The organism is Flavobacterium plurextorum (genome assembly GCF_024638035.1).
In the GTDB taxonomy this organism is placed as follows: Bacteria; Bacteroidota; Bacteroidia; order Flavobacteriales; family Flavobacteriaceae; genus Flavobacterium; species Flavobacterium plurextorum.
In genome coordinates, this window is sequence record NZ_CP100442.1 from 3,920,384 (window position 1) to 3,978,054 (window position 57,671).

The 57,671-nt window shown below is 32.8% G+C and carries 52 protein-coding genes (2 of these 52 running past the window's edge); 28 read left to right on the plus strand and 24 right to left on the minus strand.

Annotation, left to right across the window (positions count from 1 at the left end):
• The 19 genes from NLG42_RS17410 to NLG42_RS17500 all read left to right on the plus strand — a co-directional run.
• On the plus strand, positions 1 to 801 hold the 3' portion of the coding sequence (locus NLG42_RS17410) for a tyrosine-type recombinase/integrase (protein ID WP_257681705.1). It extends 327 nt beyond the left edge of the window; only the last 801 of its 1,128 coding nucleotides appear in the window; the start codon falls outside the window, past its left edge; the stop codon is at positions 799 to 801.
• Between the two features lie 3 nt (positions 802 to 804).
• Complete coding sequence (locus NLG42_RS17415) at positions 805 to 1,650, plus strand: hypothetical protein (RefSeq protein ID WP_257681706.1); 846 nt, start codon at positions 805 to 807, stop codon at positions 1,648 to 1,650.
• A 97-nt stretch (positions 1,651 to 1,747) separates the two neighbouring features.
• Positions 1,748 to 2,035 carry a helix-turn-helix transcriptional regulator gene (locus NLG42_RS17420; protein ID WP_257681707.1) on the plus strand — a complete coding sequence of 96 codons (288 nt, stop codon included), beginning with the start codon at positions 1,748 to 1,750 and terminating at the stop codon, positions 2,033 to 2,035.
• 299 nt (positions 2,036 to 2,334) lie between these two features.
• Positions 2,335 to 3,525 carry a virulence-associated E family protein gene (locus tag NLG42_RS17425; RefSeq protein ID WP_257681708.1) on the plus strand — a complete coding sequence of 397 codons (1,191 nt, stop codon included), beginning with the start codon at positions 2,335 to 2,337 and terminating at the stop codon, positions 3,523 to 3,525.
• Between the two features lie 231 nt (positions 3,526 to 3,756).
• Entirely contained in the window at positions 3,757 to 4,638 is an 882-nt protein-coding gene (locus NLG42_RS17430; RefSeq protein WP_257681709.1) for a toprim domain-containing protein, read from the plus strand.
• 129 nt (positions 4,639 to 4,767) lie between these two features.
• Complete coding sequence (locus NLG42_RS17435; protein WP_257681710.1) at positions 4,768 to 5,091, plus strand: plasmid mobilization protein; 324 nt, start codon at positions 4,768 to 4,770, stop codon at positions 5,089 to 5,091.
• On the plus strand, positions 5,075 to 6,178 hold the full coding sequence (locus tag NLG42_RS17440) for a relaxase/mobilization nuclease domain-containing protein (protein ID WP_257681711.1): 1,104 nt from the start codon (positions 5,075 to 5,077) through the stop codon (positions 6,176 to 6,178). The genes NLG42_RS17435 and NLG42_RS17440 overlap by 17 nt, the downstream gene beginning before the upstream one ends.
• Positions 6,175 to 6,510, plus strand: a complete 336-nt coding sequence (locus tag NLG42_RS17445; RefSeq protein WP_257681712.1) for a hypothetical protein — start codon at positions 6,175 to 6,177, stop codon at positions 6,508 to 6,510. The genes NLG42_RS17440 and NLG42_RS17445 overlap by 4 nt, the downstream gene beginning before the upstream one ends.
• 2 nt (positions 6,511 to 6,512) lie before the next feature.
• Positions 6,513 to 8,432 carry a type IV secretory system conjugative DNA transfer family protein gene (locus tag NLG42_RS17450; protein WP_257681713.1) on the plus strand — a complete coding sequence of 640 codons (1,920 nt, stop codon included), beginning with the start codon at positions 6,513 to 6,515 and terminating at the stop codon, positions 8,430 to 8,432.
• 46 nt (positions 8,433 to 8,478) lie between these two features.
• Positions 8,479 to 9,024 carry a conjugal transfer protein TraO gene (locus NLG42_RS17455; protein WP_257681714.1) on the plus strand — a complete coding sequence of 182 codons (546 nt, stop codon included), beginning with the start codon at positions 8,479 to 8,481 and terminating at the stop codon, positions 9,022 to 9,024.
• Positions 9,025 to 9,244: 220 nt separating this feature from the next.
• The gene (locus tag NLG42_RS17460) at positions 9,245 to 9,739 is read left to right on the plus strand and encodes a hypothetical protein (protein WP_257681715.1); all 495 of its coding nucleotides are present in this window, start codon (positions 9,245 to 9,247) and stop codon (positions 9,737 to 9,739) included.
• Positions 9,740 to 9,855: 116 nt separating this feature from the next.
• Positions 9,856 to 10,083, plus strand: coding sequence for a hypothetical protein (locus NLG42_RS17465; RefSeq protein ID WP_257681716.1), 228 nt, complete (start codon positions 9,856 to 9,858; stop codon positions 10,081 to 10,083).
• Between the two features lie 24 nt (positions 10,084 to 10,107).
• Entirely contained in the window at positions 10,108 to 10,458 is a 351-nt protein-coding gene (locus tag NLG42_RS17470; protein WP_257681717.1) for a hypothetical protein, read from the plus strand.
• A 16-nt stretch (positions 10,459 to 10,474) separates the two neighbouring features.
• Positions 10,475 to 10,711, plus strand: a complete 237-nt coding sequence (locus tag NLG42_RS17475; RefSeq protein WP_257681718.1) for a hypothetical protein — start codon at positions 10,475 to 10,477, stop codon at positions 10,709 to 10,711.
• Between the two features lie 146 nt (positions 10,712 to 10,857).
• Complete coding sequence (locus tag NLG42_RS17480) at positions 10,858 to 11,175, plus strand: hypothetical protein (protein WP_257681719.1); 318 nt, start codon at positions 10,858 to 10,860, stop codon at positions 11,173 to 11,175.
• Between the two features lie 175 nt (positions 11,176 to 11,350).
• Positions 11,351 to 11,602 carry a DUF2683 family protein gene (locus NLG42_RS17485; protein ID WP_257681720.1) on the plus strand — a complete coding sequence of 84 codons (252 nt, stop codon included), beginning with the start codon at positions 11,351 to 11,353 and terminating at the stop codon, positions 11,600 to 11,602.
• Complete coding sequence (locus tag NLG42_RS17490; protein ID WP_257681721.1) at positions 11,599 to 11,886, plus strand: type II toxin-antitoxin system RelE/ParE family toxin; 288 nt, start codon at positions 11,599 to 11,601, stop codon at positions 11,884 to 11,886. The genes NLG42_RS17485 and NLG42_RS17490 overlap by 4 nt, the downstream gene beginning before the upstream one ends.
• A 116-nt stretch (positions 11,887 to 12,002) precedes the next feature.
• The gene (locus tag NLG42_RS17495) at positions 12,003 to 12,272 is read left to right on the plus strand and encodes a hypothetical protein (protein ID WP_257681722.1); all 270 of its coding nucleotides are present in this window, start codon (positions 12,003 to 12,005) and stop codon (positions 12,270 to 12,272) included.
• A 227-nt stretch (positions 12,273 to 12,499) separates the two neighbouring features.
• On the plus strand, positions 12,500 to 12,859 hold the full coding sequence (locus NLG42_RS17500; RefSeq protein ID WP_257681723.1) for a hypothetical protein: 360 nt from the start codon (positions 12,500 to 12,502) through the stop codon (positions 12,857 to 12,859).
• 13 nt (positions 12,860 to 12,872) lie between these two features.
• On the opposite strand, the gene NLG42_RS17505 is transcribed toward NLG42_RS17500, so the two are convergent.
• The 18 genes from NLG42_RS17505 to NLG42_RS17590 all read right to left on the minus strand — a co-directional run bounded on the left by NLG42_RS17505 (position 12,873) and on the right by NLG42_RS17590 (position 38,977).
• Positions 12,873 to 13,331 carry an RNA methyltransferase gene (locus tag NLG42_RS17505; protein WP_089055047.1) on the minus strand — a complete coding sequence of 153 codons (459 nt, stop codon included), beginning with the start codon at positions 13,329 to 13,331 and terminating at the stop codon, positions 12,873 to 12,875.
• Positions 13,332 to 13,525: 194 nt separating this feature from the next.
• Complete coding sequence (locus NLG42_RS17510; protein WP_257681724.1) at positions 13,526 to 15,565, minus strand: site-specific recombinase; 2,040 nt, start codon at positions 15,563 to 15,565, stop codon at positions 13,526 to 13,528.
• Between the two features lie 192 nt (positions 15,566 to 15,757).
• Positions 15,758 to 16,540 (minus strand): hypothetical protein, encoded by a 783-nt coding sequence (locus tag NLG42_RS17515; RefSeq protein WP_257681725.1) that lies wholly within the window; start codon positions 16,538 to 16,540, stop codon positions 15,758 to 15,760.
• Positions 16,541 to 17,011: 471 nt separating this feature from the next.
• Complete coding sequence (locus tag NLG42_RS17520) at positions 17,012 to 17,476, minus strand: hypothetical protein (RefSeq protein WP_257681726.1); 465 nt, start codon at positions 17,474 to 17,476, stop codon at positions 17,012 to 17,014.
• 89 nt (positions 17,477 to 17,565) lie between these two features.
• The gene (locus NLG42_RS17525) at positions 17,566 to 18,624 is read right to left on the minus strand and encodes a PAS domain-containing sensor histidine kinase (RefSeq protein ID WP_257681727.1); all 1,059 of its coding nucleotides are present in this window, start codon (positions 18,622 to 18,624) and stop codon (positions 17,566 to 17,568) included.
• Positions 18,625 to 18,897: 273 nt separating this feature from the next.
• A complete protein-coding gene (locus tag NLG42_RS17530; protein ID WP_208861312.1) occupies positions 18,898 to 19,242 on the minus strand; it encodes a hypothetical protein in 345 nt (114 codons plus the stop codon).
• A 117-nt stretch (positions 19,243 to 19,359) separates the two neighbouring features.
• Positions 19,360 to 21,297, minus strand: coding sequence for an OmpA family protein (locus tag NLG42_RS17535; protein ID WP_257681728.1), 1,938 nt, complete (start codon positions 21,295 to 21,297; stop codon positions 19,360 to 19,362).
• Between the two features lie 12 nt (positions 21,298 to 21,309).
• Positions 21,310 to 22,230 (minus strand): PorP/SprF family type IX secretion system membrane protein, encoded by a 921-nt coding sequence (locus NLG42_RS17540; protein WP_099718399.1) that lies wholly within the window; start codon positions 22,228 to 22,230, stop codon positions 21,310 to 21,312.
• A gap of 98 nt (positions 22,231 to 22,328) precedes the next feature.
• Positions 22,329 to 23,591, minus strand: coding sequence for a gliding motility-associated C-terminal domain-containing protein (locus NLG42_RS17545; protein WP_099718401.1), 1,263 nt, complete (start codon positions 23,589 to 23,591; stop codon positions 22,329 to 22,331).
• A 266-nt stretch (positions 23,592 to 23,857) separates the two neighbouring features.
• Positions 23,858 to 26,065 (minus strand): tail fiber domain-containing protein, encoded by a 2,208-nt coding sequence (locus NLG42_RS17550; RefSeq protein ID WP_257681729.1) that lies wholly within the window; start codon positions 26,063 to 26,065, stop codon positions 23,858 to 23,860.
• Between the two features lie 273 nt (positions 26,066 to 26,338).
• Positions 26,339 to 30,190 carry a collagen-like domain-containing protein gene (locus NLG42_RS24450; RefSeq protein WP_264522520.1) on the minus strand — a complete coding sequence of 1,284 codons (3,852 nt, stop codon included), beginning with the start codon at positions 30,188 to 30,190 and terminating at the stop codon, positions 26,339 to 26,341.
• 690 nt (positions 30,191 to 30,880) lie between these two features.
• A complete protein-coding gene (locus NLG42_RS17560; RefSeq protein ID WP_257681730.1) occupies positions 30,881 to 31,480 on the minus strand; it encodes a PAS domain-containing protein in 600 nt (199 codons plus the stop codon).
• A gap of 398 nt (positions 31,481 to 31,878) precedes the next feature.
• Positions 31,879 to 32,874 carry a hypothetical protein gene (locus NLG42_RS17565; RefSeq protein ID WP_099718407.1) on the minus strand — a complete coding sequence of 332 codons (996 nt, stop codon included), beginning with the start codon at positions 32,872 to 32,874 and terminating at the stop codon, positions 31,879 to 31,881.
• A gap of 489 nt (positions 32,875 to 33,363) precedes the next feature.
• Positions 33,364 to 34,359, minus strand: coding sequence for a helix-turn-helix domain-containing protein (locus NLG42_RS17570; protein WP_099718409.1), 996 nt, complete (start codon positions 34,357 to 34,359; stop codon positions 33,364 to 33,366).
• Positions 34,359 to 35,342, minus strand: a complete 984-nt coding sequence (locus NLG42_RS17575) for a helix-turn-helix transcriptional regulator (RefSeq protein WP_099718411.1) — start codon at positions 35,340 to 35,342, stop codon at positions 34,359 to 34,361. The genes NLG42_RS17570 and NLG42_RS17575 overlap by 1 nt, the downstream gene beginning before the upstream one ends.
• 182 nt (positions 35,343 to 35,524) lie before the next feature.
• Entirely contained in the window at positions 35,525 to 36,169 is a 645-nt protein-coding gene (locus NLG42_RS17580) for a GNAT family N-acetyltransferase (RefSeq protein WP_233206975.1), read from the minus strand.
• 243 nt (positions 36,170 to 36,412) lie between these two features.
• Positions 36,413 to 37,687: a histidine-type phosphatase gene (locus NLG42_RS17585; protein ID WP_099718413.1), complete on the minus strand. Its 1,275-nt coding sequence runs from the start codon at positions 37,685 to 37,687 to the stop codon at positions 36,413 to 36,415.
• Positions 37,688 to 37,795: 108 nt separating this feature from the next.
• Positions 37,796 to 38,977, minus strand: coding sequence for an MFS transporter (locus NLG42_RS17590; RefSeq protein WP_099718415.1), 1,182 nt, complete (start codon positions 38,975 to 38,977; stop codon positions 37,796 to 37,798).
• A gap of 240 nt (positions 38,978 to 39,217) precedes the next feature.
• Between NLG42_RS17590 and NLG42_RS17595 the strand changes: the two genes are divergently transcribed.
• The gene (locus NLG42_RS17595; RefSeq protein ID WP_257681731.1) at positions 39,218 to 39,955 is read left to right on the plus strand and encodes a hypothetical protein; all 738 of its coding nucleotides are present in this window, start codon (positions 39,218 to 39,220) and stop codon (positions 39,953 to 39,955) included.
• 438 nt (positions 39,956 to 40,393) lie between these two features.
• A complete protein-coding gene (locus NLG42_RS17600; RefSeq protein WP_257681732.1) occupies positions 40,394 to 41,935 on the plus strand; it encodes a hypothetical protein in 1,542 nt (513 codons plus the stop codon).
• 212 nt (positions 41,936 to 42,147) lie between these two features.
• Here NLG42_RS17600 and NLG42_RS17605 read toward each other — a convergent pair whose 3' ends face one another.
• From NLG42_RS17605 to NLG42_RS17620, 4 genes are all read right to left on the minus strand, one after another.
• A complete protein-coding gene (locus tag NLG42_RS17605) occupies positions 42,148 to 42,369 on the minus strand; it encodes a heavy-metal-associated domain-containing protein (RefSeq protein WP_257681733.1) in 222 nt (73 codons plus the stop codon).
• 320 nt (positions 42,370 to 42,689) lie between these two features.
• Positions 42,690 to 45,110: a heavy metal translocating P-type ATPase gene (locus NLG42_RS17610; protein ID WP_257681734.1), complete on the minus strand. Its 2,421-nt coding sequence runs from the start codon at positions 45,108 to 45,110 to the stop codon at positions 42,690 to 42,692.
• 88 nt (positions 45,111 to 45,198) lie between these two features.
• Positions 45,199 to 45,762, minus strand: coding sequence for a helix-turn-helix domain-containing protein (locus NLG42_RS17615; protein WP_257681735.1), 564 nt, complete (start codon positions 45,760 to 45,762; stop codon positions 45,199 to 45,201).
• A 310-nt stretch (positions 45,763 to 46,072) separates the two neighbouring features.
• Positions 46,073 to 47,935, minus strand: a complete 1,863-nt coding sequence (locus NLG42_RS17620; RefSeq protein ID WP_089056305.1) for a TonB-dependent receptor plug domain-containing protein — start codon at positions 47,933 to 47,935, stop codon at positions 46,073 to 46,075.
• 65 nt (positions 47,936 to 48,000) lie between these two features.
• On the opposite strand from NLG42_RS17620, the gene NLG42_RS17625 reads away from it, so the two are divergent.
• Positions 48,001 to 49,485, plus strand: a complete 1,485-nt coding sequence (locus tag NLG42_RS17625; RefSeq protein ID WP_257681736.1) for an aminotransferase-like domain-containing protein — start codon at positions 48,001 to 48,003, stop codon at positions 49,483 to 49,485.
• Between the two features lie 87 nt (positions 49,486 to 49,572).
• On the opposite strand, the gene NLG42_RS17630 is transcribed toward NLG42_RS17625, so the two are convergent.
• Positions 49,573 to 49,956 carry a GreA/GreB family elongation factor gene (locus tag NLG42_RS17630; protein WP_089056306.1) on the minus strand — a complete coding sequence of 128 codons (384 nt, stop codon included), beginning with the start codon at positions 49,954 to 49,956 and terminating at the stop codon, positions 49,573 to 49,575.
• 561 nt (positions 49,957 to 50,517) lie between these two features.
• A complete protein-coding gene (locus NLG42_RS17635) occupies positions 50,518 to 51,261 on the minus strand; it encodes a DUF2490 domain-containing protein (RefSeq protein WP_257681737.1) in 744 nt (247 codons plus the stop codon).
• Between the two features lie 361 nt (positions 51,262 to 51,622).
• Between NLG42_RS17635 and NLG42_RS17640 the strand changes: the two genes are divergently transcribed.
• The 6 genes from NLG42_RS17640 to NLG42_RS17665 all read left to right on the plus strand — a co-directional run.
• On the plus strand, positions 51,623 to 52,516 hold the full coding sequence (locus tag NLG42_RS17640) for a helix-turn-helix domain-containing protein (protein ID WP_089056308.1): 894 nt from the start codon (positions 51,623 to 51,625) through the stop codon (positions 52,514 to 52,516).
• A 255-nt stretch (positions 52,517 to 52,771) separates the two neighbouring features.
• Positions 52,772 to 53,317, plus strand: coding sequence for a hypothetical protein (locus NLG42_RS17645; protein ID WP_123922144.1), 546 nt, complete (start codon positions 52,772 to 52,774; stop codon positions 53,315 to 53,317).
• Between the two features lie 129 nt (positions 53,318 to 53,446).
• The gene (locus NLG42_RS17650) at positions 53,447 to 54,001 is read left to right on the plus strand and encodes a hypothetical protein (RefSeq protein ID WP_123922145.1); all 555 of its coding nucleotides are present in this window, start codon (positions 53,447 to 53,449) and stop codon (positions 53,999 to 54,001) included.
• 33 nt (positions 54,002 to 54,034) lie between these two features.
• On the plus strand, positions 54,035 to 54,832 hold the full coding sequence (locus tag NLG42_RS17655; RefSeq protein WP_257681738.1) for a fimbrial biogenesis chaperone: 798 nt from the start codon (positions 54,035 to 54,037) through the stop codon (positions 54,830 to 54,832).
• Complete coding sequence (locus NLG42_RS17660; RefSeq protein ID WP_257681739.1) at positions 54,829 to 55,848, plus strand: hypothetical protein; 1,020 nt, start codon at positions 54,829 to 54,831, stop codon at positions 55,846 to 55,848. The genes NLG42_RS17655 and NLG42_RS17660 overlap by 4 nt, the downstream gene beginning before the upstream one ends.
• An 11-nt stretch (positions 55,849 to 55,859) precedes the next feature.
• Positions 55,860 to 57,671 carry the 5' portion of a COG1470 family protein gene (locus tag NLG42_RS17665; RefSeq protein ID WP_257681740.1) on the plus strand. The gene runs 981 nt beyond the window's last position, so 1,812 of the gene's 2,793 nt are visible here — the first part of the coding sequence; the start codon lies at positions 55,860 to 55,862; its stop codon lies beyond the right edge, outside the window.

A 57,671-nucleotide genomic window follows, 5' to 3' on the forward strand; every position in this document is an offset into this window, starting at 1 on the left:
AAGAATTACGGAAACTGGACAGCTTCTTTTCTACATTTAAAGCGATTTTGTAGTCCAAAAACAACTTTTAATGAAGTAGACGAAGAATTTGTGAAAGCATACAGAAATTATCTCGATAAAGATGCCAAAACCAAAAGTGACCTTCCATTATCTCAAAACTCTAAATACTCGTACTACAATAAATTCAAAGCAGCGATACGCTCTGCTTTTGAAGATGGCTATCTTACTACAAATCCTGTCAAAAAAGTAAAAAGTTTTGAGCAAGGAGAAAGTCAAAGAGAATATCTAACTTATAATGAGTTAGTAGCAATGAACAAAGCTACTTGTAAATATGATGTTCTTAAAAGAGCTTTCATCTTTTCTTGCTTAGTTGGTTTAAGATGGTCAGATATAAACACCCTTACTTGGAAAGAAGTAAGAGACGAGGGAGATATTAGCCGAGTAAATTTTAGACAAGAAAAAACAGATGGAGTCGAATACCTATATATTTCAAATGAAGCAAGAAAATTACTTGGAGAAAGAGAAAGTCCATCCGAGAGAGTTTTTAAAGGTTTGAAATATGGTGCCCATTTTAATGCAGAAATATTAAGATGGTGCATGAGAGCAGGACTAACAAAACATATTACATTTCATAGTGCCAGGCATACCAATGCAGTACTACTTTTAGAAAATGGAGCAGACATTTACACCGTTTCGAAACGATTAGGTCATAAAGAACTAAAAACAACTGAAATTTATGCCAAAATCATTGATTCTAAGATGAAAGAAGCTGCTAACTTAATTCCTAACATTAATATTTAAAAAATGAAAATTATAGGCTACATTATTATCGTTTCTATATTACTTAATCTGTTATTTCAACTTCTTTTAATTTTAAATTATTACTATCCCGTAATTTTGCAATATTTTAAAAATGAAAAAACCTCTTGGAATTCTAATTACGATAGAGTAATTGCAGGTGCTTTTTTGGCATTGTTCTATTTAACTTTCCGTTTAAGCAATATACTGCTTACATCATCAAACGAAGTGTATACAACGATCTCATATATAACAATAGTAATAATGTTGACAATCTCTATATATTTGATTTACAGAATGGGGATTAAAGAAAGAGCTAAGAGTGGCTTATCATCATCTATCAAAAATGATACAATGGATAAGTTTATCCAAAAAAAAATAACCATCGCCAATATCGAATTGGATGAAACTACAATATTAAACAAAGAAAACCTGAATCCGAACGATGAAGAATTTGTTGAAAAATCTAAAGATGATAATATTTCCAAAAATCAGAAAAAAACAAATGTTATAAATTACAATTCCTTTTTTACCTTCAATCAGCTTAGTTATTTATGGACAAAATTGAGAATACATGAAATTGTTGATGATAATTATTCAGAAGATGATTTTTGCAAAAACTTTATAAATAAAGAAATAATGATTAATATGGATGCCAAAAGTCTATATTATTTTCATGAAGAAATCAATAAACTGATAGATGAAGAAATTGAGCTAAAATATTTTGTTCCTTTTTTTAGAAATCGAAAAAATAAAAAATTCATATATGGTTCTGTAAGAAATGGCGTTAGCACACCAAACCATAAACTAGTTGAAAAATTTAAAAGCATTTTTAATAATTTCCCAAAATAAACTTTCATTACATGTGTAACGAAAGTAATACTTAAAGCATTAGCTTTTATTGACATTTGCTCCCATAAAGATAACATAACAATAAAAAAAGTTACTTATGGAAAGCAATTCAATCCTTCAAAAATTAAACCGATTAGAAACTCTTATAATCGGTACATCAAAACAAATCTTTACTGTTGATGATGTTGTAAACTACACTGGGTTTTCAAAAAGTTATGTATACAAATTAGTACATAATAATATACTCCCCTACTCTAAACCCAACAATCGAACACTCTTTTTTACAAAAACTGAGATTGATGAATGGTTAATGAAAAACAAGTCTAAATCAATTTCTCAAATTGAACAAGAGGCTGTATCATATACTAATTCTACAAAAAAATAACTAATATGGAAGCTAAAAACATTCGATTAGTTATTCTACTAATCATTTTCTCGACCCTCGCTATTTTGCAAATGTACTTATTCAAGTATTCGGCTTATCCGTTATTAAAGTCTATAGTAATGTTGCTTAATAGCTGTCTTCTCATTCTTTATTCAAAAGCCATAAAAAACAATTTAGAAAACTAGTAAAAGTAAAAAAGACGTAAAAAACACCTCGCTAAAAGCTTTTTACGTCTATCATAATTTTTAAATTGAAGACGATGCAAATTTACGCAAAGTTTTCCATATAAACGTATTACAATGGAAAATAAATCTCAGGATGTATTGTATCAAATTGATACAGTATCGAATACCATATTTGATAGAATTATAAAATACGTTGATTCTAAGTATAGAATTCGTTTTAATACAATATCGCTAGACTATGAAATAAACATTATTGGAAATAACACATGGGAATCACTAAATCTAAATTCATTGCTTATTGAGTTAACTAGAAATAATATCGAAACCAATTATAATAAATTAGAAATTCTAATCAAATCAAACCTAATTGAGCGATATAACCCTATCGAAGAATATCTTTTAAAGCTACCAAAATGGAATAATGAAGTTGATTACATTAAGAAACTAGCTTCGTACGTGAAAACGAATGATGATGAAGCATTTGTGTATCATTTAAAAAAATGGTTTGCCAGAGCTGTTAAATGTGCTATTGAAAAAGATAAAATAAATAAGCATGCCATTATATTGGCTAACGGTGACCAACATGCCGGAAAATCCACATTTTTTCAATTTTTCATTCCAAAAAAACTTTCAAGTTATATCGCAGAAGATATTGGGACAGATAAAGATTCTCGCATAAAAATGTGTAAGAATATAATTATAAATCTTGAAGAATTAAACATTATGGGTAAAACTGATGTAAATTACTTGAAATCATTAATTAGTAAAGTTTTTATTAATGAAAGATTACCATATGAAAGACGAGCTGAAAATTTACCAAGAATTTGTTCTTTCGTCGGCTCTACCAATAGAACTGAATTTCTTACTGACGAAACTGGTTCAGTAAGATGGATAATTTTTGATGTTATAGGTAAACTCAATTTCAATTATTCTAAAGAGATTGATATGGATGACGTTTGGTCGCAAGCCTATTATTTGGCATATCATGACAAGAGTTTTGAGCCAGAATTAACGCAACACGATGTTATTGAAAATGAAAAGAGAAATGAAAAATATACAAGTCTTACTATTGAACAAGAAATAGTAATTAAATATTTTGAAAAAACAGATAACATTCTCTATTTCAATACAGCTACAGAGATAATGACTAAGCTAATTCCCATAGGATTAAAACTCAACAGGGAAAAAATTGGTAAAGCACTTAGTGGGTTTAAGTTTAGCAGAGTAAAACACCCTCAAAAACAAGTATATGGTTATTTAGCAAAACCAAGATTTAAAATAAGCCCAGTAGAGATAATGAATTAATTTAAAAAATCGACTTACCTAAGTTACCTACTTACCTAAAACCTTTAAACATGGGATTATTTTAAGGTAAGTGGATATAAATGAACCTACCTAATACTTACCTTAAATAATAGGTAAGAAAGGTAACCAATAGGTAAATTTAAAAAAAACGTAAACACTTGTGTTTATTAGATTAGGTAAGTAGGTAAGTAAAATCCGTGAATACTTAGATAAAATTAAAAAATTAAAGCCATGAATAGTACTCAAGCAAAAGAGATTTCAATACAAAGCGTATTATATAGAATCGGAATTCATCCACAAAAAGTGAATGGGTCACAAGTTTGGTTTTTAAGCCCATTTACTAAAGAGCGTACACCATCATTTAAGATTGATACCATAAAGAATAGATGGTATTGTCATTCTAGTGGTTTTGGAGGCAATACCCTTGATTTTGTCGTAAAACATTCACGCTGTACTGTTAGTGATGCTTTAGCCTATTTAAGTGGTTTTAATTTAGTTTCTCCTTTTTTATTTCAAAAGCAAAATAATGAGCAAAATAAAGTCAGTTGTAATGAAAGAAATATAGGAATAACAGAAATAAGTGATTTAAAAAATTACAATTTAAAAAAGTACTTAATAGGGCGTGGTATTTCGAGTAAAAATTGGAATTACCTAAAAGAAGTAAAATTTACAATCGACACAAAACATTTATATGCTATCGGATTCGAGAATCAATCAAAGGGGTTTGAACTGCGCAATAGCTTCTATAAAGGGTCTATTTTAAAGAAAGATATAACTCTGATAAAATCTCCTAATAAATCAGATATCATTTTGCTGTTTGAAGGCTTTATGGACTTTTTAAGCTATGCCGAAATGAATCCAAAATTTGAGGAAAACATATTGGTTTTAAACTCAATCGCTTTATTAGAAAAAGCAAAATTAGAGTTAAAAGACTTTAATGAAATCAAAGTCTTTTTTGACAGAGACAATGCTGGTTTCAGAGCTACAAAATCAATTTTAGAAACGTTTCCAAATGCGAAAGATTCTTCCCAAATCTATAGCAATTTTAAGGATTACAATGAATGGTTCACAGCCTGCGGAATGGAAGTTAAACAAACTGTTTCAAAGATTTAACCCAATTTATAAGCGCATAGTGATATACGCAAAGTTTAGAATTTCAAGATGTGTTTTCCGCTATCGCTACAAACATATCTTGCATTTTCTCCCGATGGTCGCAAATGAAAAACACAACAATTAAAAATCATGATTATGAGTCAAGCAAGAACAAAAATTATAATGTTCAGAACTACAACCATTGAGAAGAAAATCATTGAAAAAAAAGCAAAAAACCGAAAAATGAATACTGCTAGTTTTTGCAGAATGGTAGCCTTAGAACGTAAAAACAAATCTGTTTTTACAGAGGAAGAATTAAAAGCTTTTGAGAATCTACATTACATACGAAATGGTTTTGTCAAAATTAATAATCTTCTAAAAGATAAAGATTCTTTGTTTGCCTCTGAGGTAATGAAAACGGTTAAACAAACTGATTCAGTTCTAAAAATTTTTAGTGATGGTAGGCAAAGCTAAAAGCATCGGACACACATCAAATGCAATTGACTATGGAAAAGACAAATTGAATGCCGAAGAAATCACTAGGCATAATGTAATTGGTAGTACTGGATTAGAAATTGAAAATGAGTTTAAGGTATATCAAAATCTAAATTCTAATACGAGACTAAATACTATCTCAGTTGTACTAAGTCCAGAGCCTGAAGACGGAAGAAAATTAACAAACGAAGATTTTAAGCAAATCACCGAAAGTTATCTTGAAAAGATGAATTTAAAAGAGCACCAGCATATTGCCTACGTTCATAAAGATAGAGACCACAACCATTTACATATATATGTAAACCGAATTGACAACAAAGGCAATGCCTATAATGACTCCTTTATCGGGAAGAAGTCTTCTCAAAAAGCTAATGAAATAGCGAAAGAAAAAGGATTGATTTCAGCAAGGGACAAGATGTTTCAAAACATTGAAAAAAACAGAAATGAGCTAAAAGAAATCAAAGCGGAAATCTATAAAAAGCATCAGGAAGTTTTAAAGCAAAAACCTCAAAGCTTTCAAGATTACATTTTACTAATGAAAGAAAAAGGATTAGAAGTAAAACCTACCATAAATAGACAAGGGCAGATTCAAGGTTTCAGGATTATAGATAAGGAAACGAAAAATGATTTTAAAGCGAGTGAAATTCATCGTTCGATGTCTGGTAGTGGTCTAATTAAAATTGGTTTAAAAAACGATTTAAATCATAATCTAGATACTACTCTGAAGCGTGTACAAGGTAAACAGGTAGCGAAAAGTCGAAATGATAAAAATTTAGGTAATGCAATTCCAAAAGAGATTAAATATCAAGTAAGTCAATTTAGCAATAATGGAGTAAAATCAGTTTCTCAGGCAGTGGGAAAACAGAAAATGTCACAACAGGAATTTAAATACCTGAAAACAGTTCTTAAACCAATGGCAGAAATCGAACTAAAAAATACTGAAGAACAACGCTTAGAGTCAATTTCAAAAGACATTGAATACGCTAAAAATCTTCAAAAAATTGAAGATGCTCAAATAGACAAACCAAACAATAATTTAAAATTAGAACAAGATTACGGGATATGAGTAAAAACATCGAAATAATAGCAGAAATCATCGCTGACGAAACCAAAAAACTAGAAAAACTAGTTTCAGAGCAATCAAATTTAGTACAGGAATTTTCTATCTGTATGGAAAAAGCAGAAAAAATTGAAATACAGCCAAGAACAGAACGGTTAGAAGAAATAATTGCCCACTGGAATAATTTGTTTTCAGCTCAAAAACAACAAATAAAAGAATTGCAAAACAATCAGAGTTATGAAAATAATAGGCAACGATTAGGAACTAATATTTTGCTGATTTTGGCTGTAAGTCTACTGATTCTAATCCTAATAATATTAACATTTAAAACAATATAGGCATGTCATTACAAGGTATAAGTATTGGAGAAGCAAACACACTTGTGGGTATTATTGGAAAAATATTGAAAGTAATTTTTCTTATTTCGGTAGTGGCAAGCATTATAATTTTGGAAACTCATTTGTTTGGATTTTCTATAACTAATTTATGGACTGACTCTTATAGCTTCCAATTAAAAGAGTTAAAGCCAGATTACTTAGCAAATGGATATAATAACTTCTTGTATCTGTTTTCAAAATTCATAGCTAGTAAGATGCCATATTGGGCAAACTTTGGAGCGATTTTATGTATTCCATCGATAGTTTATGTTTCATTTTATCATGCGAAACAAAAGCGATTCCCAAGGGTAATTATCAGTACTATAATCAACAATATTTTAATCATTTTTTTGATTGCGATATCAGGAAAACTGTTAAGTATACTTATTGGAGATTTTGGGGCAATAAGCTGTATAACTCCCATTTTTTATGCGATTTATCTATTAAAGTTTAAGAACCTAAAGAAACCATCTCGAACCGAGAAATTCAGTAAAATTAAAGAAAAGTCCAAAAAAGAAGATAGCTTTACTTTTAAAACAAATAAAGGCGAAATAAGCTTAGATAATCCCTACAGGGGAATATATGTTGGTGGTGGGGCTGGCTCTGGAAAAAGCGCCTCAATATTTGAAAGAATTATACAGCAGTTATCGGAAAAACATTTTACGGGAATATGTTACGATTTTAAAGGGGACTTAACAGAAAAAGTTTTATTGAGCTATGAAAACTCAAGCATAAAAGTCAAAACCATTGACTTTAAAAATGCTTTATTAAGTGACAGGGTAAATCCTATACATCCAAAATACTTAACCAAAATCGCCATAGCAAATGATTATAGTCAGGTGATTATCAATAACCTACTTCCTGAATCAATTAAGAAAATGGACTTTTGGCTAGGCAGTAGTAAAAACATTTTAGTCTCTGTCGTTTGGTGGTTAAGACAAAAACATCCTGATATATGTACGCTACCACATGTGATATCATTTATAGTACAAACTTCAATTGATGTTTTAGTTCAAAAAATATCGGAAGACCCCGAAGCAAGAGGTATGTTAGCTGCATTGCAGGAATCTATTGATAGAAATGCAGACCGTACAATTGCAGGAATGCTTGCAACCCTTCAAAATGCTTTATCTACGCTTAATGCTCCCGATATATTTTGGTTGCTCTCAAGCAACGATGTAGATTTACATTTAAACAATCCCGAGAACCCTCAATTTCTGTGTATTTCTAACGACAGTACGCTACCTACCGTCTACACTCCTGCAATCTCACTTATTATTTCAGTAGCGCTTAGGCAAATGAATCAACCTAATCAGCAAAAATCAGTTGTGTTATTAGACGAAGCTCCAACAATTTTCATCCCAAATATTGAACAAATTCCTGCTACTGCGAGGAGCAATAAAATCGCTACAATATTTGGAGTGCAAGATTATGCTCAATTGGCTGATAAATATGGGGAGGGAAAAGCACAGGTTATTATTTCAAACTTAGGAAATCAATTCTTTGGAAGAACTACGAATTACAAAACCGCCGAAATGGTTCAAAATCTATTCGGCAAAAAGGACGAAGTATTTACTTCAAAAAGTTCAGGTGACGGAACAAGTGGCAAATTCGTCCACTTGGGGAGCAACACTAGTTCAGGAACTAGCGAAAACATACAGGAACGTAATCGTGTAAAGATTAACGATATAGTCAATTTGGCACAAGGAGAGTTCTACGGTCTCGTTGCCGAAGGCACTCCTCGTGAATTTTTAAAAACTCAATTTTTAAGAGACGAGATACAAGGGAAATATATCAATCAAAAGCTACCGATAAGCGATAGCATTATGAAAGAGAACTACTATAAAATCATTGCAGAATGCAAAGAAATTATATCAAGTTAAAAACAATTATTCAAAATCAATTTTTATAAATTAAAATCAATTACAAATGAAAAAAACTAAATTATTTCTTGGGGTATTATTACTATCAGCTTTTACAAAAGGTTATTCCCAAACCTACAAAAATGCTTTTGGTGTTGGCATTGGGGCAACACAGGATGGTTATGGTGTTATGTTTAGTCATAATTATTTCATCAACGACAGAAATTCAATTTCAGCTTCTATTCTCGCAACCGATGCTAAATACAAAGTCGGAGAAGATAAAATAGGTTACAACGACATTACGCTTAATTTGGGGTATTCTGTTCCCTTGTATCTTACTCAAAATAGAAAATTTGGGATTGTCTTCGGGAGCGGTGTAGTACTTGGCTACGAAATAGTGAACGGTAACAAAAATTTAAATTTAAGCAATGGCAGTTTGATTTTGGACGAATCAAAATTCATTTACGGGGCTTATGTGGGATTAGACTTTGACTACCTTATTAATGATAGAACAACGCTTTTCATAAAAGTAAACGAGTATTATCATGCTAATTCAGATTTAGGAAAATTTGTTCCGTTTGCAGGAATTGGACTTAGATACTATACCAATTAAATAAACTTTCGTTACATAAGTAATGTTTGTAATCCTTTGTAAACTGGATTTAAGTGACATTTGCCACCATAAGGATAAACCATGTTACTTATGGAAAGTAATGATAGAACAACGATATTCATAAAAATAAACGAATATTATCACGCTAATTCAGACAGGAATTGGACTTAGATACTATACCACTTAAATAGATTAATTAAACAGTATAAATACAATAAATATGAAAAAAAACATTAGAAAAATAGGAATGTTAATGATAACATTTTCTTTAATGGCTTGTACCAAAGAAATCGAGGTTTTGGAGCCAAAACTTGCAGGTACTTACAAAATTAAATCAATTATAACAGATTTGCCTGTTGATTTAGACAAAGATGGAGTTCCTAATACAGATATGAGTAAAGAAAAAGACCGTGGCTATTGTCGTTTTGATGATACTTTTTCATTCAACAATGGTAACAAAGGAATTTGGGCTGATGGTTCTGATATTTGTAGCAATGCCTTAGAACCTTCCGACGATTATTTTAATTACACTTATGACAAGGCGAAAAAAACTATTTCTATGGAAATATTTCACAAAGGAGAAAAAGAAAGTGAGCTTTTAGAACTTACTGATGTATTTATCAGCTACAGGGACGGAAAACAAACACTTAAATTTAGTTTCTACGACGAACGCTATACTACAAGGGTAGTAACGTATTATCTTGAATCTGAATAAACGGGATAATTAATAAATATGCTTTTTCAGTTAAATTCTTTTAATTGAAAAAGTATATTGAGTTTTTGCACCATACAAAATTGGCTTTTTACAACTAAAAAGGTATTGAATTAATCATGAGTCGTTCTTATAGAAAAAATAAAATAGTTGGTTATACCAAAAAGGAAACCGAAAAGCGTGATAAAACCATTGCAAACAAGCGATTCCGCAGATTGGTAAAGGTTAGATTAGCAAAAAGAGACGATGTATTACCTATGATTAAAGAAGTCTCGAATATTTACCAGTTTGATAAAGATGGAAAGCATTACTATGCTAAAATGACAAAACGGGAAATGAGAAAATAAATTAACTTTAAAAGAAATGTCTAAATGAATAACGAGAAATTATTTAAGGAAAGTATCAAATTTATAAATGAAAATCCTAACTGTTTATCTAATCAAGTTCCGCAGTATTTAATTGAATATTGGACTACTGATAATTTTAATAATGAAGATTTAAAAGCAACTGAACAATGGAGTGTTTTTATGCATATACTCATATTTAAAAAAGAACTTGGTGTGGAGTTTAGTATCGCAATAGATGAATTTGAAGTGCTAAGATTTCACTGGCAAGCCATGTTATTTGCTATTTCAAAACATAATCCAACCGAATTAAGAATTAAACCATTTAAAATTTTTGATATGGAAAATTGGAAAAAAATTGAAATAGAATACAATTAAGAGCGAAGTAATTAAAATGGATTGGAAAGTTTTAAAAACAGAAGAAGATTACAATAAAGCATCTTTACGGCTTATGGAGATTTTTCACGCTGAACCGAATACACCCGAAGATGATGAACTAGCCTTGTTGATTGTTTTGATTAAAGATTATGAAGATAAGCATTATCCAATACCTAAACTTAATACTTTGGATGTAATGAAAGTTAAAGCATTAGAGATATGGGAAAAATTGATTACATGGATAAAAAAATAACGTAAAAACCTGTTCCGGGTCTTTTCTTCAGGAATACAAAATAACGTGAAAACGAGAACCAGGAACGAGCTGCAGAAAGGCAAAATAACGTGAAAACACAAAAAGTGCTTACAGCTGGCCAGTTAATAATTATTAAAATAAATTTTATGAAAGCAAAAGCATTTATTGAAATAGGTAATGACGGAACTTATAGCGTGTATATTGAAAATAACACTTTAAGCTACGGAATTCATGGAACTGGCAAAACTGTAAAAGAAGCTGTAGAAGATTTTAATTCGGCTTATGAATCTATGAAAGAATTTTATAAAGAACAAAATAAAAACTTTACAGAATGTGAGTTTGATTTTTTTTATGACATAGCATCTAAAGAAGATTTAGCAAACACAAAAACTGAAATGATTAAATGGTTAGTTGGGGTATTTTTTGCGCTAGCATTGATGATTATTGGGTTATACTTTAAGTAACTATATTTTAAATCCTGCTTCGGTAGGATTTTTTTTAGCTACAGCCTATTACCTGAATAGTTCTACTGATACCTAATTTAAAAAAATGTACTTTAATTTAAAAATATACTGTATAAATAATTAGTATATTCTATCTTTACAATAGTATTTATTAAATTTGCAAAAACTTTAAATAATGGAAGCCATAATATTACATCCTAAAAACAAAACACAATTATCTCTTTTGAAAAATTTAGCAAAAGAAATGGGAATGATGTTTGAAACAAAAAATGAAGATGAAATAATAGTCGGATATACTCCGAATGGTCAAGCTTTTTCTGTTTCTGAATATAAAGAAAATATACTGAATCGTATTGATGATGTAAAAAATGGAACGGCTAAAACGTTTACTTCTGAACAAGTACTAAGTCATATTCTTAAAAAATGATTATTTGGGAATCTAGAGCAGAACAAGAGCTTCAAGATATTTATGATTATATCTTTTTAAACAGCCCTCAAAATGCAGAAAACGTTATTACTGAATTAGTATCTATTGCAGAAAGTATTTCGAATATGCCTTTTAAGTATCCTAAAGAACCATATTTTAATGATGAAAATATTCGTTTTGTCCCAAAATGGACTTACAAAATAATCTATTTGATTGGTGATATTGACATTACTATATTATCTGTTTTTAATACTTCCCAAAACTCAATAAGAATTAATAAATAATTAAAATATACAAATCATACTTAGGGTTGATTTTGTATAAAGCCAATACCATCCTATGGCTTGTATAAATATGTTAGTAGTCAGCTTACGAAAACGAAACCTGAAATAACACAAATATGAAAGATTTAGAACAAAAACTTGAATCAACACTTGAAAAACATAAAAAAGATTATGCTTCAATTTGTGAGCCAATAACTGGATTAATTTCAAGACAGAATAACGCTAATAAGTTTAATTCCGCAAACGAAAAATATACAGATGAAATAATAGAAATATTAAATATCTACGTAGAGAATAAAAATGATTCAGAAAGAGAAAGTGCTATTGAAATGTCAAAAGACTATATAAAATTATTCTCAAAATTACTAATTAATCCTTTTTCTTGATCGGTTGAATAAAAAATTAAAAAACATTTGAGTCTTATTTTTTTTCGAAAATAACAAGTTCGTTTGAATTTATTCTAACTTTCTAAAGCCAAGTTTAATCAAGTATAAACTATTTTTTACTTTCATTAATTCCTTCTTGCTTTATTAAATCACTACACCCATTGTACACCTCTACCCTTCTAACCCCTTTAAAAACAAGCAATGTTACTTATTGCATCGGGAAATAAATGACAATACAAGATTTAGTTGGGGATTATTCAATTTCGGGAAAGAATCAAGACGAAAACCATGAAATAACCTATAAAGGTATTTTGAGTTTATCTTTGGATAAAAACAACCGAATTAAAGCAAAGTGGCTTATTAATAATTCACAAGAACAAAAAGGTTCTGGTTTCTTTAAAGACAATATTCTGGTCATAAATTTCAGCTATAAAGGTGAAGACAACAAAACTTACAAGGGAGTTGCTGTCTATCGATGCATAACTAAAGATGTTTTGGATGGATTTTGGTCGGAAAAACACGGAAATCCGCTCTATTTAGGAGCTGAACATTGTTTGAGGATAAAAAGTACTGAAAAGCTAAACTAAAGAAATTATCGTTTTATGAACGCGGTTTAGCCAAGTTTCTATCGTACATAACAATAGTTCCTGCCACGGCAACATTTAAACTTTTTACTGATTTGAATTTTACTAAATGGTGGCATTTTTCCATTACTTTTTTGGATAAACCGTGATCTTCTGCGCCTAATAAATAAACACAACGTCTTGGATGCTCGTAGGTTTCTAAATCAGAAGCTCTTTCGTTTAGTTCAACACCTACTAATCGCGCTCCTTTTGGTAAGTTTTCAAGGAAAGCTTCAAAAGTATCGTAATGAAAATAAGGAATTGCTTTTACGGCATCGTGAGTATCACAGGCTTGTTTGGCATATCGATTTCCTATGGTAAATATAAAAGTCGCACCTAAGTTTTGAGCTGATCGCCACAAAACACCCAAATTTTCAGGCGTTTTACCATTTTGTATTCCTATTCCAAAGTATTCGTTTGTAAAATTATCATTCATAAGGGCAAAAATACAAACTGTCTAAGTATAAATCAATTTTTTATCTATGACTAGGGAAATTATATTCATTATACTGTTTATCATTTTTGCTTCATAGCTGATATGTCAAATAATTACGAAATTCGTTTAATTCTAATTTACCACTAATAAAACACTCGAATTCAACACTTTACTAAAAATAACTATATCAAACTCTAAGGCGTATTATTCTTTGGCGGAAAAAAGAAATGCGAAGGCTTGCTTAAAAAATATCTAAAAATTGCACGTGCCACTTGTCTCAGTTCTAAAAGAGGAATGTTTCGCGAACGAAATGCAAGACCAAGTGACAAACTAAAACTTACCATAAAATTGACTAAACCGATAATCCCAATCCCCAAAATAGACCAGAAAAACATCCATTCAGTGACATAAAAATCGGCGCCATATAATGCCATTGCAAAATTTCCACTAGCAAAAGTAATATGCCTGATATCGATATTTAATCCGAAGAAAATCCCAATAAAAACAGTACTTCCCATAAAAACACCAAACCAAAAATTGGAAATAATTCCTGCCCATTTTTTCTCATATAACGATGCTAGTTTCTTAGTCCACTTTTTACCTAAACTTAACTTCAACAACGGATGTTCCTGAATACGATAGTAAATATGGTTGTGTTTATCGCGATTAGCAATACTACCGGCAATAATTCCAGATAAAAACAAAAAGACTCCTGCTATAGCGGCGTGAAATATTGCTGCTGAGTAAATAGGATTTAAATCGTAAATTAAAGTCGGCCACTTTTCTTTGGCAATATTGACATGAAATGCTTGATCGATAAGCCAGATTCCAAGTAATGAAACTGGAAAAGCTATCATTACATTCCCAACAAATGCTATAAATTGTGAACGAAATACTCGCGCAAAGAATACGGCAAATTCTTTATACTTATAGTTTTTCTTGTCTTGCGATTTATGCTTAAATCCTTCTTGTAAAGCTCTAACTAATGCTGAAGCTGTCATTGCAGGTTGTTTCGTAGCAAGTGTAAAACCAAGAATATATATAATGATGAATCCTATAGAATAATTCATGCTGTATAGAAAAATATGCCCAAATCCACTGGTATGAACTTTTCCAAGCAAGAGTTTGATGATACAAAGTATTCCAACTATAAAACCTCCTCCGGCCGCTGAGTAAAACATTTTATAGTATTCCTTACGATCATTGGTAATATAATGTTCGCCAGTATTGGCAGTATGCTGTGTTATTTCGTATGATAAAAGCTGGGTGCTTTCATTGACTAGTTTCTGAATATTGTTTTTATCGCAATTGTATTTAATAAGTTTATACGAAAGTGAAATCGTATTTCTTTTAGCCTCTTCATTATTACCTTGTATTAAAAGCGGCAACAATGCTTTTAAACGCTGAAGCTGCTGGCGGATTCGTAAAAGGCTTTGATTAACATGTAATGAAATTCCAAATTTACTACTGTTTTTAAATGCGGTTTCTATATAATCTACGCACTGTTTGTGCAGAATAATTAATTGTTTGTAGCCTAAATCATCTTCATTAATTGATTTTTCAGAAGATTCGATTATTCTTTCATTCATTAGCAATAATTCTCGCTGAAAAGCGATAAATGGACTTTCGAGATTTTCATATTCTGGAACCATGCGTATTACATCTGTTTCCATTGCAGAACCGCAAATTCTGTAGGTAAGAACTTCCATTGCAAAAATAAGCTCGTTAAACGATGAGTTATCTTCATCGGTTTCGTAAATAGGACGAAACTGCAACAATGAAAAAAGCTCGAATATTTGCTCTTGCGGTATTTTTTTAATCCATATTGGATCGGTATTGACAAAGAATATCTGATTTAAGATAAATTGTAATGTATCTTTTTCAGGCTGTTCGGGAATTAACTTTGCGAAAATCCTTTTTCGGACTTCAAAAAAGAAATTAGCATCTTGAAGAATTCCTGCATCTGAAAGAATTTTATTGAACTTCTTTTTTTCTAAATGAGCGTTGATGCAAACCATCAATCCTTCACGATAATTTTGATTCTCTTGCAGAAGATTAATTAATTCTGATAAATCAACTAAAGCATCTGTTTTTGGGTTTTTAGGACGAATTAAATTTACTAATTCTACTAGCAGCTCTATATTTTCTATTTTAGATTTCCATAACTGTTCATTATTAAAGTTTTTTTCGAAAAAGTATTTCAATGTCATTTTAGGTTTTCTCCTCAATTTCATTCTATCAAGTTTAATTATTGCTGTTTTTACAAATAAACACATTCTTTTTATTAAAAAAGGTCAAATTAGTATTGAATTAAGGCATTTAAATCAATTCTTGATTACATACTCTGTAGAAAAGAATTTTACTTATAAAAAAACTGTCCAAAAATAATCTAGACAGTTTTTAACTTGCTGTTCTAAATAGCTGGTTTATTCAAAAAAATCTAATTTATTTGTTGGAACCTCCGGATTTAAAGTAACCCCGTATTTTATGGCGAGGTAGCTTTCGACTCTATATTTTTCTGGTGTAGTAAGGTTTGTGTTGTAAGCAATTACTTCTGCGATACTTCCTCCCATTGTTTGTGCAGGATACGCACCTGCACCTCCCAAATTTATGATGCCAGGTGCACCTGTGGCTGTAACCCTTGCTCCAACTGAGGCTATTCTTCCATCAAAATAAAAAGTCGCATTATTAGTAGCTGCAACCGTAATTACTCCTGTATTAATTGTTGCCTTGGTTCCAATAGCCCTATCTCCTAAATCAACAAAGGCTCCGGCATAAAATCTAGATATATTATTATACGGTCCCATCAACCAATTGTTACTGCCCTGTACAGCTCTTCGAGGAGTTACTGTAGTACTTGTACTGTTATAAACCACAAAAAAACTATAAGGCCTACTGGTTATAGAAGCTGTAGTAGTCATAGCATCATCAGCTAAATCGAAATTTAAAGCAGGGTTGCCATTAAAAAACTCAGAACTTGCGGTAAAACTGGGCTGTTTAGAAACAGTATTCTGTACTGCATTAAAACCGCCGCCACTTTGATCCTGCCAGGTGGTTACGGTACTGCCGTTTGTGATTACTCCGGCATCGGCCTTAAGCCATAGTCTTAGATTCGCATTTATCCCACCCGGAGCTTGTGCATACAATATCTCTTGAGATACAAAAAATGTAAAAAAAATAATGATACAGTTTAAGTACTTATTTCTCATATTTAATGAATAAGTTAAAAATAATACTTGATCCTATCTAATGTTGCTAGTACAACTAGACTTAAAAAATTATTATAAAAAAAGTTATGAGTAAGGCATAACTAGATTGTAAATAAAAAAAAACATCCCTTCGTTGCGAGTTGCAAAAAACCGAGAAATTATTACTGCTATGTATAGATTTGGCTTTTTTTGTGCAGTAATAACTCTATAAAATTACAAATATTTTTTTTTATTTACATAAAAAATAAACCGCAATACACTGTATTGCAATACATTAATTTACAATTACTAAATATTAATGCTTTTTTTAGAATTCTTTGTAATTCTGACAAGTAAAAGAAACACGATTTTATAAATTAGCCCAAATGAATACACTATTGTCTAAAAACTTTGATAGACGTTCAAATTATAAAAATCACTTTCTATGACTATACTTTCATATTTATTCTAGTTGAAATAAAATCTAAATGATTATAAATTTATCCTTTTCAAAGGCATTTCGGCATTAAAATGTAATGTCGTAACATCTTTAAAAGCGTTACCTTCTGCATTCAATTCACCATAACCCTCAAGAAGTTGGTCTCCTTTTATTTTAAAAGCAACTTCTCTTACTGATTCAACTCCTTCAGAACTAAAAACATAATAACCTAATAAAATACCATTCTCTAAATGTCCTGTAAAAGTGCCTGAGTTTTTATCTTTATTCCACAAAGAATAAATTAGTTTTCCTTTTATTACCTTTTCGACACTAGTAATTTCTAATGAAATAAAATTATGGTTATCATTAAAAATATAGCAGCCGGTTGTTAGAGGAATTTTATTTTTTACTTGTTTAGATTCCTTTGTAACAGGATTTAAACTTGATTTATCATGATGTACATCTTTGCATTTTATGCTTACAACATATGCAAATACCAACAAAAGCAGCTTTTTCATTTTATATTTTTTTTAAACTAATTTACGACTAGGCATAATTTTCTAAGCTAATCGCACCATTCCTTTTTTAATCTTTATCTAGCTTTATGTTACTCTTTAAAAATAATTTTAAAACAGCTGCCATGTCCTACTTTGCTGTTTACTTCTAATTTTCCGTTCATGGCATCAATTTGGTTTTTTACCATATGTAACCCTAAACCAGAGCTGTGATCTGCAGCATGAAATGTTTTGAAAATATCAAATAATACGCCGCCATATTTCTTTAAATCTATTCCCAATCCGTTATCTGTCACAGTGAATACTTTTTTCTGATTTTCGATAAAAAAATCAAATTTCACTATTGGCGCTCTTTCCGGCGAGGCATATTTTATTGCATTGGTAGTTAAATTCAATAAAACACTTTCTAAATAAGCAGGGTTAAAAATAACCTGAGATCCAATAGCTACATTATTGATAATGGTTACACTCTTTTCGTTTATCTGCGGTGCTATTACGACTAAAATCTTTTTTAAGAACTCACTTAAATCTAAAGATTTTACATTAATACTTGTATTATTTTGAATGCTCACTACCTCTGATAAATGTGCTATTGTATCGTTAAGATCATTAGAAACAATTCGAATATTCTCGAGGGTTTCTAAGGGGTTGCTATCTTTTATCAAATCATGAACATCGAGCAGCAATTTTATATTACCTATGTGAGATTTTAAATTATGAGAAACGATATGGGTAAAATTTAATAACAGTTTGTTTTGCTCATCATAATGCTTTATTGTTTTTTCTAATTCTAATTCTTTTCCGGTTTGAAAATAAACGTCAGTATAAACTCCGGTTACCCGTAACGGTTTACCATCTTTGTCTCTCGCAATTACCTGAGCTTTGTCTATAATCCATTTATAATTTCCGCTATTCGTCAATACTCTGTAGCAATGCTCGTAAATACTGACTTCTGCGTCAAAACATCTTAGAATAAAAGCCGAGTACATTTCAAGATCATCAGGATGAACTAATTTATACCACATATCCCAATCGTCAATTATATCATCTGATTCTAACTCAATAATTTTTAATGACTCAGCAGAAAAAAAAACTGTATTCGTTATTATATCCCAATGCCAAACCCCCATGCCAAAACTTTGTAAGCTCATTTCAAAATTATTATTAGCAATTTTATTTCTCAAAAGGTTTCTTTATCAAATTTTTCATATATGAATCTACAAGCCAAAGACTCAAACTACAGTCTGAATCCAGCCCTTTATTCGATAGCTCCTTTAAACTATTTTGCTCTTTTTTAAGAATAGTTTTTTTTTGAGTCATAAAATAGGAGTCAGTTATTTTATGAAATAGTTTTATTAGAAAAATCTTAATCATATTTACACTTTAGACACCTTAATTTTAAATATTCTTTTTATGTCTATTTTTTACGAAGCATTGGTAATGTAAAATTTTAACTCGTCCCGTATTTCTGATTTTAATTTGGTAGCATCAAACAAAAGAAGATCATCTACCATTTCTAATCTTGATTTTATGTCTTTATTAAAAGCGCAAACAATCAATGGAATACCTCTTTGAAAAATTCGCATAAGATCATATAATTCTTTTTCTGAATTAATGACAAACAGCATAATGGAATAATGGCTAATTACATTGTCGAATTTTTTAAAATTTTTGTAGACATCAAATGCAAAATCTTTTTTTAACTCGTACTTTAAAAACCTAGAAAAACAATGCTGGCTATCATATACGAGTACTTTTTTCTTTTTCATATCTAATTCAATTTGCATTTTTATTCAAGAGAAGCCTGCTCATTCTTTTCTCAGTCCTAAAAAGAATGAGCGTATCTTTTACCAATAAATGACTTATAGTTAACTTATTACCAATTTTTACATTGCTATAATGATAAACTGACTTCTTCTGTTTTGTTGGTGTTCTTGTTCAGAACATGCTACACCATCGCTGCATTTGTTTATTAATTGACTTTCTCCGTATCCTTTGGCTTGCAATCTATCTTTATCAATACCGGATTTGATCATAAAATCCATTGTAGATTGTGCTCTTTTTTGTGATAATACTAGATTATATGCTTTAGAAGCCCGGCTATCTGTATGCGAAGCAACCTCAATTTTCATATTAGGATATTGTTTCATTACCTCGACTACTTTGCTAATATCTAAAGCTGCATCTGGACGAATATCTGATTTGTCTAAATCGAAATAAATCATTTCAATTGCAAAAACTTTGGCTAAATCAGTTCCGATTGTAATTTTTTCAAGATTTTTTTCTATACCGATATTTACCTCCGTTTTTCCTTCTTCGAATGGTAATGTTACTTTTTCTTCAGTAGTTAAATAATCTTCTTTAATAACTCGTATGTAATATACTTTTCCGCATTCGGTCTTATCGTAGGTAAAACTTCCTTTGTCATTGGTCAAAAACTCTTTTATAACATTCATTTGCTCATCAAGCAATATAACTTTGGCTCCAGCCAAAAGAGATTGTGTTTTTTTGTCTGTAACAGTTCCTGCTATCAGTTGTTCGCAAGACAATTTTTTGGTTTCTGTAAATCCATAAATATCATCATAGCCTTTTCCTCCTTCGCGATTAGACGAGAAATAACCTTTTTGACTAGCAGTATTAATTACAAAGGCAAAATCATCCATTGAGCTGTTTATTGGAGTTCCTACATTAGAAACTTTTCCAAAACTTCCGTTTGCATTCATTTTAGATACAAAAACATCTAAACCACCTAATCCCGGATGTCCGTTTGAAGAAAAATAAAGTTCATTCTCTGCCGATATAAACGGAAAAGTTTCTTTGCCCTCAGTATTTATCGTGTTTCCAAGATTTTCTGGAATTCCAAAAAGATCATTGTTATAAATTGTTACTTTATAAATATCAGAATCTCCAAGAGTTCCTGGTCTGTTAGATGCAAAGTATAATATTTTTTCGTCAGCACTCAACGCCGGATGTGCCGTACTGAAATCATCGCTATTAAAAGGAAGTTCTATTATATTGGTCCATTTACCATTTATAAGGGTTGCTTTGTATATTTTTAACAAATTTTTGCCTTCAGAATCTTTTCCTTTTCTGCCTTCATTATAATTGTTGCGGGTAAAATACATTGTTTTGCCATCTTTGGTAAAAACCGGAGTAGCTTCATTGTATTTAGAATCAACAATATTCGAAAGAGGTTGTGTTTTTTCTAACGTACCATTTGCGCCTATTTTTGCTGTGTATAAAGCTGAAAAAGCCTGATTTGTCCATTTTTGAATGCTTTTTGAAATCCCTCTTTGTTCACGAGTACTTGCAAATACAATTTTATCCTCTAAAAACGATGTCCCATAATCTGATAGTTCAGAATTTATATCAAGTGTTTCTATATTATAACGTCCTGAATTTTGAAGAATTACAGCATAATAATCTTTGTTGGCTTCATACAATTTAGCTCTCGAATCATTACCGTTTACTCTATTAAATGCATTCAGCATTTTATCTGCATTATCATAATCCTCAATTGACTTCAGCGTTTGTGAATAACGATAATAATATTCCGGATCAACAGTTTGATTGAGCAAAAAAAGTGCTTTGTACCATTTATTTGCCTGTGGTAATTGCCCATTAAAATAATAAGCGTTTCCTAGTTTTTGAAACAAATCGACTGATTTATAGCCTTTTTGAGCTACGTTTTCATAGATCTTAATAGCATCAATATAAGCGAATTGTTCATATTCTTTTTCGGCTTTTTTAATTTGACTATTTTGAGCGTGACTTTCTAATCCTAAACCTAAAATTAGGATACTTAGTAGTATTTTTGATTTCATTATAAATATCGTTTAGAAGAATCTTGGTGAAACAATCTTATCAAATTTCTTAAACAACTCAAATCGTAGAAAAATTTCATGTGATCCTGAATTGTAGTTGGCTAATTTTGTGGTTTCTGCATCATAGGCATATCCTATAAATAAGCCGTCGCTTACTTGAAAACCAACTAATGCACTTAAAGCCGCACTCCAACGATAGGCAACTCCCGCTGTAAATTTTTCGTTAAACAAAAAGTTAGCAGATAAATCGACTTGTAATGGTGCTCCTTCGGTCATTTTTACTAATGCTGATGGTTTGAACTTTAGATTATAATCTAAGTCGAAAACGTGTCCTGCCATGAAGTAATAATGAATTTTCTCTTTGGCAACATAAGTAGACATACCACTATAATGACTAGTTTCTAGTAATGCCGGCACCGAAAGTCCTACATAAGTATTGTCTGAGTATAAGTAAACCCCTGCTCCAACGTTTGGTGAAAACTTATTATCTATATTTTGCTGATATCTCGGATCTGAAGGATCATAGATATCTAATTTGGTATAATCTACGTTTATTAAATTCGCACTTCCTTTTACTCCAAAAGCTAATTTATATTGGTACGAAACATCGATCGTATACGAGATATCTGCTGCCAAAGTTGTATCGTCTGATGGCCCAATTCGATCATTAACTAACGAAAGTCCTAAACCTACTCTCGAATTTTCTATAGGCGTATGCATAGAAAGTGTTCCTGTTTTTGGTGCTCCTTCGAGCCCGACCCATTGTGTACGATAGAGTCCAAAAATACTCATAACGTCTCGAGAACCTGCATATGCCGGGTTTATAACCGTTGGGTTGTACATATACTGTGTGTATTGCGCATCTTGTTGTGCACTCATATAATTGCTAGTGAGTACAATAATTATCAATAACCCTATTTTTTTAATATTCATTTTAATTATTTTTTTAAAGAATAAATCGAAGTGTTTCTAATTTACAGAGTTGGTTTAACTCTTATACATTGCAAAGCACTACTGATAAACTCAAATTTTTAATTATCTTGATTTATATATAGATAGCCCGTTTTATCTTTGACCTTGGTATCTGTTTTATATTTTAAAATATAGAAGTAAGTTCCGGTTGGTAAACCTGCGCCTCTATTTACCGTTGCGCGCCCATCTGAGATTCCTCTAAAAACACGATCTGTTTCATTATATCCGTCAGTACGATAAACCAAAACTCCCCAACGATTATAAATTTCAACACTATTGTCAGGATATTTATTGATACCCTTAATAAAGAAAAAATCATTTTTACCATCGTCATTTGGTGATATCGCATTATAAACAATCAAATCATCTTTCTCTTCCGGAACTTTAGTAACTCTTGCCAAGGTAAAAATGCCATAGCCTGAAACTTGTGCCGTAACCATTGTTTGCGCTGCATCTGTAACACCGCCCTCAGAAATCCATTTTCCTGAAGGAACATCCCATCGTACTATTTGTATTTCTGTATCCTTACTATCCTCATAGATGTAAGAAGGTGTAGTGTCCGGATTTAAAGTAAGAGAAAGCACAATACTAGTAAGTCCTTTATCTTTTGTGATCTCCCAATATTCTTTATTATCGATTAATTGAATATTATCTTCTTTACTGCTATGCGCATAAGCGGGATCTGAATTTTGAAAAAAGTAATGTGATGTATAAGCATCCTGACCATTATCTGAATTGGCATGAATAGATGGGCGATAATATTGTGCATCTCCTACAGGATATTCAAATGATGCTGTTCCTATTTTTGTTACTCTTCCATCAACAAAACTGTTGTTACTTACATTGGTATGCACTGCGTTACTTTCGAAAATTACCCGACCGTTATAGCTATCAGCATCGATAATACCTTTTTGAAAATCAGCATTCCCAGAAACAGAAATATCTGTTGCTAATAAAAAAGGAACGGATTTATATTTGTTATTAAAAACAACATTTTTAAAACGGGAATAAACAATAAGTGAAGGGATATCTCCGTCGATAATTTGTTCTTCGTTTCCTGTAAAATATGTTGTTCCTTGTTGTGAGGTGGTAAAATCTACTTTACCATCATTCGTTAAATGATTAAAAAGATGTACTTGCCCATCGTTGATGAATTCTCCCGTAGAAGTATTTTTAAAATCAAAATATACAGAAACCAAAGTTCCTGGTTCAACTTTTATCTGATCCGGATTTAATAGTTGTGCTTGTAGACTCCATGAAGGATAACTAGCCAGAATACCCAGAATCGTCATTTTTTTTATAAATGGAAATTTATTTTTCATAAAAATTCAGTTTACTGCTTTACGCAGATTAGAAATAAATAAATCTTAAAATGTCTTTTTAAAATTTAATCACTAATATTTTATAATACAAAGAGACAAATTTCAGCAGCCCGAATACGTCAAATAAACAGCAGATTAAGACATGTTTTTTCAATAAAAAACAAGTGAAAGCAATCAATTCGTTTAAAAATTGATCATTGCACTTGTAATATAATTTAGGAAAAAGGAGTACAGTCTTTACTAAAGACTGTACTCCATAATAATAATTATTTTTTTGCTGCAATTTCTTGTACCAATTTCTTAAGAGCTTCTAATTCATTTTGCTGCTCTTTTTGATTTTGTTTCAGTAACAAGATTTCGTTTTGCTGCTCTTTTACAGCCTCTACCAATACTGGAATAATTGTAGTATAAGAAACTGAATAGTAACCTTTGTCATCAATCGTAACTGCTTCTGGCAATACTTTCTCAATATCCTGAGCAATTACACCTAATTGATGTTTTTGATCAAAACTCATATTTTTAAACTCATCAGCTCTCCAGTTATAACCTACTCCTTCTATCTTCATTATTTTATCTAATGCATTTGTGATTGGTGCAATATCTTTTTTAAATCTTCTGTCTGATGATTGCGACCAAGTAGTTGTTCCTCCTGCAGCACCATTAACATAAAATCTATAAGAAGCGTTTGCATCACCCTGATTAATTGCCAAACTACTATTTGTTCTATTATAAACAAATACCCTATTTTGAAACATATTAGCACCTGTTACATGAGATAATTCGAAAATATCGTTTCCTCTTCCGTTAAGTGATGCTCCTAAAATCCATCTGTCATTTGATGCATTTCTTATAAAATTAAGTTCTATAGGATTATCATAATTTCCTGTCGAAAGTCCGTTATTAATATGCATGGTATTTCCTCTGATAACACCAACAACATCTAGTTTTTGCCCTGGATCCAGTTTACCAATACCTACGTTACCATTTGTGATAATAGACATACGTTTTTGATTATTCGTCCAGAAATCTAAACCATATTGATTTCCGTTAGTTGTACTAACTCTATTAGAAGTAATTCCTTCTCCACTAGTAGTAGTTCCAAAATATAAACCTGTTCTGGTTGTTCCGTCTCCTACATTTTCACCATCTATTTGTATAGATTTAGAAATTACCGCATTACCTACAACACTTAATTCTTTACCTGGATTATTAGTTCCAATACCAATTCTACCCATTTGATAAATATTTTCTGTATTAGAAGTAGCACTGTTTGTTGTACCAGCCACTCTCCAAGGTTCTGCACCAATTGATGCAGGCATCCAGCTAGTTCCAGCCCAAGTCAAAACTTGGAATGCTGTAGGAGCTACTGTACTTATTGGTCGACCTTGTAACTGATTTGCATTCCATAAATTTGTTGTATTTAATGCAGATATTACACGATTTGTATTGTCTACTGCTATACCTGTACCAGCTGTATATACTGGCGCTGGGTTTCCGGCAGGACCTGTTGCTCCTGTTGCTCCAACATCACCTTTATCTCCTTTTGGACCTGCTGCACCAGTGTTTCCTGTTACCCCTATTGGACCTTGCGCTCCAGTTGCTCCTCTTGCTCCGGCAGCACCAGTTGCTCCAGCATCTCCTTTAGGACCTGCAACTCCAGCTAAACCTTGTGGTCCTGTCGCTCCAGCGTCTCCTTTATCTCCTTTTGTTCCAGCAGTACCAGTTACTCCTGTTAATCCTATCGGACCTTGAGCTCCAGTTGCTCCTCTTGCTCCGGCAGCACCAGTTGCTCCAGCATCTCCTTTATCTCCTTTTGTTCCAGCAGTACCAGTTGCTCCTGTTAATCCTATCGAACCTTGAGCTCCTGCATCTCCTTTAGGACCTGCAACTCCAGCTAAACCTTGTGGTCCTGTTGCTCCTGCATCTCCTTTATCTCCCTTTGTTCCAGCAGTACCAGTTGCTCCTGTTAATCCTATTGGACCTTGAGCTCCTGCATCTCCTTTTGGGCCTGCAACTCCAGCTAAACCTTGTGGTCCTGTTGCTCCAACGTCTCCTTTATCTCCTTTTGTTCCAGCAGTACCAGTTGCTCCTGTTAATCCTATCGGACCTTGAACTCCTGCATCTCCTTTAGGACCTGCAACTCCAGCTAAACCTTGTGGTCCTGTTGCTCCTGCATCTCCTTTATCTCCCTTTGTTCCAGCAGTACCAGTTGCTCCTGTTAATCCTATTGGACCTTGAGCTCCTGCATCTCCTTTTGGGCCTGCAACTCCAGCTAAACCTTGTGGTCCTGTTGCTCCAACGTCTCCTTTATCTCCTTTTGTTCCAGCAGTACCAGTTGCTCCTGTTAATCCTATCGGACCTTGAACTCCTGCATCTCCTTTAGGACCTGCAACTCCAGCTAAACCTTGCGGTCCTGTTGCTCCAACGTCTCCTTTATCTCCTTTTGTTCCAGCAGCACCAGTTGCTCCTGTCAATCCTATCGGACCTTGATCTCCTGCATCTCCTTTTGGACCTGCAACTCCAGCTAAACCTTGCGGTCCTGTTGCTCCAGCGTCTCCTTTATCTCCTTTTGCTCCAGCAGTACCAGTTGCTCCTGTTAATCCTATCGGACCTTGAGCTCCTGCATCTCCTTTAGGACCTGCAACTCCAGCTAAACCTTGTGGTCCTGTCGCTCCAGCATCTCCTTTATCTCCTTTATCTCCTTTTGTTCCAGCAACACCAGTTGCTCCTGTTAATCCTATAGGACCTTAAGCTCCTGCATCTCCTTTTGGACCTGCAACTCCAGCTAAACCTTGCGGTCCTGTTGCTCCAACGTCTCCTTTATCTCCTTTTGTTCCAGCAGTACCAGTTGCTCCTGTTAATCCTATCGGTCCTTGAGCTCCAGCATCTCCTTTTGGACCTGCAACTCCAGCTAAACCTTGCGGTCCTGTTGCTCCATCTTTTCCGTCAACTCCATCTTTACCATCAGTTCCATTTGTTCCGGCAACACCTTGTAATCCTTGAGGACCAGCTGCTCCGTCTTTTCCATCAGCTCCGTCTTTTCCATCAGCTCCGTTTGTTCCGTTTGTTCCTGCTGTACCTTGTGGACCAGTTAAACCAACTAATTGTTCTGGAGTAAAATCTTCATACTTAAAATCTTTTCCGTCTGCTCCGTTTGTTCCGTTTGTTCCTGCTGTACCTTGTGGACCAGTTAAACCAACTAATTGTTCTGGAGTAAAATCTTCATACTTAAAATCTTTTCCGTCTGCTCCGTTTGTTCCAGCAACACCTTGTAATCCTTGTGGACCAGCTGCACCGTCAACTCCGTTTGCTCCGTCTTTTCCATCAGCTCCGTTTGTTCCTGCTGAACCTTGTGGACCAGTTAAACCAACTAATTGTTCTGGAGTAAAATCTTCATATTTAAAATCTTTTCCGTCTGCTCCGTTTGTTCCGTTTGTTCCAGCAACACCTTGTGATCCTTGTGGACCAGCTGCACCGTCAACTCCGTCTTTTCCATCAGTTCCGTTTGTTCCTGCTGAACCTTGTGGTCCAGTTAAACCAACTAATTGCTCTGGAGTGAAATCTTCATATTTAAAATCTTTTCCGTCAGCTCCGTTTGTTCCAGCAACACCTTGCGATCCTTGAGGACCAGTTGCTCCGTCAACTCCATTTGCTCCATCTTTTCCATCAGCTCCGTTTGTTCCTGCTGAACCTTGTGGACCAGTTAAACCAACTAATTGTTCTGGAGTAAAATCTTCATACTTAAAATCTTTTCCGTCTGCTCCGTTTGTTCCGGCAACACCTTGTAATCCTTGTGGACCAACTGCTCCGTCAACTCCGTTTGCTCCGTCTTTTCCATCAGCTCCGTTTGTTCCTGCTGAACCTTGTGGGCCAGTTAAACCAACTAATTGTTCTGGAGTAAAATCTTCATATTTAAAATCTTTTCCGTTTGTTCCGGCAACACCTTGTAATCCTTGTGGACCAGCTGCTCCGTCAACTCCATTTGCTCCATCTTTTCCATCAGCTCCGTTTGTTCCTGCTGAACCTTGTGGACCAGTTAAACCAACTAATTGTTCTGGAGTAAAATCTTCATATTTAAAATCTTTTCCGTTTGTTCCAGCAACACCTTGTAATCCTTGTGGACCAACTCCTCCGTCAACTCCGTTTGCTCCGTCTTTTCCATCAGCTCCGTTTGTTCCTGCTGAACCTTGTGGTCCACTTAAACCAACTAATTGTTCTGGAGTAAAATCTTCATATTTAAAATCTTTTCCGTCTGCTCCGTTTGTTCCTGCTGAACCTTGTGGACCAGTTAAACCAACTAATTGCTCTGGAGTGAAATCTTCATATTTAAAATCTTTTCCGTCTGCTCCGTTTGTTCCAGCAACACCTTGTAATCCTTGTGGACCAACTGCTCCGTCAACTCCATTTGCTCCGTCTTTTCCATCAGCTCCATTTGTTCCTGTTGAACCTTGTGGACCAGTTAAACCAACTAATTGTTCTGGAGTGAAATCTTCATATTTAAAATCTTTTCCATCTGCTCCGTTTGTTCCAGCAACACCTTGTGATCCTTGTGGACCAGCTGCGCCGTCAACTCCATTTGCTCCGTCTTTTCCATCAGCTCCATTTGTTCCGTTTGTTCCTGCTGAACCTTGTGGACCAGTTAAACCAGCTAATTGTTCTGGAGTAAAATCTTCATATTTAAAATCTTTTCCGTCTGTTCCGTTTGTTCCAGCAACACCTTGTGATCCTTGAGGACCAGCTGCTCCGTCAACTCCATTTGCTCCATTTGTTCCGTTTGTTCCTGCTGAACCTTGTGGACCAGTTAAACCAACTAATTGTTCTGGAGTAAAATCTTCATATTTAAAATCTTTTCCGTCTACTCCGTTTGTTCCAGCAACACCTTGTAATCCTTGTGGACCAGCTGCACCGTCAACTCCGTTTGCTCCATCTTTTCCATCAGTTCCATTTGTACCTGCTGAACCTTGTGGACCAGTTAAACCAACTAATTGTTCTGGAGTGAAATCTTCATACTTAAAATCTTTTCCGTCTGCTCCGTTTGTTCCAGCAACACCTTGTGATCCTTGTGGACCAGCTGCTCCGTCAACTCCGTTTGCTCCGTCAACTCCATTTGCTCCGTTTGTTCCTGCTGAACCTTGTGGACCAGTTAAACCAACTAATTGTTCTGGAGTGAAATCTTCATATTTAAAATCTTTTCCGTCTGCTCCGTTTGTTCCAGCAACACCTTGCGATCCTTGAGGTCCATTGATTTTTGTCCAAGTACCATCAGCATTTTGAACATAAACATCTCCTGTCGAATTATCAGTATATACGTTAACTCCTTCTCCAGGATATCCTTGCGATCCTCTTTTTCCAGGAGCACCGTTTCCTCCGGCCAATCCAACTTGTCCGTTTTTTCCGTTTTCTCCGTTGATTTTTGTCCAAGTACCATCAGCATTCTGAACGTAAACATCTCCTGTCGAATTATCAGTATATATGTTCACGCCTTCTCCAGGATATCCTTGGGATCCTCGATCTCCAGGAGCTCCAGCTCCGGCAGCAGTTCCTACTTGACCATCTTTTCCATTAATTGGTGTCCAGGTTCCGTCAGAATTCTGAACATAAACAATCCCTGTTACTATATCAGTATAAATATTAATGTCTTTTCCGGGAGCGCCAGGAGTTCCTGCAACGCCTGGTGCACCAGATCCTGCTGCGGTTCCTACCTGACCATCTTTTCCATCAATACCGTCTTTTCCGTTTTCTCCATTGATTTTTGTCCAAGTACCATCAGCATTTTGAACGTAAACATCTCCTGTTGAATTATCAGTATATATGTTAACTCCTTCTCCAGGGTATCCTTGCGATCCTTTATCCCCAGGAGCACCGTTTCCTCCGGCTAATCCTACTTGTCCGTTTTTTCCGTTTTCTCCATTGATTTTTGTCCAAGTGCCATCGGCATTTTGAACGTAAACATCTCCTGTTGAATTATCAGTATATATGTTCACTCCTTCTCCAGGATATCCTTGGGATCCTCGAGCTCCAGGAGCTCCAGCTCCAGCAGCAGTTCCTACTTGACCATCTTTTCCTGGTAATCCTTGAGGTCCTGTTAAACCTTCTAAAGTAATTTCATGAGATTTTTCATTCTCATCTTTATAGGTCAAAACCTGTGTTGATGAATTATACACTAATGATGTTAATGTTTGATATGATTTTACATCTTTAGCAACTTCAACAGTCGTTATTTTACCGTCTTCACTAGAATAAGTATAAGTACCGTTTCCGTTGTTTACCAATGTTGTAACCGTTTCCTGAAAATTACCTATTTCATCTTTACTAATAATTCTTACCCATTTTACCCCATTCCAGTAGTAAAAACCAGGTGTAACATCATTAATCGATTGAGTATTATACACCAATAAACTAACTGCCGCTGTACCTACAACAGGTGCCTGAGATGAAATTTGTGTAAGTTTTATACGTGGTATTAATATACCTTTGTTTGTAGCTGTAACATCCAATTGAGAGGATTGTTCCGGGGTTAAGGTTCCTACTCCAACCTGACCATAAGATACTGTCGAGAAAAACAGCAACCCTACGAGTCCCATAAAAGTATTCTTCATTTGCATGGCTTTAATCTTTAAATTAATAAATGAACTTTTTGTTATGCTTTCAAAATTTAAATTTTACCTCAATTAATGCTCTCCTTATAATTGAAAACCAATAAGATGTTTATAGGATAATTTGTTTCTGAGAAATAACATAATTATTACAGGACAAAGGAAGATATTCCAATAGCCTGTAAACGTCAAAAAAACACCACTTTAAGACACAATTAAGCCTTATAGTGATTTTTGAGCAACGAAAAAGACATTTAAGACCATTAAAATGATAATTATTTAAAATTTTAACAACATAATCATTTAATACTTAAATTACATTGCGCAGACCAAGAAATTTGTATTTTAAGGGCTTGATAATTGAAAATATTTATTTTCTATAAAGGAGACAGTGAAGATCAAAAACTTACAAATAACAAAACTAAACCTACAAAACCAACTAAAATAAACTATTTTATAATAAATAGTAAAGTGTTTTGGTTCTAATTTTAAAAAGCCAAAATTGAAATTAAGAGTTACAAACAAAAACTTTCCTCGCTCAAAAAAAGAACTTAAAATGCTCTTTTATAGATTATATAAATGAGAACGATTCACACCAATTACTATATCAAAAAAAAAGTTGCCAAAGAAAAACTTTCTGTGGCAACGCTATAAAAAAATTGTATCAATTATTCGACAAAACAATACATCTCTTTAACTTCTTTTAGAAGCAAAAAATCTACTATTTTTTGTCAATGTAAGTTCTCTTTCTTTTTGAAAGTAAATATCTGTATGAGTTCCCGCAACTCTAATGGCTTTTCCTTTAGCATCACGTTCAACGACTTTTCCTCGCGTCATTATCCATTTATATCTTCCGGTAGAAGTTAAAACTCTGTGTTGATTCTCAAAATAAGGTGTTTTTCCGTCTAGATGATTATCAATCGCAGCATAGTATTTTTCAAGATCCTCGGGATGCAAGGCTCTGTCCCAAAGTTCTAAATTATCAAACATATCATTAGAATCTAATCCGAGTAATCTTAATGACTCTGAAGAATAAAAAACTACATTACTAGGTATGTCCCAATCCCAAATTCCAGCAGCCGAAGCTTCTAAGGCAATCCGACTGCGCTGATCGTAAATCTTAGATTTGCTTTCTTCGTCTCTTAAATTAGTTATAAAAGGGTCATTCAGTCTAAAAGACAAACTGCGATTAGTCTCTATTGTAGTATTTAAAGATCCGTTATTATCACTTATTCTTTTTTGTGGTAATAAACTTTTTATTGCTGCACTAATTTTTTCTAAATTTAATTCCATTGTTATTCTTATTTAACGAATTACTGTTTTAAAAAATAATATTCAAACAGAACCTAGATACATTCTGCCTTACATTTTAATCTCTTTTATAATACTTCGAAAACCAAATAAGCTTTTCAACTACATTAGTATTTCAATACAAAGAAAAGTATAGCTTTAGATAAGTTACGCCTAATAAACAATACATTAAGACATTATTGAATTCTTTATTCATTGCTTAATAATATAAAATTACAGAGGTCTTAAATAGAAAAAACCTAATCACTAAATTTGATTTTAGCCATTAGGTTTTATTGATTTCTCCAAAAATCTCAAGAACAATAATAGTAACTCTTTTAATTCATAATTGTATGCAGTTTATAAGGCATTTAATTTGACTAACAAAAGTTCTTGTACTATTAATAATTTGAGCTTATAAAATCCTCTGCTGGTTTTCTTCCAAATTGCTGAAAGTATACTCCCGAAAACAGGCTTGGTTTTGTATAACTTAATTCTCTGGATACATCTGATAATTTTACAAAACTCTCGCTTTTAAGAAGTTCATTAGCCAAAATCATTTTTTCTCTCAAAAAGAAGTTCTTTGGCGTACTTACAAACATCTTTTTAAACAAAAACTTGAATTTTGTAACCGACATTCCTGATATCTCAGCCAAAAACGACACGCCTGGAAATACACCAAATAAATTGTTCATCAAATAATCTTTAGCCAAATTTAAAGCTTCGGACTCTTTATCAGATATATGATGCAGCATTGGGGTAAGGTTAGAATATCTATCAATAAATTTTGCTAATAATCTTAAACTTACTCCTTTTAAATAAATTTCGAATGCGGGATCTAAAAACGATTTGTTTTTTATGGCATGCATGATCACCTTGCTTTTACTATCGATATGATCATAAAAAAACAACGTGTTCTTGTCGCTCTTTATTTTACGTTTCGCAGGGTTTTCTGTATCAGATTTGGCAATCGATGTGCTTAATAATTCCTTACTTACCATTAATCGCATGGCAAAAACACGATCGCCAATAACGGGTATAAAAACATTTTCTAAAGCATTATCAAAAACGCCTAATCCAAGATTGGCCTTATAACCTATCTTATGTTCTATGCCCTCAACGTAAATTAAATTCATTTCGTCACTAAAATCATAATGTATAATAAACAAATTATTATCTGATTTAAGTCTCCTTAAATGTATCTCTTGATTAAATGTTACATCTAATAGTACAACTGAAAGTCCAGGCGTTATAGTTGTAAAGAAAAATCCTCCATCAGCCAATTCTTTTGGTACCACCAATAGTTTTTCATTAATTAATTCTACTTTAAACTGTTCTGCAAGTGCCTTTAACCAATCTGAGGATAAAGAATAAGTGTGGGTAATTTCAATCATCATTCTAAATGTTTAATTAAGACTTTTGAAAATATTTCAAGAATCTTAGGTCCCATTGTAAATGGGATCTATTTTTAAAAATTAAATTATGAGAAGGCAGGACAATGCATAATGCCATACCTTTATGAAATAATTAGAAAGAAAAAAAGAGGAATTACGAATAGAAAATGATTTGTTATTGATGGAAATAACAGTTATTCATTTGAAATTTTATCAAAATTATGAGAGAGCATAATAGTTTTGATAAAAAGTTCTATAACACAATTGTAGCAAATACTAAAAAAGATATTTCGACCTTAAATTTTACTAAATAATTATGCCGCAAATAGACATAATATTTTAGTCCAAATACGTCATATAAATACCAGAATAAGACATTTTAAGAATTTGTAATCAATAATGGACACTTGTAATACTGATTGAATAAACTTTGAAGCGATTGTAATAAAAAATGCAGTAGTAGAATTTGTAGATAAAATGGAATTGGTATTTTTAAAATTCTGATTTTAAAAAATCTTCATAGGGTTTTCTTCCAAATTGCTGGGAATATGATAATGAAAATTTACTTACTTTGGTGTAGTTTAATTTGCGGGCAATCTCTGATATCTCGGTAAAATTTTCGCTTTTAAGCAGCTCATTGGCTAAAATCATTTTTTGTCGTATAAAAAAATGATTTGGAGTTGTGATAAACATCTTTCTAAACAGAGATTTATATTTTGTAACTGACATTCCCGCCATTTCTGCCAGCATATCTACTCCCGGAAATCCGTCAACTAAATTATCTAATAGATAATCCTTTGTAAGATCTAAGGCTGTTACTTCTTTTTCAGGGATATGATGCAACATTTGCGCAAGATTCGAATATCTGTTGATAAACTTTGCCAGCAGCCTTAAACTAACTCCTTGCAAATAGATTTCGAATGCAGGATCTAAAAAGGTTTTGTTTTTTATAGCATGCATAATAAGCTTGCTTTTACTATCGATATGATCGTAAAAAAACAGCGTGTTTTTATCACTTCTTATTTTACGTTTATTATGATCTTTTACATTTCTATTGGCAATCGATGCGCTAAGCAAATCTTTACTTACCAGTAAACGCATTGCAAATACGCGTTCTCCCACAACTGGTTCAAAAACGTTTTCGATAGCATTGTCTACAACTCCAAGTCCAAGATTGGCCTTGTATCCTATTTTGTGTTTTATTCCGTCAATATGAATAAGATTTATTTCATCACTAAAATCATAATGTATGATATATAGATCATTATCTGATGAAAGTCTTCTTATACGAATGGGCTTTTTAAATGTTAAATCTAAAAGAACCACTGAAAGTCCGGCTGAAACTTGTGTAAAGAAAAAACCGCCATCAGCCAACTCTGGCATTACTGTTAATTTTCCATCAATTACATCCGCGCCTTCGCCAAGCTGTTCTAAATTTTCATACAGCCATTCAGAAGTTAACGAGTATGTATGACGAACTTCTAGCATTATTCCAGTTGTTTAACAAAGTCTTTAGGTGACATCCCAAAAAATTCTCTGAATTTTGCAGCAAAGTAGGAACTGTTTGTAAAATTTAACCGATCAGAAACCTCTGCAATATTAAGTTGTCGTTCTTGTAAAAGTCGCTTTGCTTCTACAAGTTTATTGTTTAAGAAGAAAGAATTAGGTGTCATTCCAGTAATCTTTTTAAACAATTTTTTATATTTAGAATCTGACATATTTGCTTGTTGTGCCAGAAATTCGATACTTGGAAATAGTTGATTCAAATTTTCTACTAAGTAAGATTGAGATTTTATAATATGAGTCAGATCGTATTCATTAATTTTATCAATTACAAGTTCCTCATAAGTCATTTTTTCTATATATTCGGCTAATAGATTCTGAACCGTTCCTCTTAAATAAAGATCAAACACTGTTCCTCCCACTTCATGATTGCGCAAATTCGTTAAAAGATTATAACTATCATTGCTCATTCTGGTAAACTTAACAATGGTATTTAATTCTGGATTTAGAATTTCATCAGCATGTTCTTTTAATGAGGGATTATCCTGAAAATATTCTTTTATAAGATCCTTTTTTATAAAAATACAAACAGCAAAAGTTTTGCTTCCTTCCTTAACAATATAATCTGAATGCAAAGTACTGTCCAAAATTGCCAGGTTGTAATTCCATCTTCCAATAGGATTCGAAACATCATCAGATTGTACTACAGCTTCTCCTTCAGTAAGGTTATAATAAAGACCTACAAAATCATCTGTTTTATTTTCTTGTCTTAAATGAATTTCTGAATTATAAACAACATCTACATAAAGAACCGAAATACCAATTCCTAAATCTAAAACATATCTGTTTCCAGTATGAATATGATCCGGTACTATAATAAAATTACCTTCAACCCTTCCTTCAAATCCTAAAGCAAATGGTTCTACCCAATCTAATTCTACTCCGTAGTGGTGTGTAATTTTTCTCATTCTATAATTGACATATTTTGGTACTACTTTTTTTACTAACAAAAATATATATATTTTTATTTACTTTTTTAATCTGTCAATTATTTCAGATAAAATTTAGTAGAATTTTTATGTTTTTTAGAATAAAAACTAAATTATTACAACGAAAAATGCTCTTGATAAGGATTTTAGGTGTTCCTTTCTTAGAAAATAATATCTTGTTTCGGATTATAAAGCATGGCTGTACACAAACAGTTTTTTCGCTCTTTATTCATTAAAATAGAGCAATTAACACAAGATTTACAATTCTCCCAAAAAGCTTCATCAGTGGTTAATTCAGAATATGTGACGGGTTCAAAACCAAGTTCATGATTCATTTTCATTACTGCAAGTCCAGTAGTCAGACTGAATACTTTTGCTTTGGGATATTTTTGACGACTGAGCCAGAAAATTTTCTGTTTAATTTTTTTTGCAAGTCCTGTATGTCTGAATTGCGGCGCTACAATTAATCCTGAGTTAGAAACATATTCACCATTGTTCCAAGCAGAAATAAACGAAAAACCAGCCCAAGTTCCATCTGATGCAAAAGCAATAACAGCTTCACCCTTTTTCATTTTTTCCTCAAGTAGTTCTGGAGAACGTCCTGAAATTCCTGTTCCTCGAGCTAAAGCTGATGAAAGTGTAGTATCACAAATTTCATTTAACCAAAATACATGGTTCACATTCGCAATTTCGATTGTAAAATTTGGTGATTCTTCTATACTTTGATTATTGATTGATAAGACTGTTGATACAGAAAGTAAAAAGTCTTTGCCTAAAAAATCTAAAACAGGTTGTCGGGTTTTCATATTTTATTTAGCTTATTGATTTAATTAATAATGCTGCTATAAAATAATATTTCCAAAGCATATACCAATTCTGGCATTTCGCCCCTTTTGAACGTGTTAAAAGCTGTCTTTGTTTATTTTAGCCCCATTAATGAGGTTTTTATAAACGAATGAAAGTCCTATCAAAATGATAAGATTATATCATTTTGATATTGCCGTAAACAAAAAATGATGAGATTTAAAGTCTAATCATTTTTTCCTTTTTTAAGTCGAAAGCAAACTCTTATAATACTTTTCTACATCCTTCCAATGATAATATGGCGCTTTGTCTGTTTGAATAGTTGGAACCAGTATTTCTTTTTCATGCAAAAGAAATTTCACAAGAATATCATCCGATTTTCGTTTCCTGAAAAATACAATTTGTATATTCCCTGCCATTGGTGCAATTTTAAAACTGCTCCAAGCTTCATAAAACTTATTTGAATCTGAAATACTATTATAGCTTCCGTTTAAATGAAGCAGCATTGCTAACGGAATTAAATTACCATCATGAGCAAAACGCAATGTCGCTCCCTTTCCTTTTGATGCAATAATCTTGTTAGCGTTATCAAGAATATTTTTCAGAGTAGGTTTTTGATTTTCAAACATAATACCATTGTTCACAGCTGCATTTGCATCATTTACATACAACCTATAATTGCTTGTCTGCCATAAATCAAACAGTTCTTGTTTTTCGAATAAATCATAAAATGACAACTTTGTTTCGGTATTTTGCATTCCTCCTGCAATCGCAAACAACTTTTTCATGAGATCATCAGGATTCACCTTCTTAAGGATATAATCGCTGTTTGAAAACAAAGAATTTACCAAACGATCTGGTTGGGTATGAGCGGCTTCAAATTTTAAAAAATCTTCTTTCCATGTATCTTTAGCACTTCTAAAAGCAATAGCTTCTTTTGTATGATAGTTTAAATATTGCTGCCATTTGACACCTGCATTTCTAGAGATTTGTAAGTTTGGATTAAACTCTTTTATCCGTTCGCAAAAAGCATCCATGCTTAGTGCAACTCGCAATACTGATGTTGCACTTGCCTCTACTTGAGCCTCTTTTGCAAACACTTTAGGATAATTTACGTACATACGTTCCGCGATGCCTCTTTGTTCTCTTTGTCCTAACGGAGAAAGATCGCCGCCTCTAAATTCGACTTCAGTCCAAAGCTGCTGTAAGCGTTTCAAAGCATCTTTACCTAAATCAGTTAAAGCTCCATTTTTAGCAGCGTCTTCAAATAAATTAATAACGTCTTTATAATCATTATCACTTATTAAATATCGAGAACCATGTCGTCCAAAATGACTAATATAAAATGCTTCATAACCTTTTGGCACCGGCGTAAAAGCTGTAATATCTTTTGCAGGATATGCGTAATGCACGCCAGCAGTTTTCTCGGGAGTATCAAACAATTCCTGCGGAGTTGTCTGCGCAAGAACAAAAGACAAATTAACCAGTGTAAATAATAATGATAAAATAGTTTTTCTCATTTTGATTTAGTTTTGAAAAGTAAATATATTCCAAATACTAGAAACCAACCGCAACTGATTAGGTCATTAAATTATCATTAACAATTTTACAATTGCGGCCTGATAAAATTAAACACTTTCCGTTTTTCGCAATCGCATCCAAACATAACCAAGTGCAAGAAAAACCATCACAGCACTTGCGTACATAAGCATCGGAATTTTTGCAATTACATCCTGATACATCCATCCCGCAATAAGAGCTCCAAGACCAATTCCTGCCTCAAGTGCAATGTACATTGTCGCCATAGCTTTGCCTCGATGATCAGGAAAACTCATATCGACAGTCCAAGCATTAAGAGCTGGTGAAACAATTCCTGTTGAAATTCCGTACATCGCTGCACCTATTAAAAGTCCGCTGATCGATGTTGAAAATCCAACAATGATCAATGATATAATTAAAAAGAAAAGTCCAATTCCTATTAAATGCAAACGCCCGTATTTATCAGATGCTTTCCCTGCTCCAAAACGAATCATTACCGAAGTAATTGTAAAGACCATAAAAAACAAGCCTTTATTGGTTATTCCTAAATGCTGACTCCAATCAGGAATTAATGTCAATATTACTCCATAAGCCATATAAGAAAGAAAAGTTACTATAGCTGCCGGAAGCACTTCTACAGCAATTATGTCTTTTCTAGAAATCCTAAGAATACGCATACTAAAACGCTGTTTGTGTTTCAACGTTTCTTTCATATTCATTAATATTACAATTGACAAAAGTGCAAAAACCGAAGACGCATAGAAAAGCATATTCATAGACGAATATATCTTAATTGTACTCCCAATCGCCGGCCCTAAAGCCATTCCGATAGAAAAACAGAGTCCGTGTAAACCCAAAGCTTCTCCCCAGCGTTCTCTCGGAACAATATCAGCAACATAAGCTGCTGTAGCTGTAGGTTTAAATCCTGTTGAGAATCCGTGAATTAATCGCAAAAATAAAAAGCCGGAAACCGTTCCTAAAACTGGATAAAGAATACCGCAAACAAAACATACAATAGAACCTACTGCCATAACAGGAACTCTTCCTAAAGTATCAGTCAATCGACCGCTGAATGGTCTTGAAATTCCAGCCGTTAATGTAAAAAACGCCACAATTAATCCTTTATACTCTGCTCCGCCCATTTTGCTCAGATATTCTGGAAGTTCAGGAATCAGCATATTGAAACTGGCAGAAAAAAGTAATGAACTTAAACAAACTAATCCAAACTGAAGATTGTATATTGGATGAACGGCTTTAACAGGGGAATTCATGAAGTAATTTTAAAAGTGCAAAGATAGATAAAACTCCTGCTTCAAGCTAATCGATAATTCTTAATTAAAAAGAACAAACACTTATACAAACCAAAATAATCCTAATGTTTTCATAATTTGTCTGTTTCTATAAGGGTTAGAAAACTTCAAAATCCCTATATTTACTTTTTTGGTTATAAAACCTAACTGTACAAATACAAATTCATGCAGGTAAAAACCAATTAATTTTAAGCAGTCAAGATGAAAGAATATACCATAGCAGCAGGATCATTAGCTGTAGAAAATAATCCTGTGTCAAATGATAAAATATTAAAAGCCGATTTATTACCTAATCCTAATTCTAGATTAGATTCTATGGAAATGAAGGAAACTCCTCTTTCTGATTCCAATATTCCATATAGAGATTTAACAGATGCAGCCAGTAAAAAAGAAAGTATTGCACGATTGATTGACAAGCTGGATGTTGAAAAAAACATAAGATATCAAAGAACTGTAGAAGATACTTATTGTAATGTCTATTCTTATGATTATTGTTGGTTTTCTAAAGTTTATCTGCCAACGGTTTGGTGGACGGATGAAGCTCTAGAAAAGATAATGAATGGACAAGAAGTTGAAGCTGTTTTTGAAGAAACTGTTGATCGGATTTACTCTAGTGCTATACATGATTGGTTTTTACAATGGGGTTCAAATTTTGGCTGGGAAAGAATGTATAGTCCTGATGAAATTCAAAATAAGGTAAATACTAATGGCGGAATTGGAATAATCTGCGCGAAAAGAAGAGAAAAAGGACTTTCTGGACATATTGTTCCTGTTGTTCCCGAAACTGATTTGCACAAAGCTTATCGAGAGAATGACGTGGTGATTTATCCGCTGCAATCGCAAGCTGGAAAGCTGAATTACAACTACTTTTCGGAAGTTAGAAAAGATTGGTGGAATGATGAATTATATTCTTCTTATGTCTTTTATTACCATGAATAAAAAAGCATTTGAGCTTTATTTTAAAACCCTAAAAAAACATATTCATTTCCATTGCATTAACAGCTTGGAAATAATCTAATTATTCACTACTTTTGCAGCTTAGAAAAAAACAAGTATTGCAAAAGTTTCATCTGCGCGATACTTCAGCTTAAATTATTGATATAAAAGCGATTAATAACAAGACCTATTTTATAACCCAATTATAAAATTTTATTTTTTAATCTCTCTTTCGGTCGATATAAATGCAGAATTTCTAAACTATAAAATTCCTATATTTTTAAAAGTAAACGAAAAACTTTTATAATGGAGGCAACAATAATGCTTAATCCGTTACAAGGTTTCTTGTCCCTAATTTTAACAGAATTAGGTTGTGTTTACATATAAAAAGTATCAATCTAAGAAAAGTTACATCAACCATAAAAAAGAAAAAAAGTATAAATGAAAGACAATCAGACAAAAAAATATTATTGGGGAATTGGATTAGAAAACGAAACCTATTTGCAATTTGAAGATCCCTTAATAGTTTCTGGTGAATTTATACAAGAAAAAATTGGTTTTGAGAAATACAGTATTGATTATAGAAAATGTTATAAACCAGAAAGCCTTGCTCCTGTTTTAAAAAAAGCTTTTAACTTGAATGAAAGTTATACTGTGAGCCGAATGATGAATAGTCATTCTTTGGAAAAACTCGATATAAACTATCAGCACAAAACATTATCACCAATAAAGTCATTAAGCAATACTGAAAATGGTGAGGTAAACACGCAGCCGCTAGAAAACCCTGATTATCTTGGAAAATCGATCATGGAGCTTTTCCTAGAAGATCAGCCTTATAATATTCAGAGTATGATTACTCAAAGAAACAAAACGATGGGATCTGTTCATTTTGATGGTGACTCTATCGAATTTGTGACTAAATATTTTGAAAACAGAACAGTTACTGATTCTTGCAAAGAATTAAAAGCGACGAAAAAACTGTTTATTGATAAAATTAATGAATCACGTGTATTGAACGGAAAATTAAATTTTCCAGATTACAATAATGGACTTAATATGTTTATGACAAATCAGGAAAATCTGGTTTTGTTTAATAACGGAACATACCATTTTCATATTACTTTGCCATCATTAACAGAAGACAGCAGAATTGTAGATTATAATGATTTTGAAAAAACACATGCCAATGCTATTTATCTACTGCAATGGTTTGAGCCGTTTTTTATAGCTACTCTTGGAAGTCCAGATATTATGGGAGTAATAAGTGATACTTACAGCATGGACAAAAAGTTTACTTTGGGTTCTATGCGAAATGCAATGTCTCGCTACATAGGTGTGGGAACTTACAACAAAGCGATGCCAAAAGGTAAAATCCTGACTTATAAAGTTGATGATTTTAGAAAGTTACTAAAATTTAAAAAGGAGGAAAATATTTGGTGGCGTGATCAAGTTGAAGCTGAAATGGAATACGAAATGCTTTCTGAAATTGGTCTTGATTTTAATCAGGAAAAAATGTACCAAAGTGGTTTTGAATTCAGAAGTTTTGACGAATTTCCGGCACAATACTTAAATGATGTTCTTTTCTCGATTATTTTAATCTGCGAACATTCATTAAACTTACCTGATGTACAATGGGCGCATGACAGCAAAGCGTGGAATAATCTCGTTTTTAAAACTTTAAAAATGGGTTATTCAACTGAAATCAATGAAGAGGAAAAAAATGAAGTTTTAAATTTACTGCAGCTGTTAAATCCTTCAGATGAAAACTATACTAGTTTAAAAGCTGAATTTGAAGCAATTGTAATGCTTGATGAATTCTTCTTTAAAATCCTAGAAGTTTTACACAATACATACAAAGACAACAATGTTTGCTTGGATGCTATGTACGGACAAAAAACAAGCTTTCCTCCTAAATGGGACAACTTTAATAAATATCAAACAGAGAGACATTTAAAACAAATAGGTTCTTTCTGCGAGAATTAAAAACTCTTTACACTTATAAAAAAGCGCTGATTTCAATTTGAAAATCAGCGCTTTTGTTTTTTAGTTACGCTTTATGAAAAACTATAATAGAGACAAAATTATTTCTAAAAAAAAAAATGAGCCTGATATAATATCAAGCTCATTTTAAACGGAATAACTGTAATAACGTGTCCTTTTATTTATAATTCTTGGACAAAGATAGGTTTAGAGAACTAAACGGTTAAAGGCTCCGCTTTAAAACCTTTACTTTTAATAATAGCAACTATTTCTTCCTTAGTTGCTCCTTCAGATTGAACGGTAAGGATTTTATCCGCATTATCAGTATCTACGTTCCATTCGCCAATACCTTTGGTATTATCTAAGTCCGATTTTACTTTTGCTACACATCCGCCGCAATTAAGGGTTGTTTTGAATTGAAGATTTTTATTTTCCATTTTGTATGATGTTTTATGATTATTTGATACAGCAAATTTCCGTCATTTACACCTCAATCTGCTTACACTATTCCTTGTTTGATTTGTGATATTTACTGATTGTTTAAAAAAGGTTCTGAGGCTTTAAGGAACAAAGGTTCAAAGGTTTTTATATATCGTGTTATTTATAGAACTTTATTAAAAAAAAAGACCTCATTTAACCTGCTTTAAAATCGTAATGAAGAGGAAAAATGAGGTCAATAAATAAATTAAACTAAAAGTTAATTTAAAACGGCGGCATATAAATTAGGAAACCGCCGTTTTAGCAAATGCATCAAGGTTTACTTTTTCCATTTTAAGCGCAAACTATTGCTTACTACACTTACACTGCTCAAGGCCATTGCAGCTCCAGCAATCATTGGGTTTAGCAAGAATCCGTTTATTGGATACAAAATACCTGCCGCAAGAGGAATACCAATAAGATTATAGATAAACGCCCAGAATAAATTTTGTTTTATAGTTGCAACAGTTTGTTTAGATAAACGAATCGCTTGAGGTATTTTATTTAAATCCGATGATATAATCGTCATCTTTGCCACATCCATTGCAATATCACTTCCCTTGCCCATTGCAATACTCACATCAGCTGTCGCTAAGGCTGTACTGTCATTTATACCGTCACCAACCATAGCAACAACTTTACCTTGCTGCTGTAATTCTTTTACAAAATCGGCTTTGTGCTGCGGCATTACTTCTGCTTTGTAATGTTTTATTCCGGTTTGCTCAGCAATAGCTTTTGCAGTAGCTTCATTATCACCAGTCAGCATATAAAGTTCAATACCCATATCCTGCATATTTTTAATAGCCTCTACAGATGTTTCTTTTATTTTATCAGAAATTGCAATAACCGAAAGCGCTTCTGTACTGTTGGCAAACCAAATTACAGTTTTAGATTCTTTCCCCCAAGCATCAGCTTGCTCCAATAATGAATCAGCAATCGTAATATTATTTTCAGTCAATAATTTTTTATTACCTACAAAATAGGTTTCGTTATTATAAACGGCTTTTGCTCCTTTACCAGTAATACTGTCAAAATCTGATAAAGTCACACTTTGCACACCTTCTAAATTTTTCACAACGGCTTCTGCCAAAGGATGTTCAGATTGCTTTTCGATACTCAATAATATATCTTTTGTTACATCATTATTATCTAACCATTTAACACCTGTTACTTGTGGTTTCCCTTCCGTAATTGTTCCAGTTTTATCTAAAACAATAGCGGTAACTTTTCTAGCTAGTTCTAAGCTTTCAGCATCTTTAATTAATATTCCGTTTTCAGCTCCTTTACCTACTCCAACCATAATCGCTGTAGGTGTTGCAAGACCTAAAGCACAAGGACAAGCAATAACTAATACTGTAACCGCAGCCAATAAAGCTTGCGCAACGGCATTATCTCCTCCTAAAACTATCCACGCAATAAAAGTTAGTATCGCTATACCAATAACGATTGGAACAAAAATACCCGCAATCTTATCGACTAATTTTTGTACAGGAGCTTTACTTCCTTGCGCATCTTGTACCATTCTAATGATTTGCGCAAGCATCGTTTCTTTACCTACTTTAACAGCTTTAAACTGAAAACTTCCTTTTTGATTTATTGTTCCAGCAAATACCTTTTCGTTTTCTGTTTTTAATACAGGAACAGGTTCTCCGCTCAACATACTTTCATCAACGTATGAATTTCCAGAAGTCACCATTCCGTCTACAGCAATTTTTTCACCTGGTTTTACCAGGATAATTGCTCCAGCATGTACATCTTCAATCGCTACTTGTTTTTCTGTTCCGTCTGGCTGAATAACCATTACAGTTTTGGGTTGTAATCCCATTAATTTTTTAATTGCTGATGAGGTATTTCCTTTCGCTTTTTCTTCTAATAATTTACCAAGAAGAATGAATGCAATAACAACAGCTGCTGCTTCAAAGTAAACATGAGCATGCAATCCTCGCTGATGCCAAAAATCCATGAATAACATATTGAATACACTAAACAAATAAGCTATTCCAGTGCTTAAAGCCACCAAAGTATCCATATTGGCAGATCCATGTTTTGTTTGTTTCCAAGCATTTATAAAGAAGTCTTTTCCTAGCCAAAGAATTACTGGCGTAGAAAAAAGCCACATGATTTCGTTACCATAAGGCATATCCATAAAGAACATTCCAATCGTTACTACGGGTAACGATAATAAAACTGCCCAGATGGTTTTGTTTTTTAATTTTTTAAATTTCTCGGCATGAATCGCTTCAAGTGATTCTTGCTGTTTGGTTTCGTCTACAATAAGCAAATCATAACCAACAGCTTGAACCGCTTTTTGAAGTTTATCAGCATCTGTGAGGTTTGGAAGATATTCTACAGTCAGATTACCAGTTGCAAAGTTTACCGATGCATCAACTACTCCCAATTCAAACGATACGATACTTTCTGCACTGCCCGCGCAAGAAGCACAAGTCATGCCTAAAACCGGAAAAGTGTTTTTTACAGTTGGAACACCATAACCTAAATCTCGTATCGCTTTTACAGCATTACCAACAGTTTCATTACCTTTAACTGTAATAGCTGCTCTGCGGTTGTTTACTTCTACTTTATGAGTTTCAACACCGCTTATCTCCGCTAATCCTTTATCTACGATTAAAGCACAGTGCTCACTTTCTACATTTTCCAGCGGAATGAAAATTGTTTCTTTATTATTATTAATTGCTGCCATAATTCATGTGTTGTAATTTACATGCAAAGTTGGCCCCAATATCAATAAGTTTTATTGCGTAATTATGGATTTGATTTGTAAAATTTACTTAAACCTTATCCAGTGGTTTTCTTTTTTCTTCTCTAATTTGCTTGAAATGACTTGGTGTTAACCCAGTTACTTTCTTGAACTGATTACTTAAATAAGCGACACTTGAATAATTTAAACGCAAAGCTATTTCGCTCAACGACAACTCGTCATAAACTAAAAGTTCTTTTATTTTTTCGACTTTTTGTGCAATAAAATATTTTTCTATCGTAGTGCCTTCAACCTCAGAAAACAGATTAGAAAGGTAATTGTAATCATGATTGATTTTTTCGCTTAATATATCCGATAAATTATTCTTTGTGTCATTATCCTGATGATGTACCAAATCGATGATAATATTTTTTATCTTTTCAATAATCCTGCTTTTCTTATCATCTATTACCTCAAAACCTAAAGAAACTAAAGCTTCTTCAAGCAAATTTCTTTCGTCTGAGCTAAGTTCTTTTGTCAGGCTTACTTCTCCAAGTTTAATATTTGTAAAGTCTAAACCGAGTTTATCGAGCTCATTTTGAACTACCATTATACATCGATTACAAACCATATTTTTAACGAATAATGTACTCATATCTTTATTAGATTAGAATTTTATTAAATTATAGCACCAACAAATCTAGCACTAAAATTCAATTAACCATCCAATAAATACAGACTGTTTAAATATTCGTTCTAAAATTTAACCGATTTTGTAACTTGTATTTCCTCTGACTATTTATAAAAGTAAAAACACTGATTAAACGAATCTTAAAAAAAATCCGTTTAATCAGTGTTTTCGTGTAAACGAATCCGCTTTATCCGCGTTCTGGTATACTAGTAATTCTTATAATTAAATCAATTATTACAGCTTCGAACTTCTAAATCATTCTGACTGTAGATACTTAAAAAGTCACAAATTTTACTCCCAAACTGAACCATCTTGAAGGAAGCGGAACTGCTCCAACTTCGTAATAAGTGGTGTTGAAAATATTTTGCGCATCTGCATATATGGTTACTTTTTTAATAGACTGGCTTACTCTAAAATCATTAATCCAGTATGACGGACCAGTTATTCTTTTATTAAAACGGGTTGCAAATAAAGCCGTAAATTTTTTATGCTGAAAATCGATTGTATTTGTTATTTGATGCTCTAAAGAAGAAACCAAATATTTAGCATATAAATCATCAATAACATCTTGAAATTTAAAATCTAAATAAGAATACGCCAAATTAATATTCAACCTAGAATCACTTGAAAAATTAACTCTATAGTTCGTACGCAAATTAAAACCATTTGTATTCAGATTTCCGTAATTGTTACTTTGCCACGGCTGAGTGGTAACATCTCTTGTCCAATCTATAAAATTGCTGATCTTTCTGTAAAAATAATTGGCATTAAAACTAAAATTCTGCTTCGTGTATTTGAATCCAATTTCGCTCTGAAATGCGTTTTCGGTTACCAAGTTTGGGTTACCAATATTCCCAGGACGTTGATTTAAATACAAATCTGTAAACGATGGTATACGCTGACTTGTTCCGATATTTCCAACAATTTTAAAAGCATTCGTAACCGCATAACTTGCATCAAGTCCTGGATAAACCTGCCATTTGTAATCTGAATTATAATTAAGATAAGTACCTAAATTCACATCTAACTTTTCAATAAAAGTAGTTCTGTACTGCAGATAAATTCCAAAATTTTCTCGATCATGATCTCCGATGTTAGACGAAGTAATATTTTCATTTCGAAATTCGGCACCAAAGCCCAATTCTCCCTTTTCCATCTTATAAGTGGTATTAACTTCGGCAGCTAATGAGTTGGTATAATGCTGACTTCTTCCTGCTTTTAGATTGGAAATCCCAAAATAACGATAATCATCATAATTATATCTATAGCTCACTCGAGGCATAAGTGCCCATTTATCCGATAATTGATGTTTCGATTGTACAGATGCAAATGTAGTTTGTACAACTTCACTTGAATTTCTGTCACCTGGAGCTGCATAAAAGCCATTTGCACCAAAGCCATTATTGATATAACCAAATGAACTTAAAATTTCATTTTTATCGTTAATCTGATAGTTACCTTGATAAAATATTTTATTATTTTCGAATGCCGTATTGTATCGATATCCGTTGCTTTTATCGTGAGAAGCAAAAAGCGAATGTTGTTGTTTCTCTTTACTTAAAACTCCTCCAACCTGAATTCCCGTACCATAAAATGTATCACCTGTATCTTGCGTATCCTTTTCAAAATTAGAACCCGCATAAGTATTTACCAAAAATCCAGATTGCGCAGGCTTTTTGGTTATAATATTTATCGCTCCCGTTAAACTATTTATTCCATAAGTAAGTGCCGCCGGCCCGCGAATTATTTCAATTCTTTCGATTACTTCAACCGGAATAGGCAGATTAAGCATATTGTGTGCCGTTTGCGAATCGATAATTTTAGTTCCGTTTATAAGCACAACAGTCTGCTCAAAACTTCCGCCATCAATACTCACATCAGCTTGGCTTCCAAATGGGCCTCTTTGTCTTAAATCGACACCATTGGCATATTGCAGAACTTCTTGAATAGTTTTTCCAGGCAATTTTTCAATCGCTGCTTTATCGATTACATATACATTTCTATTTTTTTTAGATATAGGCGTGCTAAATCTATTTTCGTTAATTATTACCTCGTCAATTTTAATAGTGTCTTTTTGCACCTGAGCGTACAAACTAACACTCATAAAGGTTAATAAAGCAAAATAAATCTTTGTCATTTTTTTTTAATTTTTTGCAAAAGTAGTATCTTGCCGTACTACTAATGTGTACCAGTTTTATAAAAATGGATAGTCCGGTTCAAATTCCCTTCAAAAGTTTCATTCAGCTTAAGCCTGAAGAATCCACTGCTATATATCTACAAATCGTTTTTGAGTTTATAAAAGCGATACAAATTGGTTTACTTCCTGAAGGCACAAAACTTCCGGGAACACGTATATTATGTACATTATTAGAGGTTAATAGAAATACACTTATTAAAGCTTTTCAGGATTTAGAATTACAAGGCTGGATTGAAATTTTACCCAATAAAGGAACATTTATCTTATCGGAAAAAAAACAAAAAAACAAAGCTGAATTTGTTCCGACTGAAAATAAAAACACATCAAAAATAAGTGAACCTTTTACTTTTAAACGTTCTACAATTCTAGAGAATCCTAAAGAAATCAGCACTCTGCCTTATCAATTTAATGATGGTTTACCTGATTTGCGACTCGTTCAAACTGATGTTCTAGCGAGGCTTTATGTTTCTAAATTAAAAAGAAAAAAACACACTGAAACTTGGGAACAAATTCAAACGCAATCTCATCTAAATTTTAAAACTCAGTTCTCTAATTTTCTAAATCTAACACGAGGCATACGCATTTCGACGTCAAATCTACTTACTACATCTAGTCATGAAGTCAGCTTGTATTTAGTCCTAAAATTACTTATTTCTCCCAATGATAAAGTTGTTGTCGCGTCTCCGGGATACTATATGTCGAATATGACATTATCTGACAGCGGCGCGCAAATAATCTCGATACCAGTTGATAAGGACGGAATTAATACGGAACATCTAAGACAAATTTGCGAAACACAGGAAATCAGATTATTGTATCTTACGTCAAATTATCATTATCCTGCAACAACTTCTCTCAGTGCCAAAAGAAGAATGGAAGTACTTGAATTGGCTAATAAATACGGATTTGTTATTGTTGAGGATGACTACGATTTTGATTTCCATTATGACAATAATCCAGTATTGCCTTTGGCTGCTTTAGATTCTAATGAAAAAGTCGTTTATATTGGATCATTCGGAAGATCTTTACCAGCAGGTTTTGGTTACGGATTTATTGCTGCGCCTTCAGCGTTTATTCAGGAGCTAGAAAAACATCAAAATATTCTTGAACCTGGTATTGATGTTATTAAAGAGCAGGTTTTAACGGAGTGGATTACGGAAGGCGAAGTTCATCGTCTTTCAAAAAAGAACAAAAAAATCTATAAAGAACGCCGAGATTACTTTGTTTCATTGTTAAAGGAAAAATTAGATGACAAAATCAAATTCCAAATTCCTGTTCGAGGTTTGGCGATTTGGGTTGAATGGCTTGACAGCTTTAATTTAATAACGCTTCAAAAGCAATGTATTGTAAATGGGTTATTCCTGCCAAAGACAATTTTATATCAAACAAAAGATTTAACTGCTACACGTTTAGGCTTTGGACATTTGGACAAAACAGAAATGGAAAATGCTGTTGCTATTTTAAGTCAGTCTCTCGAAGAGATCATTTAAAACTGCAGTACTAAGATTAGATATTAATCAAAATATCCCATAAAGAAATGCTTCTTATGGGATATTTTTTTGATTATAAAAGAAGTTTTAAGCTACTTCTTCTACTTTTAAGATTTCGAATTTTAAATCACCTTTTTTAGCCGGCCATTCTACTAGATTTCCAACTTTGTATCCTACCATTGCAATACCTTCATCTGAAAGAATTGAAATTTTATTTTTACTTACTTTTGTTTTCTCAGGACCAACAAATACAACTGTTTTTTCTTCATTTGTTGCATGATCTTTGTAAGTTACTCTTCGATTTACTGAAACAATATCTTCTGGTAAATCTCTTCTTAATACTTGTGTTGCTTTTTTAAGTTCATCAAGCAGTAATTTTTCTTCTTGTAAGGTTACTTTTTTTCTTCTTACGTGATCTTTAATTAAATCGTATACTCCTGTTGTTAAAATGATATTTTGTAATTGTGACATAACTTTCTGTTTGCTCCATTTTTCATAGGTATGATATATAACTCATCATTGAACCATTTTATGGCTCTTAAGCGTGTAAATTCAATGATATCCTAATCCTAATAAAAATTGAAGATTAAATAAATGAGCCGTCTGAATGAAAGAATCCCTGTCTAGAGTTTTGACAGGGCTTAATTAATAAACTCTTTCGAACTTTTTAAGAAAGTATCGTCGTGCAAATATAATAACGTGCCCATAAGGCGCATCAAGTGATTATTTTTTAAATAAAAATTTGAAATAGTCATTATTACAAGTGCTTTTAACTTAGTGCAAGATACCTCTTTTTTTGAAAGAAAAAAAATCAAAAAAACAAAATAGAATTTACTTAAAATAAAAACATAAGTAATAAGACATATTGTTTTGTATTACAACTATTTAATCAACTAATAAATCTACATAAACAAATTAAAATTTATAGAAATTTATTTGCCGCACATTATAAAAATAATACCGTAAAAAAACATCCTAAAAAAGAAAAATTCTTCTTTAGGATGCTTTAAAATTTATAAGTATTGAAAGCGTTTAAAGCCTTACGTAAGCTGCTACTTGCACTATATTATTTACGGTATTAATGTTTTTTCCAAGGATGTATTGATTCATATAACCTGCTTCAATATCAAACTTAGGACTTAATCTCCATCCTAGTGCCAAATAAGCTCTGTTTTGATCAAAGAAACTATCGTTTGGAGCGTTTTGAATATTCACAAAAATCTCATTCTGTAATGCTAAAAATGCACCGTTGGTAAAATTAGCTGTCTCTGATAATGGAAAAATAGAACGGGCGAAATAGCGTAATCGCTGTGCAAACTCAAAGTTATCAGTCACAAGTTCGTTTTGATCAATCACCGGTTGTCCCATAAAACGCTGCTCTAATCTAAAACGGTGCTGTAAAGTAACTGGACGGTTAGATAATGTGAATTTTTGATTAAAAATAAACTGCTCCCATATTCTGTGCTCAGGTATCCAGCCATCAACATCCATAACGCTTCTGTGGTTTCCAATATAAGCATAACCAACTGTTGCAATCATATTATCTTTTACATGATAATTTAATCCTGGACGAATAATATAGGACTGCATATCTTTTAGTTCATCTGTAGATCTTGCTTGTCCGTCAAAATGAATACTGAACTTATTATTTAATTTATAAGTCGAAAATAAAGCTCCCCATCCTGTAAAAGTATTTTGTGTCTGGGCGTTTGCAATTGTACTTAAGAGTAGAAAAAACAGGCTTATAAAGCTAATGAGAGGTAATCTAAAAATCATTTTTTATCAAATTATATGAGGAATTGCTAATTTAAATAATTTATAATTTAATTACGCTTTTTGCATTGTTAATTCTTGTTTTATTTGTAAAAATCAAATTTTCATGAGTTTTTCTTTGCTAAAAATATTAAAATCGATTTTACTGTTTTATATAAATCCTTAATATTAAATCATATTCTGTTTTTGTGATTATTTTCTATTAGAAAATAATAAAGTAAATCTTTATAAATATTAAACTTAAATACGATTATTTAATGTTATAATTTAAGTACTATTTCTATAAATTTCTTTTCCTTTTGACTCCGCTTTTTTGTTATAATTTTCCTATCTTTAAGTATTACATATTCTTTTATAAAACAACATGATTGAAATTCTAAGCCTTGACAAAAATCACTTCCCAAGCGGATACAGTGTACATTTAGTAAAATCTCAAGAGAGCACGCTCTTAAACAAATCCTTTAGAAGTTCGTTCTATCAAATGTTTTGGCTGAAATCTGGAGAATTAACGCTTAACGTAGATAATAACCTTATAGATATCAATAAATTTGAGTGTGGTTTTATAGGCATAAATCAAGTATTTAGTGTTGACACAAAAACTAGTTTTGAAGTACTGCTTGTTTGTTTCGATGAAGCCTTTTATTGTCGTACAGATCTAGACAGACAGTTTTTGTCTTCATGTGTGTTTTTTAATTCAGAGCATGCCTTAAAATATAAACTTCACAGCTCCTTAAAAAAGATTATAGAGCAATACTATCAATCTTTATTGCACTTATGCCGAAAACCTTTTGATGACTTAATGTATCACTTTGCACATAATACGGTAGAGCGGCTTTTACTATTCTCTCAGAAAGAATTATTAGATAGAGCTTACAGTCCTATTGAAACGTTTAAAAAGGGAGATGTAAATATTGCAAACCACTTTAGAAAACTAATAAAAGATAATTTAAAACAAACTAAACTTGTAAAAGATTATGCCGATTTACTTAATATCCCAGTAAAATCTTTAAATGAAATATGCAATTCGATTTATGGCATGCCGCCAAAAAAAGTAATTACTGAAGAAATTGTCATCGAAAGCAAACGTTTACTGCGATACACTAATATGAGTATTAAAGAAATAGCTTTTGAACTCTCGTTTTTGGATCCGAGTAATTTTATTCGTTTTTTCACAAATGCTGCAGGAATGTCGCCCACAAACTACAGAACACAATTTGAAGAAAAAAGAGTTTACATTCCTAAAAATAAACTTGCTTAAATAGTGATCGGCCTTTAGTACGAATAACGTTCAGAACAGTTCTCTGAAGGGTTCTCTGCTTTAAAACTACACCAATACTTTTATTTAACTTATTGTTATAATGCATCTTAAATAAAAGTTAAAGTCATTTTATGTCTTAAAATGACACTAAAAAGTCTTCTTTTGACTTTGACTTTCGTTACGCACGAAAGTAATTTTGCACCAAATAAATTAAGTCTCTACTATTTAGAACTTAAACTTAAAAAAAATTATAAAATGAAAAATTTTTTAATGGCTGCATCATTTGCAATTATTGCGTTGTCAACAAGTTCTGCTTTTGCACAAACAACTAATTTGAACGTAAATGTTGCAAACGTTTATTCTATCGAAGTAACTAATCCAACAGTTACTATCGGAATGAATACTGCAGCAAACTTTACAAATGGTAACACTACAGGTACTTTACCTAATCATGTTAAAGTAAGTGCAACTAATGGCTACAAAGTAACTATTCAGGCTGCTACAGACTTGACATCACCAGGTAATGATGTTATCCCAGTATCGACTGTTGTTGTTAAAACTACACCGGGTACTTTCTCTGGTGCTGCCGGCAGTATTGATGCAGGATCAAACGCTGCTTTCCCTGCAAATGCTCCAGCACTTAGCGTAACTACTCCTGTTGAGCTTATTTCATCAACTACAGGTGATATTCGCGGATTCAATGTACAGTACACTATTCCTCCGGTAAGTGCTCCTGTATACTTAAACAAACCTGAAGCTGTTTACAGTACTTTGCTTACTTACACTATAGTAGCAAACTAATAATAAAAACTTTTAGTAAAATGGCACTAATCTGCTTTATGCGGTTAGTGCCGTTTTTATCTCTATTATTTTCAGAATTAGTTGTTTTCTGGAGGGTATTGTTTAACCATTTTAGAAATATAATTAGGCTTGAAAACTCTTAAAAACATACAAGATTTATTTTTACTGCTTTGTCCTATAGCTGCAATGGCACAAAATATAGGTTCTGCGCAAACACAGGTAAATGTGACTATTGCGCAAGTACAAAGCATACAAATTTCTCAGCCAACTGTTAATATAAGTATGGCTAAGCCTTCTCATTTCCTTTTGGGAAATGATTCTGGACAGCAAACAAATCATATAAAAGTGAGTTCGAGTACGGCTTATGAAGTAACTGTAAAGGCAAGCACGGAATATTTTTCTCATAATGGAAATAGTACTTCGTTACCTGTAAATACAATTGCTGTAAAAACAGTAACCGGCAGTCTTACAAATTCTACTGCTCAGCCGCCCGCTGGACTTCAAGTAGTGCCTCAAATTATGCTTTCGGCACTGCCTGCAACTATTATAAAATCTCCTGCAGGAGAATGGGGGCGCGGATTTCATGTGAACTACGCAATACCTGAAACAAAATCACCAAATTATCTTAATCGCGAATCAGGTACATATAGTACTACAATTATGTACACCCTAATTCCGCAATAATTGGTATATTTACTAATAGCAAACAATAAAAATATGAAAAAATTTATATTGGTTTTAGTTGGGTTATTCATGGCAAATCAGATTCAAGCTCAGGCAGGAATATCTGTATCGCCAGGACGTTTATATTATAAATTAAATTCTGGAGCATCAGGTTCTCAGTATGTATCTTTAACAAATCCTACAGATAAAGAACTAGAAGTAGGTGTTTCTTTTAGTGACTGGGAATATGAACCGTCTGGCAACAATAAAATTGTACCAGCAAATACGCTTCCAACTTCATGCACTGATTGGATACAAATATTACCGTCATCATACTTTGTTGTAAAACCACGAGAAACTAAACAAGTTGAAGTGCTTTTTAAAGTTCCTGCATCTGCTGATTCCTCTGTACCTGTTCATACAGGAATGATTTTCTTTACACAGCTTAACCCTGGAACTGCCACAGATCAAAATGGTGCTGCGATACAGGTAACCGTAAGAATGGGTGTAAAAGTGTACCATAGTTTTATTAAAGAAAATAAAGTTCTTGTAGATTTTGTTGATTTTACAAGCTATGCTGATGATAATAAAAATAAAATCATTGAACTAAAAATAGAAAATCAAGGCGATTTATGGACTGATGGAAAGGTAAAATGGGAATTATTTAATAATAGCACCGGAAAAAAAAGCACCTTGAAAGAATCTGAATTTTACACTCTTCCAAAGGACATTAGAATCCTAAAACAACAATTACCAGCAGATCTTGCTAAAGGGAACTACACCGTTTCTGCCATTTTAACTTATGGCGAGAACGACCTTATAAAAATTGCTGAGTTAGAATTTAGTCTATGAAACAAATAATAACCTTTATCGTTTTTTTCTTATTTGCACAATACACTGTTAATGCTCAGTATATGCTGGGCGCCTATAATAATGGACAGCCTGTATTTTCTACTTATTCAGAAATGGTATCAGGAAAAACACTTAACAGTCAAATTTCTATTCCAATACAGTATTATGGTTCTAATATGGATGTAAATGAATGGAAACTTACTGCAAGACTTACACAGGATTTTACCAGTGAAGTAAATAGTGCCTACACTGTAGGTGCTCAATATGCTTATTTAAAATTTAACAGTCAAGAAAACAGCGGATCAGCAAATGGAATATTTATCAATGTTCCAAACCAAGTATTTCAGCTGAGCAAATACAATGAAATTACCCTTATTCATAGCAATGTAAACTTAAATGGTGCCGTAAACAGACTTTTTAGATATAACTTAACCATTCAAGGAGGAAATCATTTATTGGTAAGTCCAAACGGAATGTATAATACATCATATGAATTTAAGCTTTATAAAATAAGCAACGGGACAGAACAATTAATTGGCATCTACACCTCGCCGATTGGTGATGCAAGGTTTCAGTTATCTTTTGGAGGAAATTTTGGAAGTCAAAGCGTTATACTTCAAAATGGTGCGCAGCAGTTTAACTTAAACTACAACACTCCATCTGATTACACCGTCGAAAAATCGGTTACAATTCCAAATGCATTGCGAGTTAACACTTATAATTCACAACTGGCTGTGGAAGCTTCAGGTGATTTTACATCATCAACATCATCGCAGACACTGCCGCTTTCTAACTTAAAATTGCAATTAAGCACAAATCAAACTTATAAAGGATTACAAATAATTTCTCCAGTCACATTGGCAACGACAACACAGCCCATAGCGATTAGATCCAGCAGTACTCCGCAGGACATAACCTATAATGTGAAGTTTTTTATACCTGCCAATAGTCCGGGACTAAATGTTAATCCGGGAACATATAGTACTCGTGTATATTTTGTAATAATGCCTAATTAACCTTTTTTATAATGCTGAGTAAATTCTATAAAATAGTATTGTTTCTTACTATTTTGGGATCAAGTTTAAACGCTTGGTCACAAAATGGCAGCTTTACTATAGAATTTACAAACAATAAAATTGAAACAAGCAGCAAAGGAGTTATAGAGGCTTACGTAAAAATTGTAAATACCAGTTCCAATACTATTGAAGGAACTTTTGATACAAGCAGCAGTCACGAAGATATTTACCTTTCACAGCGAAAATCCAAAAATATTACATTGGCCGCTCACGATAGTATTTTTATTCCAATAAAAGCTATTGTCGCCGCAACAGCAAAAGCAGGAAATAAAAGCACTATAGAAGCCGTATTTACTATTGCTGGAACTTCAGTTTCTAAAAACGTTTTTTTACCCGTTTTTATTCAAGAACGAAAACTGGTAAAAGTGATGTTGTTGGAAACAAACATAATCTATGAAAGAGCCGGCGATAGTCTGGCGATACCTATTCGTATTTCTAATGAAGGTAATACTGCTCAAAAAATCACCATTTTGGCCCGTTATCCAGATTTTATAACTCGAAGTGCAATAGAAAATAAGGATATAAATATTCAGCCATTTACTGATACTACTGTAGTCTTGAAAAAAATCGTAAACAAGACTATTTTAAATCAAGAGGATTTTACTATAAATATTACAGTACTGTATCATAATGGCGATATTATTACTAACGGTACAGTAAGAGCTAGTTCTATTAGACAGGATCGAAGATACGTTATGCCTTATAATCCCGATTATAATTATGCGTTTAATCAATCCAATCAGGTTACAGCAAGTGTACAGCATAACAGCGATAATACAAATGCTTATTTTTTGTATGCCAATGCTCGGGCAGAAATAAATAAAGGAAGTTTGCAGGCAAATTTAGACATGAACTGGTGGGAGAATTCAGATCAAGTCTTTTTAAGAAATACCTGGCTTGGTTACAGCCAAAAAAACTTTGGAGCTACAATTGGAAACGTATCGAAGTTTTTTGACATGAATCTAATTGGAAGAGGTGCTGAAACTTTCTATAAACCCAGCGAAAAAAGTACTATTGAAGCTGGTGCAATCGACAAAACGTTTAACCTCATTGATAATCCTAGTTTGTCTTTTGGTAAATCGGCGTGGGCTGTATTTAACCATAATAACGGATGGATGCAAAAAAATGGTTATGAGAATACAATTATCTATGATGATGATACCTATTCGGGAACCAAGAACTACTTGGCATCATCTCGCTTTTCATTGTATACATCACAAAATTTCAACCTTAGATTTGGCGGTGCTGTAAGTAATCTTACATCAAATATGGAAACTGGAAACAAACTTGGCGGTGCAGGAGAACTTCAGTTTAATGGTAAATTTAAAAATTTGTTCTACAGCAGTTCTAACTACCTCAGTTCAGGTTATTTTTCAGGAATGAGAAAAGGAGTTGTAAACCTAAATGAACGAGTTAATCTGCCTGCAGGCAAATATAATCTTTGGGGAGTTTATAATTATTTATCTGCAAAACCTGAAGCTTTTGGAAATCAATTTACCTCTACGCATTTTTCAACAGCACGTTATGATATTGGAGCGTCACGACGATTTTCTTCATTGGTAGTGTCGCTGTCTCCTTATTACTATACTGAAAGTCGTAAAGAACAACTCATCAGCACGCTTACGCCAGAAGAATATTCAATGAAAGCAGCCCGAATGACTTTGGGTTTAACCTACTTTAATGCTCCTACAAAACAAAATTTATCTTTGTCTTTTGAGGGCGGACTTTTTTCTGCTAATACTATCGAAAATAAAGAGTTTCAT

Excerpts from the sequence above, each read along its gene's own strand:
- NLG42_RS17415 (WP_257681706.1), top strand. The coding sequence starts at position 805 with ATGAAAATTATAGGCTACATTATTATCGTTTCTATATTACTTAATCTG.
- NLG42_RS17420 (WP_257681707.1), top strand. The coding sequence starts at position 1,748 with ATGGAAAGCAATTCAATCCTTCAAAAATTAAACCGATTAGAAACTCTT.
- NLG42_RS17425 (WP_257681708.1), top strand. The coding sequence starts at position 2,335 with ATGGAAAATAAATCTCAGGATGTATTGTATCAAATTGATACAGTATCG.
- NLG42_RS17430 (WP_257681709.1), top strand. The coding sequence starts at position 3,757 with ATGAATAGTACTCAAGCAAAAGAGATTTCAATACAAAGCGTATTATAT.
- NLG42_RS17435 (WP_257681710.1), top strand. The coding sequence starts at position 4,768 with ATGATTATGAGTCAAGCAAGAACAAAAATTATAATGTTCAGAACTACA.
- NLG42_RS17440 (WP_257681711.1), top strand. The coding sequence starts at position 5,075 with ATGGTAGGCAAAGCTAAAAGCATCGGACACACATCAAATGCAATTGAC.
- NLG42_RS17445 (WP_257681712.1), top strand. The coding sequence starts at position 6,175 with ATGAGTAAAAACATCGAAATAATAGCAGAAATCATCGCTGACGAAACC.
- NLG42_RS17450 (WP_257681713.1), top strand. The coding sequence starts at position 6,513 with ATGTCATTACAAGGTATAAGTATTGGAGAAGCAAACACACTTGTGGGT.
- NLG42_RS17455 (WP_257681714.1), top strand. The coding sequence starts at position 8,479 with ATGAAAAAAACTAAATTATTTCTTGGGGTATTATTACTATCAGCTTTT.
- NLG42_RS17460 (WP_257681715.1), top strand. The coding sequence starts at position 9,245 with ATGAAAAAAAACATTAGAAAAATAGGAATGTTAATGATAACATTTTCT.
- NLG42_RS17465 (WP_257681716.1), top strand. The coding sequence starts at position 9,856 with ATGAGTCGTTCTTATAGAAAAAATAAAATAGTTGGTTATACCAAAAAG.
- NLG42_RS17470 (WP_257681717.1), top strand. The coding sequence starts at position 10,108 with ATGAATAACGAGAAATTATTTAAGGAAAGTATCAAATTTATAAATGAA.
- NLG42_RS17475 (WP_257681718.1), top strand. The coding sequence starts at position 10,475 with ATGGATTGGAAAGTTTTAAAAACAGAAGAAGATTACAATAAAGCATCT.
- NLG42_RS17480 (WP_257681719.1), top strand. The coding sequence starts at position 10,858 with ATGAAAGCAAAAGCATTTATTGAAATAGGTAATGACGGAACTTATAGC.
- NLG42_RS17485 (WP_257681720.1), top strand. The coding sequence starts at position 11,351 with ATGGAAGCCATAATATTACATCCTAAAAACAAAACACAATTATCTCTT.
- NLG42_RS17490 (WP_257681721.1), top strand. The coding sequence starts at position 11,599 with ATGATTATTTGGGAATCTAGAGCAGAACAAGAGCTTCAAGATATTTAT.
- NLG42_RS17495 (WP_257681722.1), top strand. The coding sequence starts at position 12,003 with ATGAAAGATTTAGAACAAAAACTTGAATCAACACTTGAAAAACATAAA.
- NLG42_RS17500 (WP_257681723.1), top strand. The coding sequence starts at position 12,500 with ATGACAATACAAGATTTAGTTGGGGATTATTCAATTTCGGGAAAGAAT.
- NLG42_RS17505 (WP_089055047.1), bottom strand. The coding sequence starts at position 13,331 with ATGAATGATAATTTTACAAACGAATACTTTGGAATAGGAATACAAAAT.
- NLG42_RS17510 (WP_257681724.1), bottom strand. The coding sequence starts at position 15,565 with ATGAAATTGAGGAGAAAACCTAAAATGACATTGAAATACTTTTTCGAA.
- NLG42_RS17515 (WP_257681725.1), bottom strand. The coding sequence starts at position 16,540 with ATGAGAAATAAGTACTTAAACTGTATCATTATTTTTTTTACATTTTTT.
- NLG42_RS17520 (WP_257681726.1), bottom strand. The coding sequence starts at position 17,476 with ATGAAAAAGCTGCTTTTGTTGGTATTTGCATATGTTGTAAGCATAAAA.
- NLG42_RS17525 (WP_257681727.1), bottom strand. The coding sequence starts at position 18,624 with ATGAGCTTACAAAGTTTTGGCATGGGGGTTTGGCATTGGGATATAATA.
- NLG42_RS17530 (WP_208861312.1), bottom strand. The coding sequence starts at position 19,242 with ATGAAAAAGAAAAAAGTACTCGTATATGATAGCCAGCATTGTTTTTCT.
- NLG42_RS17535 (WP_257681728.1), bottom strand. The coding sequence starts at position 21,297 with ATGAAATCAAAAATACTACTAAGTATCCTAATTTTAGGTTTAGGATTA.
- NLG42_RS17540 (WP_099718399.1), bottom strand. The coding sequence starts at position 22,230 with ATGAATATTAAAAAAATAGGGTTATTGATAATTATTGTACTCACTAGC.
- NLG42_RS17545 (WP_099718401.1), bottom strand. The coding sequence starts at position 23,591 with ATGAAAAATAAATTTCCATTTATAAAAAAAATGACGATTCTGGGTATT.
- NLG42_RS24450 (WP_264522520.1), bottom strand. The coding sequence starts at position 30,190 with ATGAAGAATACTTTTATGGGACTCGTAGGGTTGCTGTTTTTCTCGACA.
- NLG42_RS17560 (WP_257681730.1), bottom strand. The coding sequence starts at position 31,480 with ATGGAATTAAATTTAGAAAAAATTAGTGCAGCAATAAAAAGTTTATTA.
- NLG42_RS17565 (WP_099718407.1), bottom strand. The coding sequence starts at position 32,874 with ATGATGATTGAAATTACCCACACTTATTCTTTATCCTCAGATTGGTTA.
- NLG42_RS17570 (WP_099718409.1), bottom strand. The coding sequence starts at position 34,359 with ATGCTAGAAGTTCGTCATACATACTCGTTAACTTCTGAATGGCTGTAT.
- NLG42_RS17575 (WP_099718411.1), bottom strand. The coding sequence starts at position 35,342 with ATGAGAAAAATTACACACCACTACGGAGTAGAATTAGATTGGGTAGAA.
- NLG42_RS17580 (WP_233206975.1), bottom strand. The coding sequence starts at position 36,169 with ATGAAAACCCGACAACCTGTTTTAGATTTTTTAGGCAAAGACTTTTTA.
- NLG42_RS17585 (WP_099718413.1), bottom strand. The coding sequence starts at position 37,687 with ATGAGAAAAACTATTTTATCATTATTATTTACACTGGTTAATTTGTCT.
- NLG42_RS17590 (WP_099718415.1), bottom strand. The coding sequence starts at position 38,977 with ATGAATTCCCCTGTTAAAGCCGTTCATCCAATATACAATCTTCAGTTT.
- NLG42_RS17595 (WP_257681731.1), top strand. The coding sequence starts at position 39,218 with ATGAAAGAATATACCATAGCAGCAGGATCATTAGCTGTAGAAAATAAT.
- NLG42_RS17600 (WP_257681732.1), top strand. The coding sequence starts at position 40,394 with ATGAAAGACAATCAGACAAAAAAATATTATTGGGGAATTGGATTAGAA.
- NLG42_RS17605 (WP_257681733.1), bottom strand. The coding sequence starts at position 42,369 with ATGGAAAATAAAAATCTTCAATTCAAAACAACCCTTAATTGCGGCGGA.
- NLG42_RS17610 (WP_257681734.1), bottom strand. The coding sequence starts at position 45,110 with ATGGCAGCAATTAATAATAATAAAGAAACAATTTTCATTCCGCTGGAA.
- NLG42_RS17615 (WP_257681735.1), bottom strand. The coding sequence starts at position 45,762 with ATGAGTACATTATTCGTTAAAAATATGGTTTGTAATCGATGTATAATG.
- NLG42_RS17620 (WP_089056305.1), bottom strand. The coding sequence starts at position 47,935 with ATGACAAAGATTTATTTTGCTTTATTAACCTTTATGAGTGTTAGTTTG.
- NLG42_RS17625 (WP_257681736.1), top strand. The coding sequence starts at position 48,001 with ATGGATAGTCCGGTTCAAATTCCCTTCAAAAGTTTCATTCAGCTTAAG.
- NLG42_RS17630 (WP_089056306.1), bottom strand. The coding sequence starts at position 49,956 with ATGTCACAATTACAAAATATCATTTTAACAACAGGAGTATACGATTTA.
- NLG42_RS17635 (WP_257681737.1), bottom strand. The coding sequence starts at position 51,261 with ATGATTTTTAGATTACCTCTCATTAGCTTTATAAGCCTGTTTTTTCTA.
- NLG42_RS17640 (WP_089056308.1), top strand. The coding sequence starts at position 51,623 with ATGATTGAAATTCTAAGCCTTGACAAAAATCACTTCCCAAGCGGATAC.
- NLG42_RS17645 (WP_123922144.1), top strand. The coding sequence starts at position 52,772 with ATGAAAAATTTTTTAATGGCTGCATCATTTGCAATTATTGCGTTGTCA.
- NLG42_RS17655 (WP_257681738.1), top strand. The coding sequence starts at position 54,035 with ATGAAAAAATTTATATTGGTTTTAGTTGGGTTATTCATGGCAAATCAG.
- NLG42_RS17660 (WP_257681739.1), top strand. The coding sequence starts at position 54,829 with ATGAAACAAATAATAACCTTTATCGTTTTTTTCTTATTTGCACAATAC.